Here is a 57,671-nt window from a genome sequence, read left to right on the forward strand (position 1 = left end):
TCTTAAGTGAACGGCATTAGAGCCTTGGGCTCCTTTTTTGTTTCTGAATCACCATTTGTTGCTGCGATCGAGCATTAACGTATTAGAGCATTAGAGCAATAGCTTGAATTAGCGAGCGACTACGCCACCGAGCTCTAGATTGGTTGGCCATGTGGTTACAGTGTTACCGCCCAGATAGATGTTGCCTTTGACTGTCATGGTCTCGGGGAATGTTGTAATCCCAGAACCGCCTATATAAAGGTCGCCGTCAATCACGATCCCGTTGGGTAACTCGGTTAAAGGAGTGCGGATCACGCTCAGATCGCCTTTTACTCTAAAGCCATTCGGTAGCCTTTCCAGTGGAGTGTCGGTGAGGTTGATAAAGCCGCCCACTCTTACACCTCTTGGCCAGCTGGTGATTTGGCTACCAATCAAGTTGACGTAACCTTTTATCTTAACCCCGCTCGGGACTCGAGCGAGTTGGCTGTTAGAGCCTTTAAGGCTGCCGTTCACTTCTAACCCTTTGGGTAGGCGTGTTATCGCAGTATTCTCTATATTGAGATTACCATCTACCACCAAGCCAGTTGGAAGTGATGTATAAGGCTTATTTCGTAGATATAAGTTTCCGTAATTATCGAGATGGTTCAATATTTGATAGTGATCGAGTGGTTCAGCACTGACATTTGTTATGGTTAAGGAACCAATAATAAGTGCAATTATTCTGAGCATAACAGGCTTCTTATTACGATAGACGCTTACACTATAATGGAAAAATTAATCTCGCATAGTGTTTTACCCATTTGGCGGTAGATTAACGAGGAATGGAGCAAAGATGATAGGTAAATTAATGATTAGAGTAAATATACGAATTATTAAGGTCTTTCTGATAGCCGCTTCAGTGTTTGGCTCAATGTCTGCGAGTGCCAACAAAGTAATTTCAACGCCCGGTAAAGCTGCGGTGGTGGTGACACAAGGCGGCCAACAGCAACGAGTTTGTTATTACGATGACAAGGCTTATAGCATTGGGGCAGTGTTAGAGGTGGGGGGCGTAGTGATTCAGTGCGCTGCAGAAAACGATTTTGAGCAAAATGGGTCACTGGCTTGGGTTCAATTAAAAAAAGACGAGTAATTCACTCGTCTTTTAATAAGCATATAAATGCTTATATTAACGCGCTAGAGAGCGAGTCTTAAGTTCAAAAATAATCTTCTCGGCGCTAACTTCAAATTTAAAGCGAGCGTGCAACTCTGTGCTTTCTTCAGTCATCTCTGATGCTTCGAACTCAACGTTGCTAGACACTTGTTTAGCAAGTTCAACATACTTAGCAAACTCAGCTTCAATCAGTGCTTTTGAGTTTCCGTAAACCGTTACTTCAGCAACATCGTCGCCTTCTTTAATGATGAACCCGATTTCGCCTGCACAGCCGCAAGCCTCACATACATCGTTGTTACCAATATCTTGGCTCATAAATAATCCTCTTACAAAGTCTGAGGTTATTCTAACGAGCAATTTGAACTGTATCTACAAAAATTAAAACCTTTGAACTAATTTATACTGGTATGCTATGTTGTTTGTTAAGGTGTTTGATGAATATCTATATTCGCGCCGCCAAATATGTATGTGATTTACCTCACGTTTTGTTGAAGAGGAATGTTATTAATATGTCAGAATATCATTCACTTAGTTGCGCCAGAAATGATTTTATAAGACTATCTATCGCTTGATAGGTATTTATACAATGAATTTTTCGTTGGGTATTTCATATTCTAAGTAGTTATTTAAACTTATCGACTTAGGATTGTAAGGTGATTTTCGAAGAATAATTAGACAAAGTGTCCAAAGAGGCATCACTGTAAAATTGTTCGTACATAGTATTTGTGTGAATTTAGTTATAAATACTTGCGAAAAAATACCTTGCTCACATAATGCTGATAACGATTTTCATTCTGACTTCATTTGATTGAGTTAGATGGATTTACAAAGAGAAGAGCCTGAATATGCCAAAGCGTAGTAAAGAAGATACAGAAATCACGATCCAGAAAATCATGGATGCCGTTGTAGACCAGCTACTAAGATTGGGTTACGACAAGATGTCATACACGACGTTGAGTCAACAAACGGGTGTTTCTCGTACAGGTATAAGTCATCACTTTCCAAAGAAAACGGATTTTACTGCTGCTCTAGACGGTCGTATTTTCAAGATGTTCGTGGAACACATTGACTTCGAAAATGGCCTTGACGCATTTTCAGCTAGCTGGGTTGCAGCACTTGAAGACGCTGAGTTCCTAGCAATCTTACGTTTACTTTTCCATCATATCGTTACTGCTGAGAGCGCGCATGAGTTCGCTGCAAACGGTATTGATCGTCTATACAAGCTGACTGAAACTCAGTTTGGCGATACTAGCGGTAAAGAACTAGAGTGGTTGATTGGTAAATCATTGATTCGTATGAGCCAATAATCAGCACTCAATAAAAGAAGCTCCTGCGGGGGCTTTTTTTGTGCCTGCCGTTTCACTTCTTGTGCGTTTTTCTCTCAACCCCACACCGATGTTGCTGTTTGCTGAATGATGTTATTTCTTTTCTTTTTATATGCTTACGCCCGCGGCTTGTTTTTCTCTTCAGTGTTAAAAGCTAAGTAACCCTAACAAGTAGAGTTCATTTCTAGAGCCTCAAATGCTCAAGGTGAGTCGTTTTGGTGCTTGCTGTTGTGGTTGTTAATAAAATTGAGTTTAAGCCGAGAGAGTGGCTGTGAGCCAATAAAAAGCCCCGAACAAATCGAGGCTTAGGATTACGTCATTGTTATCAAGAACGAATACTCAAAACGAGTCGCTCCTTAATCGGACTTATTGTGCGGGGTGAACCTGAGGGAAGCTCATGGTTGGGTGTTTTTCTACGATACTTTTGTAACCATACACATCTTCTATCATCGAAGGTTTCAGTGCATCCCAAGGCTTGCCATCACACACCAAATTGCCATCTTTCAATACCACCAATCGATCGGAATACTGCGCGGCTAAGTTGAGATCATGCAAAACCACGATAACCGCGGCATTGTGGTTATCGGCTAATTCTCTCGCAATCTTTAAGGTGTTGTGCTGGTGGGCAAGATCCAGTGCAGAGGTTGGTTCATCAAGCATCAAAATACATTGGTCACCAGAGTGGTGAAGCTGAGTTAATACTCGAGCCAAGTGCACTCGCTGCTTTTCACCGCCTGATAGTGAAGGGTAAAGCCTTTCACTCAGGTGAGTCACATCAGCAACATCCATTTTTTGGCTAGCAATGCTAGTTAGTTTTTTGTTGGATTCTTGCAGAGGAATCCCACCAAGCTCGACAACTTCATGTGCCAAGAATGGGAAGGTCAAGGTGCTGTGTTGAGGAAGCATAGCAAGGTGCTTAGCTAACTTGTGAGAAGGCCACTTGTCTTTGCTGTGTCCAAAGTATTGAATATCGCCGTTGCTTGATATCTCTTGGCATAAAGCTTTAAGCAGCGTGCTTTTACCTGCGCCATTTGGCCCAAGCAGTGTGGTTACCTTTCCCGCTTCAATCTCAATAGAAACGCCATCTAATATCACTTTACTGCCGAACTTCACTTCGATATCGGTCGCTTTTAAAGCTGAAGGAAACATTAAAGGATTCTCCCTTTCTGTTGAAATAGTAGATATAAGAAGAATGGGGCGCCGATAATCGCAGTGACAATACCAACAGGAAGTTCAGCCGGAGCAAGTACCACACGTGAGAACATGTCTGCGGCGGTTAGCAGCAGTGCGCCTAGTACCGCTGATAGTGGCAACAGAACTCGGTGGTCAGGGCCTGCCAACATGCGACCTAAATGTGGGATAACCAATCCAATAAAACCAATCATGCCAGACAGGCTAACTGTGATACCAACGCCCGCAGCCGTCAGTAGAATCAGCTTTCGTTTCAGCTTTTGAACTGGGATACCAAGGTGTTGCGCTTCTGACTCGCCCAGTAATAGAGCATTTAGAGACATCGCTTGGCGGTAGAAAACAACAAACAAGCCAACGAGCGTGACAGCTGCCAGCAAAATTCCTGACCACTTAGCGCCCGCCAATGAACCCATCGACCACAATGAAAGATCGCGCAGCATTTGGTCATCAGCAATGAAATTCAAGAAGCCAATACCTGCGCCAGAGAGCGCACTGATCGCCACACCCGCCAACAACATGATGGTGACAGAGGTGCCGAATTTACCTGTACCCAGCTTATACACCAGCAGCGTGGTTAAAGCGCCGCCAAGAAAAGCGAACACAGGAACCGCAGCAAAGTTCATGAAAGCAGGGTATCGAAGCGATAGCTCAGAGAACAAAACGATAGCCAGTGCAGCACCTAATGCTGCGCCCGCAGACACACCTATGATGCCAGGTTCTGCAAGTGGGTTTCGAAACAAACCCTGCATCACTGCACCACACAAGGCGAGGATCGCACCAATCAGCATGCACAAGATGGTTCTAGGTAAGCGGATCTCTTGAATCACTAAGTTGATGTGAGGTGCTAAGTCATTGTTTGGTTTAATTAAGCTTGTGGCGCTGTCCGCTAAGCTAATGTTCATTGGCCCAACAGTGATCGAGTACAGCGCGACAAAAGCTAGGGTTGCACCTAGAGCTAACATCGACGTTTTCAGTGGGACGGAGCGTAACAACATAAAGGGCCTCAATATCTATCGCTAACTTCGACCTCCTTCAACAACAGCGTGAGTCAGTTGGTGAGGGAAGCGAATTAGCGATAGCAGAAATAGGGTGGTTGAGTTATAGCGGGTAGATAAGTGCGTTTAGACGCTTTGCTTCAGAGAGGCTTTCTAGGCCAAGCCCGCCAACCAAAGCACTGCCATTTACGGTAATGATTTGCTTGTTCATACCTGCAGGCGTTGCCGCTAACATAGGTAGCGATTTCAGGATGGCATCAGCACCGCCCATTTTTTGGTAGCTACGACCACTGACTAAAATCACATCTGGCTGCATTTCTACCAGTGATTCCATCGACAGTGGCTTGTAAGACGTTAGGCTTTGAGCTGCAGGGTTGATACCGCCAGCTAACTCGATGATTGCGTTTGGCGAAGTTTCACCGCCAGCAACGTTCGCAGGGCGACCTTCGTGCAGCAACAGGAAAAGTACTTTCTTCGCTTCGTTACTTGGTACCTGGTTCGCTTTCAGTGCTGCAATCTTCTGATTTACTTCAGCTTTAACTTGCTGCGAGTGCGCTTCGGTATGGGTAATCTTGGCGATTTGGTCAATACGCTTTAACAGCCCTTCCACGTTTGCTTCGGTGTTGACGATCTCTACATCGACGCCTGCCGATTTTAATTGAGAAATCGCGTTGTCTGGTCCCATTTCATCTGAGCCAATCAACGTGGTCGGTTCTAGGGCAAGTAAGCCTTCCGCAGACAGGTTTCGGTGATAACCAATCTTTGGCAGGTTTTCTCCTTGAGGGAAGTGGCTGGTCACATCAATCGCGACTAACTGCTCTTCGGCACCTAATGCCAAAACCAATTCAGTAACGGCACTACCAGCACTGATGATTCGAGGTTGTTCAGCGTCGTTGGCCATTGCGGGTGCGCTAAGTGCCAGGCTGATTGCAGCTAATGAAAGAAGAGGTGTCTTGGTCTTTAATTTATTGAGCACGTTTAAGTTGTTCATAATAAGTTCTTTATATTTTCTTTTTGTATCGCGAAGATACTCAGTGAGCAGTCCGTTCGCATTGTGAGTTCGAATCGATAGAGAGGCTTAGTCTGCTTGTTTAGTTTTATCAACCAGAAGCCAAACCTCGTGAAAATTGAGTGTCGCTCTAGCCATCGTCCGTGAGCAATTGAGTCGCTGGTATTCCGTTTTCTTGAAGGAATGAAAGCAACTTCACTAGGTTCTCCACGTTAGCGGCTTTATCTGCGCCAATGATGATCGGTTTTTTATCCGTTGAACCAGTCTCTTCTAACAGCGCAATCTTGAAGTTTTCCCAGTCGATGTATTCTTGGCCGTTAATTGCCCAGTAGGGTTCGCGGTCTAAAATATTGACGCTAATTGAATCCTTGTGGACTTCAGAAGCGTTTTTAACATCCGAGCTTGGCAGCTCAACTTCTAGCGATTCCAGCTTTACCGATGCCGTAAGCAATAGAAAAACCATCACGATAAAAATGATGTCGAGCAGCGGTGTTAAGTCCGGCGCTAGGCTCTGTGTGTGAGATGAGTGGGGCGTTTTAATCATGCTTGGCTCACATCACCGATAGAGGTTTTGTTGACAGGCTTACCTTGAGTATCATCTGACTGATTGGTTTGAATCGACATGCCTTCTAACCACACATTCACATAGTTCAATGTATGCTCCAATTGAGCTAGCACTCGATCGGCCCATAGCCCGAGTAGCTGAGCACCAGAAATAGCTGGAAGCGCAATCATTAAACCTGCTGCTGTGGTTCGCATTGCTAATCCAAGACCATCTGCCAAATCATTAGGCGTGATGCTGCCTGTTGTCGCGGCAACGCCTTTAAACATCTCAATAAGACCAAGTACCGTACCAAGCAAGCCGATGAGTGGGCTGATCACGCCGATCAAACCAAGCAGTCTTAAACCGGCATGAAGCTGGTGGCGTTTTTCTTGTAGCCAGATTCCAGCAGCATCTTCACGTAGCCCTTTTGAGAAAGAGTGGTGAGCAAGCAACATTGACACGCCCTTGTACAGTAGCGGGCGTTTACCTGAAATCGACTGAGCAAGCGCTTCAATCTCTTTACTGTTGGTTGGTGAAATTTGGTTAAGCTCACGACGAATAGCACGTTTGCCCACACCAATGCTGAACATGACTTGGAAGACACGTTCAGCGATGATCATTGCTGTTAATGCTGAGCAGATAAGAAGAGGCCAAGTCATTAAGCCAAGTTGATCTTGTAAGTAACTGATTTGTTGCATGATTAATCCAACCTAAAACGAACAGGTATTTGTACTCGGTGAGCAATCGCTCGACCATTGACAGTGTGAGGTGAGAATTTCCATTGTTTAATGGCATCTAATGCGGCGTTATCGAGCATTAGCGCGCCTGATGAATTTACTAATGCTTGTTTAATTTGTTTGCCTTCAGCGTCTAGCCAGATCTCATAAGTCGCGACACCTTCAACGCCACGACGTCTTGCTTGGCGAGGGTAATTCGGTGGGGTAGGACGCGCAGAGAACGAAGGCTTAGTGACTAAAACCGGCTCTTGGTTTGATACGCCTTGGTTTACTTCCTGAGACTGGTTGGCAGATTCGTCCATATTCTTATCGACTTTCTTGTCGGCCAGTTTCTCTGGTTGAGTGGCTGGCTCTGGGCGTTCTTTCTTCACCACCTTTTTCTCAGTCACTGGTTTCTTTTGAACAGGCTTTTTCTCGACAACCTTCTTTTCAATCACTTTTTTCTCAACTTTCTTTGGTTGAGGTTTATTGGTGATCGCTTTTTTCTTTGGGGTTGGCTTAGTTTGCTTTGGCTCAACCGTTTTTGGTTCGGCTTGTGAGACGGTTTCTTTTATTGGCTCAGGTTTAACTGGCTCTGTGATTGTTTTTTGCTGAGCTTGTGAAGGAACGCTCTTAGGAGTGAAGTTGATCGATACCGTGTTCGATTGGCTACCTGCAGGCATCGCAAATACTTTGGATTCTTGAGCGACAAACAACAACGCGGCATGAATCACTAACGATGCACCGCCTGCAATAACATATCTAGGAACGTTCACAATCAATCCTTTACCAAATCAAAATTCTGTATCGGATTATTGCTTAGAATCTAAATAAGATCAATTATCAATTGCATTATCATTTGCGTGTATTTATGATTCTCTCAGTTTTTAGCGAATAGTCTTCCAGACTTTGCTATGTAAGTGTTTAGAGAGATTATATGAGTCTTAATATTTATAAATTTGACGAATCAATCTTGGGCGTTTCTAGCCCTGATCCGCTTCGTTTTGCGTTTGCGAAAAAGCATTCTGCACACGCCGGAGGAAGTTCAATTCCGGTCGACCCCAGTAAGAAGTTAGAACTCTTTGACGAACTGATGCTGAGTGAAGGGAAAAAACAGGATACGCGTTGCTTGTATATCCACATTCCTTTCTGTCGTGTGCGTTGTACGTTCTGCAATTTCTTCCAAAATGCCGCAAGCCGTAAATTAGTGGATGAGTATTTCGATGCACTGATGGTCGAGCTAAAGCAGAAAGCCAAAACACCTTGGGCTCAGTCTGGACTATTTCACGCCGTCTATATTGGTGGCGGAACTCCCACCGATTTGTCGTCTCAACAAGTTGAGCAGCTGGGTAAAGCGATTCGTCAATATTTCCCACTAGCAAACGATGTTGAGATGACATTGGAAGGGCGCATCAATCGATTTGGTGACGAGATGTTTGATCGTGCGCTTGAAGGTGGCTTCAATCGTTTCTCGTTCGGTATTCAAAGTTTCAATACTCAGGTTCGACGTAGTGCTAAGCGCCTAGATGACCGAGAGGTTGTGCTAGAACGTATCAGTTCACTAAGCCGCACCGAGCAAGCGCCAATCGTTCTTGATCTGTTATACGGATTACCACACCAATCTATGGAAGTGTTCCAACAAGATTTAGAAGACTACATGTCTACTGGCGCACACGGCATTGACCTCTACCAACTGATTGTTGCGGGCAATGCACCTATGCTTAATCTTGTTGAGAAAGGAAAAATCCCACCGCCTGCGAATACGCCAGATAAGGCGAGCATGTATTTGGCGGGTGTGGAGTTCATGGCAAAAAATAAGGTCAAGCAACTGAGCGTAAACCACTGGACTCGTGATAACCGCGAACGCAGCATTTACAACAGCTTAGCGAAAAATTATGCCGAAGTTCTACCCATTGGTTGTGGCGCTGGTGGCAACATCGGCGGTCATGGTGTGATGCAGCATCGAACTTTAGACAGCTACATGGAGTCTATAAAGCAAGGTCAATTACCTATTGCCATGATGACTAAGCAAAGCTCATTAGAGCCTATCTTCTCAACATTAAAGGCAGGTTTCGATTCTGGTGTTGTTAGAAGAAGTACGCTACCGAGATTTATGGGGCAAGATACGTTCGACTACCTCAAGCCTTTGTTCGCGCATTGGGAAAAGAACGGTTTAGTTGAGCTTTCGGAAGATTATCTGAGCCTGACTATTGCTGGCAGCTTTTGGGCGGTAAGCCTAGCGCAGAGTGTGATTCAAGTGCTTAACGCTGAATACCAAGCTATGCACCCAGCGCCTAAAGCGTCAGGTTCGGGCGTACACCCGCATGCAAGTTTGAAGCACGCTTAATATCGAATTTTTAGTTTATAACTTACTCGTTTATACGGAACATATTCAATGACAGATACAACATTAGAAATGACAGAAACTCTAGAACAACGCGTAGCTCTAATTTTAGAAGAAGAGCCAAAACTACTGCCAACAGCAATTGCTGAGAAGCTAGGTGTTTCAGAGGTTGAAGTGGTTGCTGCTTTTCCAAACGACATGGCGGTAATGCTAGATGGCAGCCGTGCTCAAGAGATTCTAGAAGGTTTAGTGGGTTGGGGCCCTGTGACCACTATCGTGCATTCATTTGGTTCTATCTTTGAAGTTAAAGCGCCATTCCCGAAAGGTAAGGTAGCGCGTGGTTACTACAACCTAATGGGCAAAGAGGGCGAGCTTCATGGTCACCTTAAACTTGATAACGTTAAACATATCGGTTTGGTGAGCAAGGCGTTCATGGGTCGTGAAAGTCATTACTTCGGCTTCTTCAGTGAAACCGGTGAGAACATTTTTAAGATTTACCTAGGCCGCAACGAAAAGCGTGAGCTTATTGCCGACCAAGTAGAACGCTTCAAAGCGCTAAAAGAACAAGCTTAAGTTCAATTTACAGTAAATAATCAGCAGCAATCTTACATAGGGTTGCCAACTGGCTTAAACAAGACATCAATGCTCGAGGATCGTTTAGTTCGCTAATGATCGCTCAACCTTGGGCAAAAATAATAAATCAGAGAAAGTGAAGAAAGGAATTACCCATGGAACAGCAAGTAAAACAAGAACGTCTACAAGGTCGCCTAGGTCCAGAAATTAAAGAGTTTCGCCAAGAGCGCCGTACCCTTCAACTTGCAACGGTTGATGAAGAAGGTCGCCCGAACGTAAGTTACGCACCTTTCGTTCAGAACCAAGAAGGTTACTTTGTTCTAATTTCTGATATTGCTCGTCATGCTCGTAACTTGAAAGCGAACCCTCAGGTATCTTTGATGATGATTGAAGACGAAGAGAGCTCGAAGCAGCTTTACGCACGTAAGCGTTTAACGTTTGATGCTCAAGCAAGTGTTGTGGAGCGTGAAACGGAACTTTGGACTCAAGTGATTGGCCAGATGCAAGAGCGTTTTGGTGAAATCATTGATGGTTTGAGCCAACTTCAAGACTTCTCTCTGTTTAACCTTAAAGCTGAGAACGGCCTGTTCGTTAAAGGCTTTGGTCAAGCATACCAAGTGTCAGGCGACGATCTGGTGGACTTCGTTCACCTACAAGAAGGCCACAAAAAAGTATCTAACGAGTAATCTCGTTTAACCGATTTCTTCAGGAGCCCTCCAATGTGAGGGCTTTTTTATGTCTAAATCAAAGAGTTTGGTATATTGACGTTTGATGACTATTTATGTGTAAGGATCGGTACGTGAAACCAGTAAGTCGAGATTGGGACGAGTTTTGTTATCCGTTTATCTATGAAGACAGTCCTATCTGTGATTTTGAGATTTTGTCGGATGAACTTTGTTGCCGAGTTGGATTGGTGTTGTCTTTAGAGCTAGAGCCTCAGGTTCGTGAGATCCTGCAACGCTTGCAGCCAAACATCTACCATTTGAATGGCTCTGTGCGCGGTAAGCTTGCCATCACCGAGTCTGAATTGGTCGAGCTCAAGCAAGATTATCATCGTATCCGTGAGCAGTTAGAAGGGGGGGGTAAAGGCTTTGTCTTACCCGGTGGACACCGAGTGTCTAGTGAACTTCACTTGTGTCGTTGTCAGGCTAAGAAAGTTGTGCGAGCTTTGGTGAGTATTGAACATCATGAAAGCAAAAAGTCGCCAGACCCGATTCTTTTTAAATACGCCAACCTAGTCGCGAACACTCTCTATGCATTGGCCTCTTTTACCAATCATGTGAATGAAGTCGAGGAAGTGGAATTTGTGAGTAAGAGCTACTCTATGCCGAAAAAGTCTATGCCAGAAAACAAAGACTAACGGTTAGCTCTATTCTTATTAAGATTTGAAGAAAGAAGAGACTAAGAAGCTAAACCATTGAGCACTATGCCAGGTTTAGCTTCTATAACAGAGCCTAAGCAGCCGTAGAGGCGCCGTTTAAGACTTTTGCGCCGCGTAGCATAGCTTCGATTAATTCACCCGCGTTGAACTTCTCAAGCGCTTCATGCGCCCCCACCTGATTAGCACGGTCGACACAGATCTCACTGGACAGTGAGGTATGCAAAATACAGTAAGCGTGACTTAAAGCGCTGTCGTTTTGCACTTCAAATGCAAGCTCATAACCATCTAATCCCGGCATCTCGATATCACTCACCAGAAGATCAATGGCATTGCCAGCGCTGGCTTGGCGTCGCATTAGGTCGATGGCATCTAAGCCGTTGTTACATATGCTGTAAGGGATGTTGATGCTGTCTAAGGCATCAGATAACTGTTTACGTGCAATCAAAGAGTCATCCACTAATAAGATGTTCAATGCTTTGAGGCGTTCCCTTTCTACATCGGTCAGCATCGGGATATGAGCATTCTCATAAGCTGGGTAGATCTTAGAAAGCAGCAGTTCCACATCGAGCATTTGCACAATACGGTCTTCAAAACGTGTAATACCCGTTACAAACACATTGCGACCCACACTGGTGGGTGGAGATTCAATGCTCTTCCAGTCGCATTCAATGATTTTATCAATTGAACGAACCAAGAACGCCACAACTGTTCTCAAACAGTCAGTAACGATGAGTACACAATCTTGGTATTCAGCGGGTGTTATCGGACGGAAGCCAATCGCAGCGGACATATCAATCACAGGAACTGTAAGGTCGCGGATAGTCACTGTACCAATCACGTGATGATGGGAGTAGGGGATCTGAGTCATCGGCTGAAAAGGGACGATTTCTCTGACCTTAAGCGTGCCAATCGCAAAACTTTGAGTGAGGGACAACTTGAACATCAACATTCCCTGTGACTGACTCGCTTTACTGATCGGTTTGGCCATAAGTGGCTCCTACTTAATACGCGCTTAATTTATAAGGATTAATTTAAAGGGAAATGGAAGCCGCAGCAAGTCGCGATGCGGTTTTTAATGGCCTTTAAGGCAGTTGTTTTCGGTTATAGAGTGAAGAATAGCGGTTCTTGGGTTAAAATCACGCTAAACGCTGGCTGTCGATGAATTTATGTCGATAAGCCGTTAGCGGCAAACAGATTTACAACAGTCAGTTCATTCGCGATGTTCTAAGTAATCGTCGTAAGTAAACTGGCAGCAACAAACTGAGAATTATCATGGCAAGAACAGCAGCAGCGCTTCATATTTTGGTGAAGCATAAAGAACTAGCAGAAGACATCATGACGCAGCTTAAAAAGGGCGCTAAATTTCAAACGCTAGCGAAGAAACATTCAACCTGTCCATCTGGTAAAAAGGGCGGCGACCTAGGTGAGTTCAAAAAAGGTCAAATGGTGCCTCAGTTTGATAAGGTTTGTTTCTCTGGCGAGACGCTTGTACCACACCTTGTGAAAACAAAATTTGGCTGGCACGTCGTGAAGGTTCTTTACAGAACTTAGTTATAAATATGTGTTAGATTGAATAAAAGGAGCGTATATACGCTCCTTTTTTGTGACTTTTGTGAGCGTTTTAAAGCACTACGGTTGAGTGTTCATCCCAGACGTTATGCGATAATTGGTGCTACGCCCTCAACCATCCACCGTGAGTAATTGGTAGGAGGAGGAGGGTTTTTAATGAGTAACTCATATAATAAATGCCATTCTTGAGGAAATTTATTGCAGCTTTGCCTTTTTGCCTTTTAGCCTTTGCCTTTTCTAAAAAGCTGTAAACGAGTTTGGTAGGAGAACAACATGGAGAGTTCAGCTATGTTAAGCAAACCAGCGACAGATGTCATATTGCATGCCTTTGACTGGTGCTACGCTGACGTAATGAAGAACGCCCCACTGATCCAAGAGTTGGGTTATAAATCTGTTTTAGTATCACCGGCGATGAAATCGCTGCGCGGCCCTAAAGGTTGCGATCGAAATTCTGGTACTCAATGGTGGCAACGCTATCAGCCCCAAGACTATCGTGTGATCGATAATCAGTTGGGTGACACACAAGATTTTAAAGCGATGGTCGACACGTTAAAGCGACATGGGCTTCGTACTTATGTGGATGTGGTGTTTAACCACATGGCCAACGAATCGGGTATCCGCGGTGATCTAACGTATCCCAATCAGCAAGACATGGCGTCTTATCAAAAAGATGCTGACTATTATGAATCCATACGTTTGTTTGGTGACCTTTCTGAGCCTCTTTTTGATGAGAACGACTTCGTGGAAGCGTTTGGTATCAAGAACTGGAAAGACACGTGGGAAGTGCAAAACGGGCGTATTACCGGTGGCGCCAGCGATCCTGGCCTGCCAACGCTACTCGATAACGATAATGTGGTGGCACAACAAAGAGCCTACCTAAAAGCACTGAAAGAGATTGGTGTGAAAGGATTTCGCATTGATGCGGCAAAGCATATGACACTGGCACACCTACGCAAGGTGTGGACGGATGACATCTGCGAAGAAATGCACATCTTCGGTGAGATCATTACCGATGGCGGCGCGACAGAAGAAGAGTATGAGCTGTTCCTTGAGCCTTATCTTAAACACACTCGCTTAGGCGCTTACGATTTCCCGTTGTTCAACACCATCTTCAAAGCATTTGAAGAGCAGGGCAGCTTTAAGTCTTTGATTAACCCATACTGTTTTGGTCAGGCTCTGTCGAATATGCGAGCGATCACGTTTGCGGTCACTCATGATATTCCCAATAACGAGGTGTTTTTGGAGCATGTGATGGATGAAGTGGATGAGCGATTGGCTCATGCTTTCATTCTTGGTCGAGACGGCGGTGTGCCGCTTGTTTACAGTGAACTGAGCACCAGCGGTATTCTGGACAAGAGCGGTCAGCCTCGTTGGCTTAACGACTGGCAAGCGCCTTACATGAAAAGCATGATTCAATTCCATAACCATGTTCATGGCGAAGCGATGCGTGTGGTTGAAGCGAATGATGATTTGTTGGTGTTTGTCCGTGGCGATAAAGGCATTGTGGTGATCAACAAGTCGAAGCGAAGCAAAACAGCCTCATTAAATTGGACTGGTGCGGTAACCGATTTACTGTCGGATGATGTGTTTGAATGTGTTGGTAAGGATTTAACCATCAAGGTGGAATCGAACCAATGCATGATGTTAACGACGAATGAATTGAAGCCTGTCACGAGTTAACTTGGATAGACTAGAAAGAGAAGCCCCGCTTACTGGCAATCAGTAATCGGGGCTTTTTATTTTAAGCTATTGCTCGGTAACTAAACCAAATGGCGACTCAGCCAAACGGCAACTGAGCCAAACCTTGGTTAAACCGTAAACTTATTCAATAGCTCGTCTTGTTGGCGAACATTGTCAGTTTGCTGCTGCATTGCGGTATTCGCTTCTTGGGCCGCTGTTGATACTTGTGTTGAAAGGTCTTTGATCTTAACAGTGTTGTTATTGATCTCTTCCGCTACTAAGCTCTGCTCTTCTGCCGCTGAAGCAATCTGGATGTTCATATCTGAGATGCGTTGAATCGCGTCACGGATACGGTCAAGTGAAGAGTTCGCTTGCTGAGCGCGTTCAACGGCGTCAGTGGCTGTGTCTTTACTTTGGTTCATCGCGTTCGATACTGAGCTTGCACCCGCTTGGAGCTGCTCGATCATGTTGCGGATTTCCGTAGTTGATTCTTGAGTACGTTGTGCCAGAGTACGAACTTCATCGGCAACGACTGCGAAACCACGGCCTGATTCACCAGCACGCGCCGCTTCAATAGCCGCATTCAATGCCAGTAGGTTGGTTTGGTCTGCAATATCGTTGATTACTTTTAGAATTGTTTCGATGTTGGCTGTTGCTGATTCAAGTACTTGTACTTCGGCAACCGCTTGGTCGATACGTGCTGAAAGGTTATCAATCGCTTGAGTGGTGTCACTTACGACAGATGTGCCGCCTAGCGTTGCTTCGTCTGCTTCACGGGCTGCCGCTGCTGCGCCTTGAGCATTGTTTGCAACTTCAGTTGCAGTAACCGCCATCTCGTTCATTGCAGTCGCTAACTGTTCAAGCTCTTCCAGTTGGGTATTCATCGCTTTCGCTGATTCGCCTGCACCTTTAACCGTGATTTCAGTACCACGCTTAATTTCAACACCAATCGCTTTCGATTGAATGATCTGATTTTGCAGGTTTTCAGTAAAGGTGTTGAAACCTTTCGCTAGGTCAGAGAACTCTTGGTCTGTGTTGGTATCTAGGCGCTTAGTTAAATCACCTTGACCGCTCGCCACATCTTGAATGGCTTGGTTAAGCGCATCCAGTGGACGCATTAACACACGAATCAGAACAGTCAGTGCAATGATGCTGAGAATAACTGCAATCAACGAGTAGATCATTGAGCTGTTCTTCAATTCTTCAACGGTTTGGAACGCGATCTCTTCATCCAGGATGGCACCTATATACCAATCTTCACTAGGGATGTGGGTGAAATTAACTAGGAACATTTTGCCGTCGACTTCAATTTCTTGAGAGCCTTCACGAATAGTCGCTTGTGGCATGTAGCTTGATAGCGTTTCACCGTTGTTTTTCGCATTTGGGTGAGCAATCGTGGTGCCGTCGGCTGTTACTAGGAACAGGTAACCCGCATCAAACAAGTTCACTTGGTTGACCAAGGTAGCAAGGTTCGTCAATTCTAGGTCGTAGAACATACCCGCAGTAAAGCGGCCGTTGTCTTTAACTGGAGTACCTACTGATATGATGACTTTCTTACTTGATGCATCCACATAAGGAGCGGTAACAACTAAACTGTTTTTGGATTTAGCATCAATGTACCAAGGACGAATTCGTGGGTCGTAGTCTGGACCGGCATCCCAACCATCATCATTTTCAATAACGAAACCGTTTGCTTCATAACCAAAACCAACCGCTAGGAAGCTGTTTTTAAGCTTTGGCTTTTCTAAGATTTCTTTAACGTAAGCGCGATCTTCAGGGTTGATCTCGATGACTTCAGTCGTCGATTGAGCCAACGCTTTCTTGGCGTTCATCTCCGATACGACGGTATTTTTCACGCCCGAGACCATCTCTTTCAGGCTCGCATTGACGTGGTTTTCTACTGCACTTCTTACAGTGTAAAGTTGTTGTATTGAAAGCAATGATACTGTCACTAGCAGCAAGGCTGATGATGCAGCAACCACCTTATGGCTAAATTTCATTGAGTTTTCCCCTTCTCACAGGCTTTGCGAAGACTAAAGTTAATCGTGTTTTTGTAATTATATATATCGACTAGATTGGGTTTTACTTGAATGTAATTTCACAAAATAGACTGCAAAAATACAACAACATAAACAATACAAAATTCACTAAATCACATATTTGTTACTTTTAGTATTTGGTTCAATGAGTTGGGGAATGGGGCTAGACAGAGTTTAAGGAGGGATTAAGAATGTATTAATTTGACGATTATGCGTTCAGTTTTCTATTAACAAGAGTTGGGTTGAATAAATGATATGAAATCAAGTGATATACAGAACTTATAAATTGATTGAACTCTAAATAATGCTGTGTATATATTTGTGCTAATAAAAAGCCCCACAAAAGTGAGGCTTTATAAACTGAATCTTTATTGAGTTACATAAGTAGTATCTAATTTAGAATATTAGATGCGCTACACCAGCGATAACTGGAAGCGTAATTAACGTACGTAGAATAAAGATAATAAACAGTTCTAAGATGTTCACTGGAATCTTACTTCCTAGAAGTAGAGCGCCCACCTCAGACATGTAGATCAGCTGAGTTACCGACATTGCTGCAATAACAAAGCGAGTCATCTCGTTGTCGATAGAAGCCGCAAGGATTGCTGGGATAAACATGTCCGCAAAACCAACAACAATCGTTTCAGATGCTGCAACCGCTTCAGGAACACCAAGTAGCTCTAGGAATGGAATGAAAGGCTGACCTAGGATTGAGAACACAGACGTGTATTCCGCAATAACCAGTGCCATTGTACCTAAACCCATAACAACAGGCAGTACGCCAAATACCATATCTACGGCGTTACGAACGCCTTCGCCAAATACAGATTTAGCCGACTTTACTTGAGATGCTTTATTTACCGCTAGCTCAAGACCCCAAGAGAACGTTGAGTGACCTGCTGGGATCGCGTCAGCGTCTTTGTGCGGCTTGCTGCCATCAATGAAAGTATCTTTCTTCATGCTTAGTGGTGGAAGGCGAGGGATGATCACCGCTGCCACAATACCCGCTAAACAGATTGCTGCGTAGAAAGGTAGGAACAGGTGCTCTAGTTCTACCTGAGCAATAACCACAAGACTGAATGTGATAGATACTGCTGAGAAAGTCGTACCAACAACCGCAGCTTCACGCTGAGTGTAGAATTTCTTCTCGTACTGTTTGCTTGTAAGCAGGATACCAACACTGCCGTCACCCAACCAAGAAGCCATACAGTCAATAGCACTGCGGCCTGGTAGGTTGAAGATTGGACGCATGATTTTACTTAGTAGCGTGCCAAACAGCTCTAGTAGACCAAAGTTAAGTAGAAGCGGAAGTAGCAAACCAGCAAAGATGAATACTGAGAACAGTGTCGGAAGCAGGCCTTCTAGAACCAGACCACCAGTATTTTCTTCCCAAATAACCTCAGGGCCAACTTGGAAGAAAGCCATAACGGCTGCAGCACCACCAATTAAACGAACCAGCAACCACAGTGGAGATGGGTTGAAAAGGCCGTTTAAAAATGAATTTGATGTAATGAATGTAGGCTTAAAAATGGTGCTTAAAACTGAAGCTACAGACATGAAAGCAACGATCGCAGTGATGATAGGGACTAGATATTCACCGAAAACCGCTTGAATTGATTTGGCTAAGATAGCTACAGGGATGGTTAGATCACCTTGATAGCTGATTGGCGCCATGAAAAGGAATAAACCAATCAATGATGGGATTAAGAAAACCCAGAAACTGCCTTTAGATTTCTCTGTTTGAGCAGTATTCTTGTTGTTAGACATGTTATTGTTCTCGAATTTCTACACGTAAAAAAGCCACATCCTTGGCATTTTTATTCACTAAACGTCCGTATTTTCTCATTGGGTGCAAGATTACCCAGTATTAATATCGCTTGCAATACTATTCATCAAATATCGCTAAATATTCATACTGGTTATTCTGCAACGTATTAAGAGTTTAGAATAAAGTGTTGCGGATGTTACGTAGTTTGAGGTTATATTGCCAGATATTTATAAATTGACTGGGGTTTCAGTTCGATAGGTCAAGTATAACCAGTAGCTAAACGCAATAATGAAAGCAAAAGAGGCAGGGAAAGCCAATGCCAAGATTTCGAAGCGTTGGAACAGACAAGCGCCAATTAAGCCGCCAAACAGGAAGCCAACCACAATGAAAATTAGCAGTTTGGCTTTACGGCGGTCAAAAGGCATCCCCTTTAAGCGAGCGCCAATCATGATCCCAAGATCGGTAATGATCCCGCTCATGTGTGTTGTTCGAATGATTGCCCCGCTGTAAGTGGTGATCATCGCGTTCTGCAAACCACACGCGGCTGAAGCGAAATACTGACCTGAAGTATAGCCTTGCAACAGTGTCCACAGCGCCAAAAACAGCAATCCACCCTCAATACATAGTGCAACACCGTAACGGCGTCCTAACTTCAATGCTTGGTTTTCAATAAAGAACCCGCTGAACGCCGCACCTAACATGAAGCTCATGATCACCAATAGGAGGTGAACAGAAGCCGAGGTCGGTGTAAGCAGGCTACTGCCTAGCAAAGACATGGTGCCGGAGATATGGGAGATAGCTTGATGTTGGAAGCCAAGTAAGCCGATAGCATTAACACTGCCAGCAAGACCAGCTAACAAAAGGGCGCCGTATTCAACCCAGCGAGGTAACTTAGAAATCATGTGGTTCACCCTGGGTTAAATAGAGGAGCAAGATTATAACGCTAGACAAAAGATACGCTAGCGCTGTGAAGCGGTGATATTTGATCTTAGGCAACAGTATTGCAGTTTGTTTTAATACTGTTGCTATATAAAGATAACGGTCAATAACGAGATAAAGATAACGCTCAATGACGAACTAGTTGTAATGGCTCATTTGGTGGTCGAACTTAACCCAACCGTGTTTGCGTTCTTCATAAACCGAAAAGGTCGGCAGTGGGAAGTCTTGCTCTTTAAATAATCCGAGCGGGACGATATAAAAATCAGCGGCGGCAACCGACTGCAAAAGCATGGTGGTGCCACACTTGGGACAAAACTGATAGGTGACTTCATTACCCGTATCGCTGATGCGTGAAAAAGAGGTCACTTCACCGCTGAGTGTAACTTGTTCTATTGGGAACCGAGCCTGAATGCCGAACACACTTCCGGTGCGTTTCTGACACTCATAGCAATGGCAGACAGATGTACGTTGAGGTTCACCTCGGCATACTAGGTTGACTGCTCCACAGCGGCATTCGCAACTTCTGATATTTCTATCTTTAATATGATTGATATCCATCCATGCTCCACTTCTGGTTAACCCTGTATTGATAATTATACTAAAGCCCTTTATGGTCTGCACAACTGGATGAAAACAAAAGAATATAATTGCCCATGAAAAAGAAAATCTTACCTATCCCTCTGATTCTACTGATTCCAATTGTCATGCTGGTTGTGGTGATAGTAGCGGGTATTTATCGCTTTAGCTTAAGTGATGAAGAGATCTTGGCGAAGTTTCCTTCTTCTCAAGTGAGTTATGACCCAGTCGTAGAAACCGTTTTTGATTTGAAGACGACCAATCCATGGACAATTAAAGTTCCTGAGACTAACGCCTACGCTTTTATCAATGAAGTTGATGAGCCTAGAGCCATCGCGTTTGGACGCTATGACTCAGGTGTTGAGCGCGGTGTGGTAACGGTAGACACAAATAATCTTTCAGCCGCCACGCTGGGCAAGGCGAGTTTCTTTGTCGCGCCGATGTGGATATCTAACCAAGGCAGCGGTGTGTTCTATTATCTAGGCCTGTTTAAACATGACCAGCAACGAAGCCGCGTGGTGTTAGTCGACCAACTTTTACTGGGTGACCGTATACAAATTCAGACATTGGAGGTCGCTCAGCTGCCAGATTCGCAATCACAGAATAAACTTACTGGGGAAGGTTTTATCGGCTTTACTCAGCATTCTGCGGAACAATCATTTGCAGAACCCCCTTCTGAAAAGGTGTTAATGAGTTTTTCTTTTGATACGCAATCAATTGGTAAGCAATAACGTTTTCGTGAATGTAAGGATCTGTTGTTTATGTGAGCCAAATTACATATTATCTTAGTTAGATGAATGAAATTTAGACACAGTTAGCTTTGTGTCCGCTTATTATTACAAATGGAGCTTGCGAATGATTAATAAACGTTTTTTTAAGACGAAAGATGAAGTTGAAGTGACCTTCGAGCTAGAAGCTCAGGAAGCGAACTCTGTATCCATCGTTGCTGACTTTCTTGATTGGAAAGCCACCCCAATGAAAAAACTGGCCAAAGGGAAGGTTTACAAGTTTAAAACTCGTCTACCTAAAGATGGCGAGTTTCAATTCCGCTACCTAGTTGATGACCAACAATGGGTGAACGATGCGAATGCCGATCGTTACATCCCAAATGAATTTGGTGAAGACAACTGCCTAGTGTCGACGGTAAACGCATAATCTTTTCTTAAAACCAGCGACTAATTCGCTTCGTTTATTAATTATTCGAAACGGAATAACGTCAACCAATAGAAAGCAGAAACTAGCCGTTTCTGCTTTTTTATTTTTAAATTTAGCGGTTAATTTTATTTCTTATCTAGTGGCTCTTCATCTACGGCAACTCAATGACTTAGGCTAAGTTGGGAAGATTCACATCATATTATGACAATGCATTGATGATTTATGCGTTTGAAAAGCATATCCTATGCCTTTATATCGTAGAAAGACCTGTTTACCGTGTATTCAAAAATATTTCCCTCTCCGTTTGCTGAGCTTTCACCTGTAAAAAAAGTAGCTATTTTGGGACTGCCACTTATTGCTGCGATTGGTGTTGCTTTGCAATCATCACAATCGGATCTGACGAAAACGATCGATCTTGATTTGCCCGACTCAACCGTTATTGAGTCAATTCTGTCACCATCTTCTGTTACCGTTATTGAGCCGCCGACATTTGAGTATCAAATTCAAACGGGCGATAACTTGAGTAGCATCTTCACTCAGCTTGGATTTTCTTACAAATCGATGATGAGCGTGATGGAAACCGATTTAAACTTCCTTGCGTTAGACACGCTTCGCCCAGGTAACACATTGCGTTTTTGGCGTGATGAAGCGACGGGCGACCTTTCCAAAATGGAACTTCAATTTAGTGTTGCAGATAAAGTGGTTTACCGACTGCTTGAAGATGGTACATACGAGTTTGAAGATATCTCTATTCCGGGCGAGTGGAAGCAAAAACCTTTAGTGGGTGATATTCAAGGCAGCTTCTCTATGTCGGCGAACAAGGTTGGCCTGAGCAGTCTTGAGATTGACCATATTGTGACTCTTCTTAAAGATAAGCTGAACTTTAGCCGAGACCTACGTGCTGGCGATCAGTTTGAAGTGCTTCAAAAAGCGCAATATGTTGATGGTGTTGCAACCGGAAAACGTGAAATTGAAGCAATTAAGATCATGAATCGTAACCGCGTTGTGTCAGCATACTTACACACTGACGGACAATATTACGATGCTAATGGCGATAGCTTACAACGTGCTTTCCAACGTTACCCAGTGAGCAGTAGCTGGCGCCAAAGTTCTCAGTTTAACCCTAAGCGCTTACACCCTGTGACTGGCCGCATTTCACCGCACAACGGTACAGATTTCGCGACGCCAGTTGGTACGCCGGTTCAAGCAACGGGTGATGGCAAAGTGATTATGACGCGTAAGCACCCATATGCGGGTAACTACGTGGTCATTCAGAACGGCAGCACTTACAAAACGCGCTACTTGCACTTAAGCAAGATCCTTGTTCGTAAAGGACAAACGGTATCTCGTGGTCAACGTATTGGCCTATCGGGTAAAACGGGTCGAGTGACAGGTGCTCACTTGCACTATGAACTGATCGAACGTGGTCGCCCTGTTGATGCGATGAAAGCGAATATCCCAATGGCTGATTCTGTGCCTAAAAAGGAAAAAGCGACATTCACAGCCGCGAGAGATGAAGCCGACAAGCTATTGAAGGCAGCGTTAGAAACGCGCAATCTAGCAATGGTTAATAATGCTAGTAAGTAGCTAGCCATTAAACTGTTTTAAAGCCGCAAGAGCATCACAAAGCACAGTCAGTGTTAAGTGATGCTCTTGCGGCTTTTTAGTTCTCAATAGAAGGTTCGGTAAGGGTTTAAACTAAAGGCTCTGAGTGCGCGACATAGCTAACGATAGCTTCAGGCCGCATTGGAGGTGAGTAGAGGTAACCTTGGATCTTGTCACATCCCATCGCGTGCAGCTTTTCTAATTGCTCACGCTTCTCAACACCTTCCGCAACCAAAGATACATCGAGTCTATGGGCCAGTTGAACAATCAGCCATACTACGCTCTCTGAGGTCGAACTAGTTAACAAGTCTCGAATAAAGGTCGCATCAATTTTAATGCAATCGATAGGGTAGCTGTGGATGTAGTTCAAACTGGAGTAGCCTGTACCAAAGTCGTCGAGTGCAATCGTGAAGCCTTGTCCTCTCAGAAAGTTAAGCGCGGATTTTGTCTCTTGTGTTGGCGATAACAGAACGGTTTCGGTTAACTCGATAACAAACTCATTCGCCTTAAAATGGTGCTGTTCAATGGTTCGAGTCAGGTAGGATATATAACGTTTCGAATCAGTAAGCTCGTGCGCAGAGCAGTTGATTCCAAGTTTAACCTTGTAGCCCAAGCCTTGCTCTAGTGTGGTTTTAGCGCGGCACACCAATTCAATAATGCGTTCACCTAATTCGACAATCAGCCCTGACTCTTCTGCCACTTGAATAAACTCTACGGGTGAGATGTCTCCATGTCTGGCGGTTTTCCAGCGAGTCAGTACCTCGAAATATTCCCATTGCGTTTCACCTTGACCCACAATCGGCTGTACCACTACGTACATTCCATTGCTGTCGGGGATATAGCTTTGTGAAATTGGGTTTTCCAGCTCACTTCGTAGCGCTGCGACTAGCTCGGTTTTTCTTTGGTAACGAACTCTTAAGTGAGTGTCATAACATTGAATATGAGTATCTTGGCTGTGTTTACACTCTTTAAGCGCCAAGCTGGTATTGAAGATGATTTGCTCAACGTCTTTGTTGTCTCCATCCGAACTGGCAATACCGATGCTGACGTCGAAATCTATCTTGATATCAACGCTACTGTAGCCCTGCTTAATTTTGGCCAGTATTTGTTCGCACACGGCTATCGGATCAGAATGGTAGGTGATGAAGGCGAACTCGTTGCCAGCAGTCCGGAAAGTCAGGTTGCTTTCAGGTAAAGTTCGGCGCAATATTTCTGCGACAAACTGCAGCACCTTGTCGCCAATATAATTACCGTGCATATCATTAATGGCTTTGAAGCTATTGATATCGAGTAAAGCCAATGTAAAAGGAGTGACGCTCTGTTGAGTAATCGACTCTAAGGTATCTGATAAACAGCTTCGGTTGAGTAACCCGGTTAGGCTGTCGTGTGACACCTCATAACTAAGCTGATTTACAAGTTGTTCGGAACGATCGTTAAACCACATTTCACGCAAGGTGTGGATGATGATGTCGGCGAACAATTGATGGTGCTTTACCACGTCTTGTTGCTGATCAGGGCTAAGAGGCGAGGTGAACGTTGAAAACAGCACGCCCATCACTTCGCCACTTTGAGTTTGAGTCGGGATCGCGATGGAGTTTTGTGAGGTGATTTCCTGCCTAAATGCCGATGTTGGCAATGACTGGACGATGTACTGAGAAAATGAGCAATCTGGGTGTCTTTGATTGACGGCTTGTTGGTAGATGTGACCATGGCGCGCATTGATTTTGTCATGTAATACATGATCAGAATGGGCGATCACCAAAGGAACGGTTTGGTCAGGGAAGTACTTCTTCTCAATGATGCTAGTGTATTGAGTATCAAAGGTCTGATGTAAAGTAAGCACAGCTGACTCTAAAAGGTCGATACCTTCCAATTTCAGCAAACGGCCAATGCGCTCTGTGTCTATCATGCTATTGTGCGTATGTTGAGTCATAGCCACCACCCCTAGTTAACCAGATTCACTGTGTAAGCGGTATACGTATTATCTTGTATATGTGCGAACTTGTATAATCTATATGCGTCAAGTTTATTATTGACCGTGTTGTATAACTTTTCAAATTAAAACGTGACTTATTTCACAGAGCTTGCGTGCTACGCTCTTTGTCTAGCCTGTCTTTCAGATGGTCCAAAAAGAGCTTGGTTCGCGTGTGCGAGTAATCAAGCTTAGGGTAGTACGCGTAAACCATCACTTCGTCGGCGGTAATATTTGGCAATACTGGAACTAATGTCCCTTGCTTTAGATCCTCTTTGATCATCGCTTTGATGGTTAACAGTACGCCCATTCCTCGCTTCGCAGCATGAAACAAAGCCTCTGGATTGGTGGTCGCAAAGTTACCATTGAGGGTGATGCGTTGCCCTTTGGTGAGTGTGACTTCTCGGGTAGGGCGCTCTCCCCAAATCAAAGAGTTGTGTTGTTCTAAGTCCTGCTCGTTGGCGGGGTAACCATGTTTAGCTAAATAGCTTGGCGCTGCATAGAAGCTGGCTTTGTGTTCAAACAGCGGTGTTTTCTTGAAGCTTAATGAGTTGAGTTGTTCTAGTTCACGACTGATTACCAAGTCCAAGCCAAGCTCGGGTAATTGACCGGGCGTAGTGGTGATGAGTTGTACCTTAATATCAGGGTACTTTTCTAAGAAGTCGTCCATGTATTGCACCAGAAACTTAGAGCCAACCGCAATCGTAGCGCCAATCTTTAATAGGCCTGCTGGGGTTTGGTTAACCGAGCGAGTCTCATCAATAATGGACTGCCAATTGTCGAGCTGATCCTTGGCTCGCAGGTAAAAGAGCGCACCTGCTTCGGTTTGGCTAATTGATCGCGTGGTGCGCTTTAACAGTTGGGTGCCTATGCGCTCTTCTAGCCAGTTCACTCTTTTGCTGATCGCCGAGCTGGTGGTGTTCAGCTTTCGAGCAGCACCATTGAAGCTGCCTTCTTCGACTACTCTGACGTAGCTTTTTACGTTAAGAATCCAATCCATATTATTTCCTGTTAGGACTTAATAAAATTCCAATTTAGCTAATTATCAATTATTGGTTTTGAATGTAAACTCATCTAATGAACAAATATCAAACGAATAGGGAATTTTTTGAGCCAATCGACCTTTAAAAAAACGCCGTTACTCTTAGCAATGATGATTATTGCTACGGGGCAGGTGGGTGTGAGCATCTACTTGCCATCATTGCCGTTAATTGCTTCTGACTTAAGTGCTACTCAAGTAGATGTACAGCTGCTCGTCACGCTGTTTCTGGTGGGTTTTGGCTTGTCTCAGCTATTTTACGGACCGATGTCCGATGCGGTGGGAAGAAGACCTATTTTCTTGTTAGGTCAGGGTGTTTATTTGATTGGTACAGTCGTTTGTGTTGTGTTTTCTGACAATATGACGGCGCTAGAAGTTGGTCGCTTGCTACAAGGTTTAGGGGCGGGTAGTGCCTCGGTTCTTGGGCGAAGTGTGCTTCGTGACAGTTATGATGGCCCTCAGCTAACTAAAGCCTTGTCTTATATTTCTCTGACTGCTTCGATCATGCCGATCATTGCGCCGGTATTCGGTGGTTGGATTTCATTTCACCTCGGTTGGCAGGCGGTGTTCCTGTTCGTTTTATTGTATCTACTAGCGATATTCACACTGGGTTACTTTGTTCTGCATGAAACTTTGCCATACGGAAAGAGCCGCTTTGATGCGTGCCAAGTGGTGAAGAACTACGGACGCTTGTTGACCAATCGCCAAGTGTTGACCAGTGCCAGTTACAACTGGATGAGCTACATGGCGAGTTTGGTATCGCTATCGTTGTTTCCATTCTTAATGCAAGAGCAATTGGGGCTGACCGCCGCTGAGTATGGTTCATTGATGATTGTCCCTTCGGCAGGCTTACTGATCGGTAGCGTTGCTTTGAACTTGCTCAATCGTAGGTTTAGCACTCCGCAATTGATGAGCCTTGCGATTTTGATTATTTTGGCTTCGGGAACTTGGCTTCTTACTCATGAGTTATCCATCTTTAACTTGGTTTGGGCGTTTACTTGGTTGGCGATAGCACAAGGCATTTCGTTCCCATTATCAATCAGCATGTTATTAGAACCTCATAAGAAGCAAGCGGGCGCAGTATCGGCATTGTCGGGCTCTATTCAGATGTGTTTAGCGGGTTTATTGGGTGGGTATCTGGTAGAAAGTTGGGTCACGACTCATCTACAGTTAGGCGTGTTCTACCTCATTATTGGCGCAGCCATGGGCGGAGTGCTTTGGTCTTCAACCAAAATGAACAACAAAGGCGATACTGTTGAAGTGGAATATAGCTAAACACTAAATTCACTATCGTTTAACGCACCATAGTTAATACGTTGTATTTGTGCTGATGGTTTTCTACAATGCTTCGGTCCATTGAATAGGTAAAAACAAAATGCAGCAAAATGAATTTGAAGTACTGGTAAAAGCTATCTGCGCACTAGATGGCCTGCCTCAAGCGCTTGAGCTATTGAAATCCAATGAGGATACAGAAGTCGCTGAGGCTGCTGCATCACTGACTGGTCAATTTGCACTTGCTGAAGTGGAAGGCGAAAAGCGTATTTACCACGTGACGCTTCAAGAAAATGAACAAGGCGAAGAGCAAGAGTACATCGAACATGTCATGAATGAAGGCGATGACTTAATCAAATTTGCAGCTTGGTTCTTTGAAACGATGTTTGAATTGAAGCAAAAAGACACATACCAAATTGCCGGTAAAACTTACAGACAGCCAAAGCGCAGCTAGGTTTCTCAGTAAAGCATTTTAGAAAGCAGCTCTATTGAGCTGCTTTTTTTATCAGTGTCTAAATCAATGTCTTGGGTTGTTATTAGGAATGGAGCATTAAGCTCAAACCAGAATTTAGGTTAACTCATTGATATACAAAAACAATGCTGATTAGCACAGAGACAAAATTAGGCTAATTGCAAATGAATGCTTAATATTGCATTAAAGTGTGATTTAGATCTTGTTTTTGGGCGTTTTAAGTGTAAAATCCGCGCTAAAGAAAGTTGATTATGTGCGGAGATAAGCATGAATTACGAACTAGGCCACGCATACCTTGGTCAAATGGCAGCAAAAAACATGATGCACGAAGCATTGTACGGCACTTCAAAGCCAAAGAAACCATCGTTCTTTAAGCGAATGATGAAGAAAATGGCTAAATAAGCATTTTCAAAAACGGAATTTTAAAAGGCCTTAAACTCGATGAAGTTTAAGGCCTTTTTCGTTTTAGCGATTGGTGAAAGTTATCGCTTTGTTTTGTTGTGGATGGACACAAAAAATACCAATTAAGCTTCTGACTAATGGCTTTTAATGAACTCAGCCAGCAGATTGATTGGATAAGTCGACCACATTATTAGGGATGCTATCTAAGCCATTCTCTTTCATCCACGCTTCTAAGTTATCGGCACCACCGATGTACTTACCATCAAGCCAGATCTGCGGGACGGTGACCGGTGTTTTCTCACCAATGTGTGCTTTTACCTCTGGAATCATACGGTACAAAGCGGCGCTGTCTTTTACGACATCGTGGTATTGGTATTCAACACCCGCTTCATCCAGCATTTTCTTCGCTTTAACACAGAATGGGCAGGTCGCCTTACCATAAACGATGTTGCCTTTTAGGCTGTCTCGTTTGGTCCACTCTTTGATCACCGATTGGATTAACACACCGCGATTCAGCGCTTCACCTTGGCTGACCACTTTGCCTTCAACAACAAGGATTGGAGCATGCCAAGAGCCTAGTTTTAGCGGCTCCCACCAGTGAGACAACCAATCTTTTACTTCCAGTTCGACATCGACATCGGCCAACTCATTCTCAAAAGTATCCTTCAGAATGTCTTTGGTAAGGGTACATTCTCCACATGGGATGTTAACTTTAAATGGACCCCAACTGCCTGCCCAACGGTATAGTGTAATCTTGACTGGTTTCTTCATGGTTACGGCCTCGTTTGAATTCTCTTATCCATATAGAACGGACTGTCGAACTATTTATTTCACCAACCTTAAACTTTCTTCACTTTTGAAGGTTTTTTAGTTTCCCAGTGCGTTATAAATGCAACTGACGCAATAATAATAGCAGCCCCTAGCCATAAACGACCCGGTGGAACCCAACTAAATACAATCCAACCTGCTAAAACATTTAGCGGTAATTTGGCGTGGTCAAAAGGTTGCACAAACGAAGCATCAGCGACCGAGTAGGCTTTTACAATCGCCCATTGAGCGAGTGCCGTCATAACACCGATAACAATCAAGATAGCCCAAATTGTACCGCCGCTTGGCGTCTGCCAATCTGGCGCGGCAAGCAGGATGTTAAATGGTGTGATTAATAGCAGCAGGTACACCACCATGGTTGAAGGGCTGTCTTGCGAAGAGAGCTTTTTCACCATCAGTGAGTAGCATGCCCAGAAGAATGCGGCACCGACTGGTAATAGCGTTGCCCAGTTAAAGTCTTCAGCCCATGGCTCTAGAATCACCATCGCACCTACGAAACCGGCTAAGGTCGCGCTCCAGCGAGCAGCTCCAACTTTCTCTTTTAAGAAAAGCCCTGAACCTATGGTTGCAAACAGTGGCGACGTCATGAGAAGGGCAATGCCTTGCCAAATTGGTACTGGGTAAGCCAGTGCCCATATCCAAAGTTGAATACCAATAACAGACAAGAAGACACGAAATACGTGCAATTTGAGGTTGTCGGTTTTTAGCGCGCGACGAATGCCCAGCGTTTTCAGATAAGGAAGAATAGCGAACAACGCGATAGCGTATTGAATGACGGCGACGGTGGTAGAAGTAAGTCCGAAATGAATGCTAGCAATTTGAGTTAGGCTGTTAATAACGGCAAAGGCTAGGCCTGCGGTTAGCATCCAGCTAGCGCCTTGGATCGGATGGTGTTGTGACATGATGCTTCTAATTATTTGATGTGGTTCACCTATGATACGGATTTAGCACCACTTAACCAGAAAAAGCATTGATGAAGTCAGTCAGAATATTTGAATATGAAAAAAGGTTGAGCCATTGCCCAACCTTTTTAGTCTGTATCTAAAGTCGATTTAGATTAGAAGTCGTAGCGTACACCTAGGCGAAGAGAGTCTTCACTTTGTGTTTCTAAACCTGCAACTTTTACGTCGTCTAGATTGTTTAATTGGTAAGCAACGTATGTACGGATAGATTTGTTGAACTTGTAAGTACCAGTCAGCTCAAAGAAGTCAGCTGTGTCTACAGTTAAGTTCTGTGTCGCGTCTTTTTCTTGTTTTTGGTACAAAGCAGCCAATTCAAACTGATCTGTTAGTTTGTACTTAGCCGCAACTTCTACACCAGAGAACTCAGTTTTTGCTTTGTCGTCTAGGTCACCCATTGTGTAGGTTGCACCTAGATATAGAGCATCCATTTTGTAGTTAATACCAGCAATCAATGCTGTAGCTGAACCATTACCAGTACCGTTGTCGTTACCTGAGTAACCAAGACCGAAACCTAAGCCCATCGGTAGTGTGTAAATGCCAGAGATACCGTAACCGTCAGTATCTTTGTCTTCACCAGCAATCAAACTTGCTTTAAGAGAAAGTGCGTCTGCGTCGTAAGCGTATACAAACGTGTTATTGATTTGCTCGTCACCTGCATTGATGAATGCTTTTTGGTCACCAGAGTAGATAGTAACATCCGACATTTCTGAGATTTGAGCTGCAGCTGTATCTTGACGACCTACTGATACTGCGCCGAAGTTACCTTCAAAACCTGCATACATGTAACGTTGCTTAAAGTTGTCAGTTTCATCATTGTCAGCTGAAGAATTTACGCCTTGTTCTGCTTCGTAGAAACCAAAACCAGATAGGTCGCTAGTGATTTCTGTAGTACCGCCAACATTTAAACGTACACGGCTTTTATTTTTCATTGTTCCGTCGATTTCTTTACCGCCTGAACCAATGAAATCACCACGGAATTCCGCACGACCGCCAATTTTAAGTTCTGTACCGTCAGAGCTGTAAACTGTTGCTGCTAGAGATGAACCTGAAACTAGTGCCGCTACCACTGCAGAAGCTAGAACTGCCTTTTTCATAATCACTTACCTTGTATTTTAAAATCCGTGAGCAATGTGCTCTCCGTTTCGATATGAAGCTAATTTAGAGCAGATAAATTAAGCTTTCATTTCCATAAAATTACATTTTCGTGAATGGGGAACTTTTTTAAGTGTTGATTTTATTGCATTTTTATTTCATGCGACTGAGTGTTCTATGAATAGTTATACAAGTTGCGTGTATTTCAAAGGTCACATTGGCAAGTTTTACCTTGCAATCACGTATGTCGATGGTGGTGAATTTTGGCTGCGCTGAGAGCTTGTTAATCTGATTAACTGCTTGTACTGGTAAGGATATCCTCTATGATGCAAAAACTTAGAAGAGAATAGATTCTGCTCAACAATATGGAGACGTTGGATGAAAACAGAGTACTTAGGCGATGTTTTACAAGGTAGGCAGGTTATTGGCTCCTTGAATGTTGAAGACCTACCCGTTGGAGAGCACCAGTTTTGGTTTCAAGTCACCAGTGATGGGCTAGGGCAACCTAAGAACATGCCGGTTTCTGTTTTCAAAGGCAGTCAAGAAGGTCCTAGTTTGATGATCACCGCCGGTATTCACGGTGATGAGCTAAATGGAGTGTTGGCTGCACAGCAAATTATCAGGGACTTAGTCGGTAAAACGCTCAAAGGCACGGTAACGATTGTACCTACTGTGAATCTGTCTGGCTTGCTGAACCATAGCCGTGATTTCATCTCTTCGGATCCGGGTTCTTGCCCTGCTAATCTTAATCGACTCTTTCCGGGTGACGCTAATGGCTTGGCAGCGGAGCGCTTTGTTGCGTCTTTGTGGGAGCGTTTGCTTAAGCATAATGCCACCTTCGCCGTTGATCTCCACACTCAAACTCGTGGCGCAGTTTATCCACTTTATGTATTTGCTGATTACCGAGTTGAGCAATGTTTGGAGATGGCGAGGCTGATGCAGCCCGATTGTGTTCTGAATGACCCTGGTGACCCAGGTATTTTGGAAACGGTTTGGAATCGAAGTGGAATTCCGAGCATCACGGTGGAAGTTGGTATGGGGAAATTTACTCAGCCTGACATGATTCAACGAGCGGTAGACGGTGTTTTTAACATGCTGTCTTATTATGAAATGTTCGAGGTTGAAATAAATCATCCCGAGAAAATGCAGCTGCCGAGTATGGATTGGATAGAGGGTAATGATGTGGTTTCTATCCGCGCTGATATTGGTGGTTTCGTATTGCCGCAGGTTGAGCTTCTGCAGAGCGTAGAACAAGATGATCTGTTGGCTATTCAATATGACGCTTTTGGTAATGAGTGTCGCCGTTATCACGCGCCGTCTGCCGGACGTGTCCTTAGCTATAACGTGGATGCGTTAAGGGAGCCGGGTGCGCTTGTTTGTCGTTTGCTAAGTTAAGGCTCAGCCGGTTTGACGTTTCCGTGTTAATGCACTGTGTTGTTATCTAAAACACGTAAAAAAAGACCGAGCTAGGCTCGGTCAAAGGACAGTTGTCTAGAGTAAGCACGTCTTGGACTCATCGAGAGAACTGCTTTTAGAGTAGCGAGGCTAGATTAAGAATCCATTGCAAGATAGTGACACTTCGACTGCTTTTCTGTTTCAAAAATAATATTGAAAACATTACCTTAAGCTCATCAAAAGCCGACTGTGAGTTACGCAGGTCGGCTTTTTATTCATTTCTCTTTCGAATTTTTATCTCTATCTACAGTCGATTAAAAAGCGTCGTCCACGATCTCTTTTAATCGGTCATAAGGCACATATCCTGGTAAAACATTTCCGTTCATCATCATGGTTGGAGTGCCCGTTAATCCGAGTGCACTGAACGTTTGATGGTTAGTGGTTAGAACCTGGTTTTGTTCTTGAGTTGTTTTTAGTTCCGCCTCTGTTCCCGTCTTCTTGGCAACGGCTTCTAGTGAGCTTTTCGAGTGAATACCGCTTTTCGCCATCAGCAATCTATCAACTTCAGGGAATGCTTCTGGGTTATCTTTCCATACTTTCATCGCGTATAGCGCCGCGTTGGTGTCTAGCCCCGCAACTTGTTGTTGCTTAAACGATAAGTACACGTTGATCACTTTAATGTCGCTGTTTTCAGAGGCTAATTGAACCAAGCCTTTTTCCAAGCGCTTACAGTAAGGGCAGTTATAGTCGGTAAAGTTAATGATGACCGATTTACCATCTGGATTGCCAAGGATCGGGTGAGCGTCATTGTTGTATAACCAATCATGGCTTTCCGCTTGGGCTTTCTTCGCTTGCTCTTGACCTGCTACGTACTGCTCTAAACTGGTATGCAATCCAGAGATCGTCGATGGGTTTTCCTTCAGGAATTGATTAATTTCTTCAAGTTGTTGAGTTTGTTCTTTGTTTAATTCTGCGAAGGCATTAGTACTCATTAATGAGCCTAAAATCAGTGCGCTTATCAGATGCTTTTTCATATTGTCTTTTCTCTAATTCGTGATAATCGTGAGCGCTTATTAGGTTGCGCTCACATTAATATTGTTTGTTAAACTGGCTGAGTCGGTTTATTTACTTAGCTTTGCTCTGTTTTTCTTTGTGAGCGATTTAGGCAAAGTAGGTTCTTAACCACAGGCCGATAGGGGATGTAACGCCGGTTGCGATACTGCTAATCTTTCCATCTTTGATGATGACAATACTTGGCGTGACATTAACGCCCCAACTTCTGCTGATTGACCCAGAAAGATCATTGATAACAGGGAAGTCATACTCTTTTGCCTCTAAGTAGCGCTGGACACGTTCGTCTGGACCAGACGATAGAGCGACCGAAACCACCTGATGGGAATCACTGAAGCTATTAACCGTCGGGCTTACAAATTTGCAGGCACCACACCAAGTCGCCCAAAAATAGACAATGACTGGCTTACCATTTTTGCTTAGCTCGATAACATCAATATCTTCGCCTTGGAGCGATTGACCCACAATTGGAATCGCATCGCCCTGAGGCATGCTTCTGCTGTGATAAAAGTCCATGGCAAATGAAACCACGCCAACGATCAATATAATTGAAACCAGTTCCTTTCCCCACTTCTTAAGACGACTTGGCTTTTTGGCCTCACCCTTTACAGCGTCGTCTTCAATCGTGCTAGATTTATCTTCATTGTTGGGAGTCTTCATCAGTTATCTCGCAGCGTCGATGGCTTGAACGACAGTGTCACTGTTGAGAATGACAGGCAGTGGAATACCGCTTTTATAGCTCGGGCCGTAGACGATATTAAATGGCACACCAAATCGCCCATTACTTTGTAAGTATTGAGTGACACTTTCACTTGGTGTTGTCCAATCACCTTTCATCAAAACAATGTCTTCTTGCTGTAGGTGACTGTAGACAGGGTCTTGAAGGATGACGCCGATCTTGTTGGCTTTACAAGTGATACACCAATCAGCAGTCACATCAACAAACACCGTTTTGCCTTCATCAACGAGCTGAGGGATTTGCTTCGCATCCAGCTTTTGCCAAGCGAGATCGTCAACAATCGGAGTCGCCCAGTTATCAGCGGTGACACTACCGACGATCAATGCAGCACCAAACACCAAGGTTGTGGTTGCGACGATAGGAATAAGCACCTTGCGACCCAACTTACGGCCAATCCAAATCAATACTGAAATCACGATAAATAGCGACAGCAGGATAGTTGGGAATTTACCAATGAATGGGCTAAGGAGGCTTGTTAGCCATAGGCTGGTAATGAACATCATTAAGCCAAATACCAGCTTAACTTTGAACATCCACGCCCCAGGCTTTGGAAGCAATTTGGTTAGGCTTGGGAATAGCGCAAAGATCAACCAAGGCGCACTCATACCGATACCAAGCGTGATGAAGATAGCCCATAACTCTTGGTAGCTTGCTCCAAGTGCATACGCGACAGCGGTTCCTAGGAATGGCGCGCTACACGGCGTTGCTAACAGCGTTGCAAACATGCCTTGAACAAAGTGGCCTGAATGTGAGTCATCGCCTTTGGTTGCCATCCAGGTGTTTAAACCTGATGGTAGTCTGAATTCGAATAACCCAAGCAGGTTAATCGAAAACAGCAAAGTGATGATCAGCATGAACCCGATGAACCAAACATTTTGGAACTGGATTCCCCAGCCAATTGCATTACCACCCATTTTTAGAGCGGTCATACCTAGGGCTAACAGCGCAAATGATGTAATGACACCTGAAGCAGAAGCTAAGAATGAGAGTCGAATATGACGATTAGATGCACCTTGGTTTTGAATGATGCTGTTTAATTTCATTCCTAAGACTGGCAACACACATGGCATGATGTTGAGGATCAAACCACCAATTAAAGCGAAGCCTATCATCGCCAAAAAGCCGTTGTTGCTTGTTTGGTAAGCGATCGGTTCTGAGCCAACTTTGGCCGTCATCTCTTCGGCGAAATTAGTGTCTGAAACGGTGACACTCACGTTACGGTCCGTTAAGTCGACTTCACCTATCCAGTTGCTCACATCAAATACGGCCGTCATTGTATTGTCTGTGATGTGGACGCTTGGTTGAGAGAAGAAGTCATCAATCACTTCTTGCCCGTCAATCAACACCATCGGCTTATCCCAGCCATTTTTACTTGTCAGCTGAGTAACCAGTTGCTGCTTGCTCTTGTCCCAAAATAGACCATTGACTGAAGTGCGATTAGCTTCTCGTGGAGATTGGCTCATGCCTTGGTTGAACAAGAACATCGCTTCTTCATCGAGCGCTAAAGTTTGTGGGTCAATCGGCAGTTCGATATCGTAATCGGTTAACACACAGATATTGGTACACGACGGAAAGGTAAACGATGCCCTGAATATCGCAGGCTTCGTGTTGTCTTTCAGGGATAAAGTGACAGGAAAGCTGACATGTTTTTTGTAGCCTAACGTCATGACGTCAAGCTGCTCGTAGTATTTAGGTATCGGCCAGTGCCACTCTACTGACTCAATGTTTGTTGAACCAGACCAGTCCCAGCTTGGCGGAATGCCACCTTCGCCTGGGCTGCGCCAATAGGTTTTCCAGTCGCCGTCGAGCACGACATCGAGCACGGTTTGGATCTTAGAGCCGTCATCCGACTGTTCACCCGTCGACATCATTCGCATTTTAACAGGCGGATGCTCAGGCACACTAAGCCAGCCCGTTGTCTGTGCCAAGGCGGTAAATGACGTCATAACCAAAAGGGCAGTGACTAAGGTTTTCGCGCATGTACGCATAGAGAATGCCAATGAATCGACAAACTTAGTTAGTAGTGTGTTGTACACAAATGTATCTCCAAAAAATAAATAAAAGGGTGTAGTAGCCCGGTTATTTACTCTCTAAATATACAGTGCTTTAGATGCAATCGGTGTTTTGTCGGTCGAGTAGAGCGATGATTGTCTCTAGATAATCTCGAGATGTGAGGAGGTAAGTTAAACGCAACAGCAATAATAAGTACGAATGGGATCAGCCAGCCGGTTTTTGGGGCGGCAAAGGTCAGCATTTTCGAACTTAGGCTGCATGAATTTGAATTGGGGGACGTTAACATTTTTGAGGCTTCTAAGCCGAAAACGCTGGCGTATAGAGCAGCCATTTTTTCTGAAGAAGCGATGTCTGTTTGAGGGTTACTGGTTTCTGTATGAGTTTGTGCGCCAACTAGGACTGATTGACCATTAGCGGATGCAGATAACGATACTTTCTTTACGGCCAGAGTGCTCGCCAGACAAGTTACGATAACCAGTCCGGTAAGGAAGAGCGCCCAAAGCGAATGCTTTTGTCGGCGGTTCTTTGTGGATAAGAAAAGTAGCGATGTGTTCAGCAAATTAGTCAGTAATCAAATCTGTTAGTCGTTAAAGCAAGCTCATTGAATTGTGGTTAGCTTAGATAAGTTCTCTTCGTGCCACAAGTCATAAAATGGTTAAAGTGAAACTATGTATAAATGCGGGAAACGGCAGATACACGATAAAAGACGCATAAACACCAATTCACGCGAATACTACATTGAGCTGTAGCTAAAGTTCACAACAACTGAAAGTTATCGCTAATTATTCTGTATTGAGTGGTTTATTAACTATCAGGACGGGACAGGCGATACAAAAAAGCCCAACAGATCGTCAGTGAACGTGTTGGGCTTTAATCATTGGTGCTATTGGAAAGGCTTAGTGAGTGCGGCGAGGGCCGTTACGTACCAAGTCTTTACCGTTATCAAACACCTCTTTGGTGATCCAGCGAGCAAGCAGAACTTTATGGCTGCTATTGAATACAGCAACGAAGTGACGACCATCTGAATTATTGGTTGCCATGCCTACACCTTCAACGCCTTCAAGGCCTAAACCGCCAGCTTCCACTGAAATTAGGAATTGCTCTAGTTCTTCTAGAGACTCAATAATATCAAGTTCGTTGTTCATTTTTATGCTCTCTTGCTGTGAGCCAACATCGTATTTAGGGCGCTTTAGTGCTGTGCTCGAATGAAGATATTGGCTGTTGTTCTTTGTTGGATGCGTACTCTACAGGTCATAAGAGGGGATTGGAACTCTCAAATATTAGAAGCAGGCTGATAATTTGCGAATTTTTAACATAACATACGTTTAAATGCTTGTTATCCATATTCTTTTTACTACTATTTATAGGGTCAATTTAGACAGTGATAGGAATTAATATGATGAAGGTTTGGCGTTGTCTATTGTTAATGTTGGCGTTTGTCGCATTTGGAAGTTATGCGCAGAGCGTTGAGAAAATCGCAGAAGTACAAGATCAGTTAATGCTCGATCTAGCAACATTAGAAACGGCGCATGATGCTGAGAAGCCCTTTCTTGAAGATATCTTAAGGCGTAAGAATCAGGGCCTACGCGAAGAGATTTTTTCACAGCTATCGTCAGATAAAAAAGAGGGGCTGGATGTCACTCTTGCTCAGCAGGTCGAACTGCTACAAAAATTGCTGTCGTTGAATGAAACTAAAATCGTTTCAATGAGTAAAGAAAACCGTTCCGCTGAGGGGGACGCTAAAAAACGCCTTGAGTTGCGTATTCAAAAACGAATCGGAATGATGGATGTCTATTATCAGCAGCTTGCTAAGACCTTAAATTGGTCGAAAGAGCGTGGTGTTGATGTTGCTGTTCCTGAAGGTGAGCTCAAAACGGCACTTGTTTCTCGTTCTCAATATCTTACTAATGCAATTCTATACACGGATACACAACGTCAAGATTTAGAACGCCGGTTATCTTATGTAAGTGAAGAAGAGAAAGCGACGATTAAAACTGAGCTTGAACGCTTCAGTGAGCGAACTAGCGTTATGGTCGCGAGCTTAGAAGAAACCATCACGCTAATGGAACCGTTTGGCGTGGATGTGACTTCGTACAAACGTGTTTTGCTAGCGACGACAGGTGACATTAACGCCGATGTGTTGGATGTTGATGTTGCACTGGAGCTGTTGGATGGTTGGCTTCGTTCGTTCAGTTCATGGGCTTTTGAAAATACCCCTTCTTTTATCGTTAAACTTGCTCTGTTTCTCGGTATTTTGTATGTAACTCGCCTTATTGCTAACGTGGCTCGCAAAACCGTTCGTAAGAGTGTTTCGCACTCTAAAATGGACTTCAGTGTATTGATGCAGGACTTCTTTGTATCCATCGCATCTAAAGCGGTCGTGTTTATTGGTTTGCTTATCGCACTGTCTCAAATAGGGATAGAGCTAGCACCTCTTCTTACTGGTTTCGGTGTAGCCGGTGTCATCATTGGTTTCGCATTGCAAGACACACTATCTAATTTTGCATCGGGTTTGATGATCTTGATCTACCGTCCTTATGACGTCGGTGACATGGTTAAAGTGGCAGGCGTGCAAGGCACGGTAAAAGACATGAGCTTAGTATCGACGACTGTTCAAACCATTGATAACCAACGCTTGGTGATCCCAAACAACAAGATTTGGGGTGACGTGATCAACAACATCACGGCAGAACGTGTAAGACGTGTTGATATGGTTTTCGGTATTGGTTATTCAGATGATATCGATAAAGCGAAAGCGGTATTGAACGACATCATTCTTGCACACCCTCTAGTGTTGAAAAAACCAGAGCATATGATCAAGCTTCATACCTTGAATACGTCTTCTGTTGATTTCGTAGTACGACCTTGGGTTAAGACTGATGACTATTGGGATGTGTACTGGGATGTAACGGAAACCGTGAAGAAACGCTTCGATGAAGAAGGCATCACGATTCCATTCCCTCAACGAGATGTACATATTTACAATCACGAAGAGAACTAAGCGAAAGAGCTAGTACGAGAAGCAATTTCGAAAAGAGCGATTACGTAAAAGCTAAGTGTGGCTTCGAGCCATCATTCTTAATGTGATATCAAATGGACGCTGAATAAGCGTCCATTTTTTTGGCTGTCGTTTATATTGAGCCTCATTCTTTATGTCACTCCACCCATCTTAGAATTAAGTTATGATGGGGTAGGCTCAATCTGGACAGTTGAAATCGAATGGACGATTCACAGCAAAAAACGAATACTAGAAATACAACGGTAAGAAAAGCGACGCGAATTGAAAGTGTTATGAACTCTGCGATGTGGCATTTAACTCAGAGAGACATGACGGAAAGCGAGTTAGTGGCGAAGCTCAAAGTGAAAACCGACAATCAAGAATGGATCGATGAAACTCTAGGGACACTGAAAGGCTTCGGGCATCTCAAGTCTGACCAAGTGTTTGCAGAACAATTCGTGGAACAAGCTTTCTCTGGTGAATTCGGTTCTCGATACATTGTCGAAAAACTGAAGAAGAAGGGGCTGACCGATTCAGTGATTTCTGATGCAATCCATAAAGTGTCGTTCGAAAAGTCTATTGATGAACAAACCATCTTGATAGACCGAATCAACCACTACTATTCAAGCTTTACCATGAGCCGTGAAAAGCTGGTTGCGACACTGCAAAAGCGTGGCTTTAGCTATCAACAAGTTAAGGTAGCGATTGACCAGCACCCACAAGCGCATCAACTGAAAAGTAACATTCAAATTAAGGCCGAGAAAGCCGATTTGGAAAAAGAGGTGCTCAAGTATGCTCGTAAAGGCAAGGGCCTGACCGCCATTCAGCAAGAACTTAGACAACGACAAATCGACACAAGTGAGCTGTCATCGCTCATCGACCGATTGATTAATGAAGAGCAGCTAGATTTCTATTCTTCTTGTTTAGAACAGTTGCAGAAGAAGCCTTATGACCTAAACGATCATAAAGAACGCTCTAAGGCTTACGCGATGCTAAGTCGAAAGGGGTTCTCTTCTGACGAGATCAAATTTGCATTGAGTGAAGATAACGAATAACTAAGCCGGAAAAATTTCCTATTGTAGTATGTTGGTTTGTCCTAAGTAACTATTGGACAGAAATCATTTTCGCAAAATTTAATATTAGCAATTCATGAATAACTTTTTATAAGGCAAACTTGTCAATTAGTGCGCCTTCGTACAGTGCGCACTTTGTCTGATTATGTTTAATGGTGCATATCTTATAAATGTAGTGCAAACTCTTGTATTTAGGGGTTTTATCATTGAAGTATCGCGAAATGAGTAAGAATTACATTTTTCGAGAATTAGAATGCCAAATGACCAAGGAAGAGGTCGCTGAACTGTGTTTTAAATCTGTGAGGACTGTCACGGGTTGGGATGAAGGTAACCCAATCCCTCCAGAGTGTAGAAGGCTTATGAGAATGGCCAAAGGTCGGGAGCTCAGCGTCTGTGAGGATTGGGAGCAATTCAAAATGTTGTATGACAGAATGGAATTGCCAACTGGACAAGTTGTCAGGCCACAGAAAATACTAGCAGGAATTGCTTTATTGGGGATTCAATCTGAATTGGAAATCAAGACCTCTACACAACTTCTAAAAATTGCTAGGTCAATATCGAGGTTAAAATAAAAAGAGGGCATTTGCCCTCTATTAAATAATCACTAACCCTAAAGCTTAATCATGCCTATTTCATCTTATTAGCTACTTCTTCAAGTGCCTCAATTAATGGTACTAAAGACAATAGGTGTTTTGATTCTTTTACACGTAAGCATATTTTCGAAAAATAATCAGGGTTAGCAACAGCGCTACAGTTAGATTTAGAATAGTTAATCCTTCTCTCTCTCAAGGCCTTCATAGCATATGCGGCATGAAATTGTGAATGAGTAAAATCAACATTATAACGGCCCATCAGTTCAGGGTCATCTTTGATGACATTATAATATTGAAAGTAGCTGATCAAAGGCTCTGCCTTTGCAAACCGAGGTATTGCACTAGAATTACCCAACAAAACAGTTTCGAAGCAACGACTTTGAACTACAGGAACAACATGTAATCGCTCAGGCAATTCAACTTTATTTACTTCATCCAATATGAATTGCTTTCTAACATCAACACTATCTTCATCAGCATCTAAAATTACAAAGAAGTAATCTACACTGCCGTCATCAGTGATATCAGTTATAGCATTCCCAATATGGCCTAATATAGAAGGGTAACCTTCACCTGAAAAAAAGAAGCACCCCGAACTAGATGCTTTAAAATCACTAAACTTAGTGAATGTCTCTAAATCAGGTATTATGTGCTTAACCCATTCAGGGTAGACTTGCATCTCTGACGAAAGTCCTTCTACTAAGAAATATAGCTTCATTCATACCCTCGATAGATATTGCTATTCATAAGTAAAAGGAAATTGTCATGATTACTATCAAAATCAAGCACTTCGCTTGCTGGGTATGTAGTTATGTCGCCGTTTTTTCCTCTCGATACAACTTTCCAAAAGCTCTTTGGTATATCATTGATCACCCTTGGGTGATGGGATGTAATGATTACTTGATTTGATGTTTGTTGTAATTCTGACAATATATCGGGTAAACAGTTAACACCTAAACTATTTTCAATTTCATCGATGATTATTGGTGAATTATTGTTTCCGAACTGTAATTCAGAAAGGAGCATCATAGCTTTAAACATCCCTGAAGATATCTGGGATTGATTTATTTTTTGGCCATTTTTTAAGTCTAGTTCAATGAATATGACTCGTCTTCCATCTGAACTTTCAGTATGAGTCTTTATTAAACGTGGAGTTATTTTTTTTACTTCTGGAAATATGTTTGTATATATGAATTCTAGTTCATCAAAAGCATCTTTATCATACTTAAATGCGTAATAGATCTTCTCTCTACATGTTAGTTCTTTAAATTGAGCTGATAGCTTCTTAATACTAAGGTTTCCGTTTCGAGCTAGTACTTCCTTATGAATTTTTCCGTCAATTAAAGGCACAGTCATGTTGTTTGAAAACAGTTCAGAGTCTACGGATATTAGTACAGCTGATGTTAACGATTTGAAAACGTCTTTTAGTTCAGTACTTTGTCTTAAAAGAAATAGTAAGCTTTTATCATCATCTAAACGTGGAAGCTCTTTCTCAGAAAAAATAACAGATTTTTCGTCTCTAGAAAAAATGGGGGTGCCGTCTATTGTCAGACTTTCATTGACAAATTTACTGAATACTTTCCCTTCTGCATCATACTCAATAGCTTGAGAAAGTTGTCCTTTCCAAAAAACATTTCTTTTTAGGTCATCTTCAAAATGCAAAGTCCACTCTATAGTTCTAGACTTTCCACCTTCAGCTAAACTTATCAAGCTACTTAAACCTGAAATGATAGTTGTCTTACCCGCACCCGAAACACCAACAAGAACATTAAGACGGTCAAAAGATACATTGTTAATTTTGACCTTGGAGCCGAGACTAGTTCCGTTTAAGTGCAGTTCTTTTATTATCATGATGTTTTTCCTAAATATTGAACTACTTACAGTTTAACGCAATCAGAACATACATCACAGTGAATTTGTAATGCTCTAAAAAGTAATATTGAATTGCGTGTGCCTATAGGTTGGTCGAATTTACCCCCGTGATACAACACGGGGATTCACGGCGAACTGCATTAGAAGAATGGATAACTTCTAGTAGGGAAAACCCCCATGAACAGGATATGAATGAGTAAAAGGTCTAGCTTACAATGGGGCAAAAATGAGTTATGTCACTACTCATTTTTGCCTTTTTCATTAGCATTAAAACTCAATCTATCGACCGTATTGCTCAATAATAAAGTGCTCAAAATCATCACACATTTGGTCATTCGACTTTGCATTATTCGCTAATTCAGTTGCTCCATCAACGATCGATACCTTCGCATTCAAATCCGCGACTGGTGCACGTTCTCTTGTCGACAGCTGTTTGATTTTTTGCTCCTCAATCGCCCAAGCCTCCTCTGGCGATAAGTTACACTCGTCAGCGAGATATTTGGCATTAAAACCTTCCCCAGTCAGGCTTTCGATTGTACCGTTATGGTTCACGCTATTGCCTTTATGCCAATAGTGTTTCGCCAACAAAGGCCCGATCTCTGGGTTATCTGTTAAGTAACCAAACTTGTCGGTGAAATAAGCTCGTGTTTGATACACCGCCATATGAGCCAATAGATAACCTTGGTATGAGCAAGATGCTTCATCAGACAATAAGTGAGGGATCGCCATTAGTGGACGAGGGCTGCAAGACAATCCAAGAATTGCCTTTTCACTGCTACGAGCAAGTGCCGTGATTTTTTCAGGCGTGAGGTCTTCATCAGCTAATTCGTGCAGGGCTCGCTCGAAATATGGAACCACAAGAATGCTGCGTTCTTGGTAAGCTCGGAAGGGCTGTTTATTGTCGATGATGGCTTTAATTAGATCATCTGGCACAGGTTGCCCGTCCGCATTTAGAGCGTACTGTTTTAGCCAGTCAGCGTCATTTAACAAGCTGTCGCAGAACATGGATTGTGTTTCAGCATAAGCCATCGAAGTCGGCGCAAACTCTTGAGAGAAACAAGGGGCGTTCATTTTTACATTAGCAAAATGCGCCGCGTGACCACCTTCGTGAAATAGTGTGTTAATCCCATCATAGCCACTGCCTATTTGATCGGGCTTAGCGTTGCTAGTGAAATTAACTTGGGCCGCAACCCAAGCATCTTGGTCATAGAAAGAAGGGATAGGGCCATGGCAGAAGCCATTAGGGTACTTACCTTTACGATCAAGCAGATCCAATTTTAATGTCGCTTGAGAGTATTCGATGTTGAGGCGACCAAAAGATTCAATCCAGCGTCGAAGTGACTTTGAGAACGGAACATAAGGATCAAGATCATTCATAACGTCACCTGCAAAAGAGTAGGTAAAGTTATGGGCTTGAAGTGCATTCTCGCCTTTCTGCTCTGCCAAATTGGCTAGGCTTTGCTGATGGCTATCACGCGTGCGTGCTTCGAAGTCATCCAGAATCGTAAACAGTTGTTCTGTCGTCATCTGTTCGGTTTTTACCACCGAGTAATCAAAGAAGGTTTTAAACCCCAGTGATTGAGCAAATTGGTTACGTTTTTTGATCAGCTCAATAAAGCCGTTAACCAGCAGCCATTGCTCTAAATCTAATAATGCTTGATGTGCAGAAAGCCTAACTTGTTCATTACCATTACTTCTAACGGCTGAACCTAAAACGGGCAGCGATCCTTCTGTTTCATCACCTGTTTCATTTACGTAAGTCATTACATGATTCTGTTTTTTCTCAAACAGTTCAGCCTCAAACTTTATGAGATCGGATTTAAGCTTCTGTGACTGCTCAGACTCAATAGCGTGAGATCTAAAGGTCGCCAACCAACCATTCAAGCCTGTCAGCGCACTCTCTTTTTCGAGAGGATCTTGAATTTCATCAATAGCAGCGAGTTGCGTTTCGATAGCAGTAATCTGTTCGGCAGAGCTTAGAAATTCCGTCCACTGAGTCTGCGCGAGTGTCGAACCATCGTGGTCGTCACTGATCCCCATATATGTATCCCAAAAGAAGTCTTCTTTCGCTTTATGAGTCGCAAGATACTTTTGATTCAATTGATTGAGATAGTTCGTTGCAGTCATGACATTCCTTGAAAATTAACCAGTAATTTCAAAATTATGACACATTCATTGAATGTATTTTGTGACGATAGATATAACTGAATGCAGTCACAGCCTATCGGTTTACTTTACAGCGTATTAGTGATAATTAACTGTTAATGGTTTGTTGTTTGCTAGTATTAACTAAAGAGAGTGTGCTGATTTCTCCGGTTTTTTATTGAGTAAATTGATGTTCTCAAGGTCAGCGTTTTTGTAAGGAAGAGGTTTAGGATGGATCCTATTTTATATATCGAAGTTGGTGGTGTTGTGTGGCAAGTATTCCCTGATGGGACTTGGCTTCAATTACCTGCTACGCAGCCAAAAGTTGAAGGCGTGCAAGTCGTCAGCATTGAACCTCAGAATTTACAAGAGGCTCAGCCCCTAACCGAACCGCAAATCGCCGCAGTTGAACAACAGTTGGAAAAGGTGGTCACCGAACTCGTCAACAACATTGAAAGCGCACCTCAACAGCCTAACTCAGTAAATGACCAACCTAGTTCCAGCGCCTCTTTTATTGTTTATGTTCGTTCCACCTTAGATGAAACGCTCGCTGAGGCGGGTTTTGATACGCGTCCTGCAGAATATGCCGACGAAGATACAACCTCGAATGAGGGTAACCTTGATATTCTGTTACCTAGTGCACTATTAACCGTTGATATTTTGGATGGTGGAGACGGTTACGAAAATCAGTTTGAAGTACCAAGTGTCACGATTACGGGCACGGCAGTGGATGTTCGAGACGGGCGTACCGTTGTTCTGACCATCACTGATGTTAACGGAAACACAGTAACCACCACAGCCATCACAAGCGATGAAACGTATGTCGTCAATGGCGTCGACCTCTCTTCATTGGAGGAGGGGGATCTTCAAGTCGATGCTGTCATTGCTGATGATTTTGGCAATAGCATTGCAGCTAACGATTCCACAATCAAAGACACATTAGCCAACATTGAGGTTGACTTCGATGGCTTTGGTGATGAGTTTTACAATCAATTTGAAATATCGAATGGGGAGCTAGTTGGTACGATTGCCAATGTAGAAGATGGGCAAACCATCAACATTTCAATTACCGATAGCCAAGGAACGATACAAGAATACACAACGGAAGTATCCGGCGGAACTTGGACTCTGACTCTTCAAGACTACTCAAGCTTTGCAGAAGGTGAGCTAACCGTTGTTGCCAATACTATCGATATTGCTGGAAACCCTACAACAGCGACCGACACGATCGTGAAAGATACGCTAGCGGACATCACCGCTGCGGTTGATGATGGTGGCGACGGTGTCCTCAATAGCTTCGAAATTCAGTCGGCTAAATTCTTTGGTACGGTACAGAACGTAGAAGATGGCCAAACGGTCAATATTCGTATTTCTGACAGCACAACGAATGTCATTGTTCTGACGGCAACTGTGATTGATGGTGCTTGGTCAGTTGAAGGCGTGGATCTAACCAGCTTTTCCGATGGTGGCATTCAAATTGAGGCTGACACTGTTGACGTTGCCGGTAACCCTGCTTCTGCAATAAATAGCGCAGGGCAAATTGTTATTGATACTGTTTCGCCTGTTATAGACATTGATACGCTAGACGGTTTTAGTATTTTGGCATTTCGTGGCGGCCAACTTACAACCATGCAAGGCACAACCAATGTTGCCGAAGGTCTTCCTGTTTATATTGAAGTTAATGATGGCTCTCAGACTCTTGTGTTTGAGGGTGTTGTTGATGCATCAGGTAATTGGGTTGTTGAAAATATAGATGTCTCGTCCCTAAACTTGGCGTCAGAATGGACGGTTGATGCCAAAGTTTTCAATACGGTAGGCAATCAAGCTATCGATGATATGCCAAGCATTATACTGCCCGAGTCGGTTGTGTTCTCAGAAACTGTTGTCGGGATTTTTGGAAATCAAACTCAGACCTCTGATATTCGCATCGATTATGCGGACTTCTCTTTTAGCGATGATCAAAGCATCGCAGAGTCACTAACTTCTCAAACCCTATCGATAACCGTTGCTGTATCGGCTGATAAACAAAGCCTCATTGGCACACGAAGCGATGGGCAAAAAGTATTCGATGCGTCAATTTCCGGCAGCAACGTAAATATCAATTTTTATAAGGCGATTGATCAGGAAGCTGGGTTAGATTCAATTCTGACGGCTTTGCTCATCGAAGGTTTGCAAACCGATGCTGATGGTACAACGGAGTTAGTGATAGGACGTTTACCTATTGTCATCAAAGATTCTGAACCTCTGGTTTTTGATGAGTCTTATCAAATGATCGAGGGTGAGATTGCGTCAGGGAACGTGTTGAATAACGACATCGATCTCGATACCCAGCTAACTATAAGAAGCGTTGAAGTTGATGGGACGACACAAACAATTTCAGGCAGCGCTCCGGTCTCATTTACTCTTGATGAAGGTGTTTTAACCGTCTTTGCAAATGGTCACTGGACGTTTGTCGCCAACAGAAACTTAGATCACACGGTAGCTCAAAGCATCAGTTTCAACTACGTCGCTGGCGATAGCAGTAACGACTTCGGAAATGGCACCGCGGTTATCGATATTTTCGATGGTGATGCGGGATTAGTGGTAGATGGGACAACGACCAGTACGGAAGGTGACGTATCTGATGGAGTCCAAACTGTAGTCGGTCAGTTTACTGTTTCCGCAGGTTCAGACAATCCAGATCCCGCCTCGATTGTATTTAATGCCAATACCCTTGTGCAGTTAGATGCTCTGGGTTTTACGACTGGGGACGAGGAGTTTCCTCTAACTTACACGTTAGCCAATGATGGTAAAACGATTACCGCACAAGCAAATGGTGAAACGATATTCACGCTATCGTTGAGCGCAGTTGCCAGTCGGATTGATGTTCTCGCAGACGTCACATTAGTTCTAGATCAGCCTATAAACCACCTGATCAGCAACGATTCTATTACCTTACCACTTATCATCGATGGAGAAGACTTAGATGGTACTGCTCTGGAACAAGGGCAGTTTGATTGGATTATCCAAGATGGAGTCGACCCGGCACTAACTTCAACTAGCAATGCTGCTGTGGACGAATCTGATCTTATTAATGGCAGTGTCTCTGATACTGGCACTTTCAATCTCAACGTCGGAAGTGACTTTGTTGAGTCTGTATTTTTTGATGTTGGAGATCAGCCGCAGTTGTTTAGTGGCGGTGTACAGATCATTTATGTGGTCTCTGCGGATGGAAGTGAACTTACTGGCTATGTTGGTTCTGAAAGTGCTGACAATAAAGCATTCACCTTGAGCTTTGCCTCTCCTTCAGGTGAGGCGGATACTGATGTTACTTATACTTTTGAACTCTTTAAGGGACTCGACCAAGATAACATTACAGACCAACTTCCATTTGTTGTTACCGCTAGAGATGATGACAACGATGAAACCAAATTAACCCTGAATGTATCAGTGACTGATGGCGGTGAGCCAACGATTGGCTCTGGAACGGTTGAACTGAGTGAAATTCCTGTTGCTGATAGTACTCCATCGGGAGTTGGGTCAACAGCAAACGTGAGCTTAGCTGTTACCGCGGGCAATGACTCTCTGGTTTTCTTGGGTTTGGATGTAGAAACGACACCAGCTGTTCTAGATAACGATGGTGTTGCGGTAACCAGCAATGGTGAAGCGCTAACTTGGCGCGATAACGGCAATGGTACCTTTGATGCGGTTCTTAGTAACGGCGATGCTGTTTTCAGAATCAAATTTCCCGATCCTTTCAGCCTTGAAGCCAATGGCTCTACAAACGTTGATGTCGTTATTGAGCTGTATCAGTCCATTGATCATGGCTCTGGTTCAAAAGACACTGAACTGACGATTCCAGCTTTTATCGTCACCATTGATTCCGATGGTTCGAGAGACACGCAAGAATCTGAAATAAAAATCTATGACGGTAAAGACCCTGAAATTTCGGTGACTGGAAGCATCTCAGTTGATGAAGATGCTTTGCTAGGAGATGGTCAGCCAGTTGGAGTCGAAGATAGTAGCCCATCTTTGGGTATTATCGAAGGCTCTGATGATGTTGTTTCTGTCACGGTCAACACCGCTGCTTTTGATTCACTTGGCTACACCAGTGCCGGTAAAGCGATATCCCTTCAAGCTGTTGATTCTGATGGTTGGTATTATGGGCAAGACACTGACGGCAATAACGTATTTAGGATTCGCTTTAATAATGATGGGACCACTGAGTTTGATCTCTATGCACCATTAGATCACGAGTATGGAAATAATGGTGAGAACGAGTTAGAACTGAATTTTGAGTTAGTGGTCAATGATGCGGATGGAGACAGCTCAGATCCTGCTATTTATTCTGTCAACGTAAAAGATGATGTGCCGACTGTTCGAGATGGTTCTATCGAGTTAGTTGAGGGAGATGATCTGAGTGGCCAATTCCTCACCGAAGAGTTTACTGGGGCTGATGGTGCCGTCATTGTTAGCTTCGAATATCGTGGTGCTACCTACACTTTTACTGATGCAATTACGTCAATCGAGATTGATTTGATTAATAGTTTTGATGGTACCGTGTATGGTCAGTTTACGCTTCACTCAGATGGTCGCTATCAATTAATTACAAATCAAAATGTAGCTACAAATCCAAATGATCCTAAGTTAGTGGATGAAATTGAGTACCTAGTCCGAGATACAGACGGCGATGAAGTCACTAGTAGTGCCACACTTGTTCTAGATGATAACGAAGGCTTTATCCGTTATGAAGATTCGGAAACCACAGAAGATAACGATGCGATAATTGTCGTTAGTGTTTCAACTGGTGATATTGACCAAAGTGAAACTGTTACCGCTATCGAGTTCTCAGAAGCATCGCTAAACGGTGGTAGCTTGTACCTTGATGGGGTGTTGCTTCAAGTTGTAGACGGCAAGGTCACCTTGTCTGGAAGTCAATTGGCAGCGATTGATAGTCAGTTCACTAGGCCTAATGGACAGTTGACTTATCGTCCCGCGCTTCATGAATCCAATACCACCTCAACGGTTATCCTAGCGATCAACGCAATCATTAGCACTGATACGGATCCTAAAGAACTGACGGCTGATGTTGCAGTGTCTGTTTTACCGGTGGCTGATGCACCGGATTGGTCGGCTTCCGTATTCTCCTATCATTCAGTAGAAGATGACTCAGACCCAGTCAGTTTGGACATAACAGCTCAGCTGGTGGATCAAGATACGTCAGAAACATTGAGCTACCAGATTAGTGGGATTCCTGACGGCTTGAATTTGACGTTAAATGGCAACGCAGTCAAAGAAGGGAAATCTTACACACAGGCTCAGATTGATAAAATGGAAATCAGGGCTGACGACAACCTAGCGGGTCGCTTTGAGTTTGAGATTACTGCGGTTGCAACAGAGTCTGGCAATTCATTCGCTGACCCAGATGATAAAACGGCAAGTATTGTACATACCGTTACTGTCGATATTTCACCTGATGCTGATACTCCTCATGTGTCTGTTAAAGACTACAAGGGACTAGAGGATGAAGCTATTTACCTCAAAGACGTTATTGAAGGCGCTTTGGCGGACACCGATGGTTCTGAATCGTTAAGTTATATTATCCAAGTTCAAGATGGCTGGTCTGTTGAAGGTGATGGTACCGCAAAGATAGGCAATAATTCCTATTCAGTCACTGCCGAAGCTATCGCCAATGGTGTTGCTTATATTCAGCCTAAAGAAGACATCAGTTCCTTTACTGAAGATCTGTCAATAGACGTAACAGCAATAGCGACTGAGTCGACGATCGATTCACTTATTCCTATCAATGGGCAAGCGTCAAGTGATACAAAAACCATCAATATCTTTTTGAAAGGTGTTGTGGATGAACCTATCGCGGTAGACGGTGGTAATGGTCATTGGCAATACGACAGTGACAGTAAAGTCATCAGCAACCAATCGGTCTTGAATGAAGATGGGTTAATACAGCTCGACTTCCTCATACAAACGACGGATGACGATGTTTCAGAAGAGATCAACATACTGCTTACTAACATTCCTGAAGGCACTTTGCTGGTGGATGCGTTGGGCGAACCAGTATCGCTGACGATTGCGTATGTTGATGATGTGACAGGGCCCGTATTCCAAGTCTCTAACGCTCAACTGGATGATCTGTATCTCAAGCCAGTTCTTGATTTTAGTGGTGAATTAGAACTGACCGTTATTGCTATCTCAACTGAGCCCGATGGTGATTCGGGCGAGTTTCCTATGACACTTAAAGTAGAGCTAGCGCCGGTCGTTGATCAAGAAGACGGTCAAGTGGTCAGTACTCAAGGCATCGAAGACAGTCAAATCGGCCTGAACCTTGAACCTTCAGTGAATCAGGATATTGATGGCAGCGAATCCTTGACGGGATATGTCATTGATAGCCTACCTGCAGATCTCACTCTTTATTTTGATGGGAGTGTTATTCAGGTCCCAGCTTCAGGCTTAGATTTGGATACTCTACTGGACTCAACAACGCCAACGCTTTCGGATCTTCTAAGCAGCGGCAGGCTTTCTGTTACAGCGACAGAAGATTTAAGCGGAACATTCTCAATTCCTATCACCTATGAAGTCACGGATACCTCTCCAACTGGTGCAACGGATATTAAAGATATTACCGGATCCATTAGCGTGACTGTCGATGCTCGTGTCGAGCTAGATACTCGATTAGAAGGCTCTACAGAGCTGTTACAGAGTACAGATGGCTCGCATGTTGATATCTCTAACGCCGTGACGTTCGTCGACGCGGATATCGATGGGTCAGAGTACCTAGATTATATTTTGATCGAGATTCCCGACGGCAATTCGTTGATTGTTGAGCACCCTAATGGTGCTGCGCAAGATAGCTCTGGGAATTGGATCATATCGGCGGATGGGTTAACGAGTGACTCTTTCCAAGAACTCGCAGCGTACATTTTAGATAATGCGACGATTTCCAGCCCAAGTGATACTCCGGTACTGGATATTGTGGTTCGTGCTCGTGTGATTGATGGTGATGATGCGAGATATATTGATGCGACTTTCCCGCTGCAAATTACTGGTCATGACGGCGGTGGCGGTTCTTGTGACCCTGTTGGCCCACCAAGTCCCATTCAACCGGGTGGTGATATTAAGACTAATGAAGGTGAAGATATCGATTTAACGGGCTTGCTCAATACTAATGTAGCGAATGACCCAGACAATACGATCTCTTTCTATATTCCTGCCGATTCTCTTCCTGAAGGCGTTGAGATCTCCGGTGATGGTGTGATTGCTGAATACGATGCTTCTGGTGAGATCGTCGGTTATTCAATCACTGCAGATGGACTTTCGAAACTAACGTTAACGGGCTTGGATGAAGATTTTGCAGGGTGTATTGATTTCACCATAGAGACAATTGAGACCTCACCATGTAGCGGTGATACGGTGACGACGGCCCAAACCATTAGTATCCAAGTTCTGCCTGTGGTCGATGACATTACGGTTGAAGCCGACTCCACAACCATTCAAGAAGACATCGCGACAGACCTTAACCTTGAACTGGTTCTTGGTGATAGCGTTGAAGACGGTCAGTTAATCACGGGTGAAGGCAATAGTGCTACTGGCAAGGAGACAGTTAACTCTCTGACCATCACAGTATCAAATGGTGTAACACTATCGGAGAGTCCTGCTGATACTGGCTTGTTGGTTGATAACGGCAATGGTACTTGGACGGTAACGGATCCTAGCCGCTTGAGTGATGTGTTGGTAACACCACCTGAACATTACAGCGGCGATATCACCTTCACGGTAACTGCAAATATTACCGATGAAGCGGATTGCGTGACAGAAACGGATACGCAAGATAAAACGACGGTCGTGACTATTACTGTTGAGCCAGTCGCTGATGCGGCGAACTTGATAACAGAGGATATTATCGGAGATGAAGATAATTACATTTCGTTGTCATCACTTAGCGCAGAGCTGATTGACCAAGATGGTTCTGAAAACATGTCGCTTTCGTTGAAGGGAGTTCCTGAAGGCGCAGTTGTCGCGATTAAAATCGGAGACAACTATGAGTTGGTTCCAAACAATGGTGCTGATGGCGGTACCTTCGATGGAAACCCTACCTATGAGTGGCAGTTAGATCCAAGTCAGTTATCTAATCTAGTCATTCTGCCACCAAGAGACTTTAGTGGTGACATTAATCTGTCTCTAGAGGCGATTACTCAAGAAATTGGTACGACGGATATCCGTTATACACAATCTGAATTTACTGTAGGTGTTAACCCTATAGGTGACAAAGTTGAGTTCTTCGATTTACCTGAACAGCTCACTGGAAGTGAAGATGATGGCATCGTGATTCCTCTTGATGCCAATAGCTTTGAAACTAACAGTGATGAGTTTTTAGCAATTACGGTAACAGTGAATGGAACTTCGGACCCATCAGGGTTAGTTGGGTTAGACCGAATTCGAATTGGATCAGAAACCAGTTCTTTCACCAGTGTTGGTGGCATCATACAGGCGACGATCCTCGTTAAAGCAAGTTCTGTTGATGAGCTCGAATTCTTTGCAGGCGATGCGTTTGGTAACCTCGATATTACGATTACCGGCCGAACGGTTGATCAAAATACGGTACTCGGTGAGTTAGTGGTCGACACGGGTGACCCGAGCTCGCAAGACATGACGCTTATTATCACACCAGAGCCTGATGCACCGTTATTGAGCGTTGAATATTCTTCGATCGTGGCAGAAGCAAGTGGCACGATTCCTCTTGGTTTAGACCTTTCTCTTGTAAACCCTGCTGATTCAGAAGTGGGCTTCATTACAATTCATGATATTCCCGCAGGTTTGACGTTCTCACACGGCTCTATGGTCTATGGTCAATATGTGGTGGACTTGGCAGATGTGCCTAACCTAGCGATTACCGGGGGCTACAACAGTGGTGATCAATTTGACCTAACGATAGAGCCGTCTGCAGAGATAGGCAATAACCAAGCGGTCGGGTTACCCCAAACCGTATCGATTGAGTTTGTCGCTGAAGGGGATTCTACGATTACCGCGACAGATGATAACGATCTGTTGATTGGCGGTACAGGCTCTGACAATTTTGTGTTCGCATCTTCAGGCTTAGGGAGTGCAGAAGCACCAAGCTACGATGTGATTCAAGATTTTGATGCGTCTCCAGACACTGATGCAATTGACCTCTCGGGTATTTTGGGAAGCCTAGGGCTTAATACAGGGCTAGGGGCAACACAATATCTAGATTTAGAAGAATCTGGTGAAGGTGTGACCATTTCTATTAAACCTAATGGTGACGAAGACGTTCAACAAAACATCTTGCTAGCTGATGTCACGTACGACGATCTGTATCAAGGTGACAGTAGCAGTGCATTAGAAGCACAAATTTTACAAAAAATGATAGAAGACAATAATTTAACGCTGTAAGTTAGATGTACAGTCTATAAAAGGAAGTTTAGATTGGTAGAACAAAAAGACAGCTGGCTAGCTTGTGTTGAGTGGTTGTGTGAGCATTTTAATGTTCGCAGTCACCCTTCCAAAATAGTGTCTGGCCTACCTTTAAATGAAGGCAGGCTCAATGAATCCCTTTTTCCAAGAGCGATTGAGAAATCGGGGTTAACGCTGAGCCACGTTAAAAAAGAATTATTGAATCAATGTCAGTTCCCTGTTGTTGCTGTTGAGTCCGCGACAGGGTCTCCTCTTGTCGTAACCCAAAGCTCCGTTGGCGACTTTCAAGTATTGAATTGTGAATCCAACTTAAGCCAACAAATTCTCCTTAAAGACTTAGTCATTAAAGTGGATGCATTTGTTTGGCAAGTGGGTGCTCAAGCGCTTGATGACGCCCGTGTTCAGGCACATGAGCGCAATGACAGTAAATCCAACACCCGTTGGTTGTGGCGGGTGGTCAAAGAAGTGAAGCCTTGGTATCGCGATCTGTTTATCGCTTCGTTCTTGATCAACGTGCTTGCGCTAGTGGTTCCGTTATTTACCATGAATGTGTACGACCGTGTTGTGCCAAACCAAGCGTTTAACACGCTTTGGGTATTAGCAGCAGGCGTTGGTATCGTTGTTATTTTTGATTGGGTATTGAGAAGCTCACGAAGCTCTGTGACTGATATGGCTGGGCGCTATATTGATAACAAGTTGTCTTCTCAGCTGTTCTCGAAAGTCCTTGGTATGAAGCTCGAAAATCGACCTCAATCGGTAGGCGCATTTGCCAGACAGCTTCAAGACTTCGATAGCGTGAAAGATTTCTTCACTTCTATCTCGTTAGTCACTTTAGTCGATCTGCCATTCACTTTGTTATTCCTACTGCTTATCGGCTGGCTCGGTGGCGCAATGATGTTCATACCTGTCGCGATCATGCTTGTTTTGATTGTGCTGAGCATCGCGATGAAAGGCAAGGTCGAGAAAACATTCGATGAAACCGCACGTCTCTCGACACAAAGACAAGCCCAGCTGTTTGATTGCTTAACAACCCTTCCGGATATCAAGCAAAACAATGCTGAGGGTATTACCCAGAAGCGTTGGGAACAGACGATTTCGTCGCTCTCTCAATGGCAGACTCAATCTCGTCATTACTCCAATATCGTGACGCACTCTATTCAGTCCAGTCAGCAGATCGTTACCATCACTCTGATCATCTTCGGCGTGTATCAGATCTCTGAAGGCTTGCTGAGTATGGGTGGTTTGATAGCCGTTGTGATGTTGAGTGGGCGCGCTGCAAGTTCGGTGAACCAGCTTTCTCTTCTATTGCTGAGGTTCCAGCAAACACGTTCGGCCGTTGAAGGGCTGAATCAGATTATGGAGCTACCTCAGGAAGAGTCCAAACACCAAGTTATCGACAAAGGAGACTTTGATGGTGGGGTTAGGTTAGATGAAGTGACGTTTACTTATCCAGAGACTCAAAGCCCTGCATTAAAGGAGATTTCCCTAGAGATCAAACCGGGTGAGCGAGTTGGTCTTGTCGGTGCGGCAGGCGCGGGTAAAACAACTCTACTATCGATTGTTGCGCGCCAGTATTTGCCAACAACAGGACAAGCTTTCTATCAAGAAATCGATGGGCAATTATGGCCAACCAGCGTTCTGCGTAGTGGCATGGGTTGGGTAGGGCAAACCACTAATCTTATTTTTGGCAGTGTTTACGACAACGTTACGCTTGGTGCGACCAACGTTGATGAAGAAAAGCTAAGACAAGCTCTTCAACAGTCGGGTTTGAATGGTTACATGGGGCGCCTAAGCAATGGCCTTGAAACACCTGTCGGTGAGGGTGGTCGGTTACTTTCTGGTGGTCAGCGTCAAGCCGTTGCCATCGCGAGAGCTCTGTATCGTTGTCCAAAGTTGTTGATTATGGATGAGCCAACCAGTGCATTAGATAGTCAAGCTGAGATTCAATTCTTCAATGCGCTGCAAAGTATGCCGAGAGAAACCTCAATGCTAATCAGCTCCCATAAGTCTTCATTCTTGATGATGTGTGATCGAGTGATTGTATTGGATAAAGGTCAAATCGTGGCAGAAGGTGAACCTAAAGAAATTCTCTCTTTACAGAAGAAAAGTGTACCTAAAGGTACGAGCCGGTTTAAGACGGTATCTGTGGTGAAGGGAGGTCGTCATGAGTAATGATATTCAATGGACCAACAACCACTTAGCATTCCGCTCTCGAAAGCTGATTTGGTTGAGTGCTCTACTCATTGTATCAATTATCGGTTGGGCTACGTGGGCAACATTAGAAGAAGTCGTGATCGGTGAAGGTAAAGTCGTTCCAAGTCTTTCGGTGCAAACCATTCAGAGCTTAGAAGGTGGACTGGTTCAAGAGATCATGGTGCGACAAGGCCAATCTGTAGTGAAGGGGCAACCTCTAGCTAAGTTAGAAGACACACGTTTTAAGGCGGCGTTTTTAGAGTCGGCTCAACAAGCGGATACCTTGCTTGCTCAGCAATTAAGATTAAAGGCTGAGCTGTCGACGGTCGTTTTAAATAACGATGCGAAAGAGTGGTATGAGCGAGTGGTCTTGGTGCCTCAAGATATTGCGGTTGATGTATCAAGCCACCCTGCGTTAATGAATGCCAAGGCGAACTACCGAGAACGTTTAGGACAGTTGAAGTCTGAACTGGAAGAGGCGGCACTTCGTATCGAGCAACAAGACCAAGCTCGTGTCGATACGTTTAATAATATCCAGACTCTTGAAAGCAGCCTCGAGATTGTGATTCGTGAGCGCAACATGCTGAAAGACGTGGTAGCGAGCGGTGCTGTTGCGGAAGTTGAGCTACTTAAACTCAACCGTGATGTAGTCAAACTCAAAGGTGATATTGCTAGCTCAAAAGTAGCAGCGCAGAAGCAGATAGCTGCCTACTCAGAGTCGATAGCGGATCATCGAAGTATCGCTTTAGATTTTCGTACCAAAGTGCAAGGCCAGTTGAATGAAGTGGCGAGCAAGATAGCGCAGCTGAACGAAAGCCAGCAGGCGATTGCCGACCAACTCAAGCGTACCGAAATTGTTGCGCCCGTTGATGGCACAGTCAAAGAGATCTTTGTGCGTACCATTGGTGGTGTAGTTCGTCCCGGCGAGCCAATCATTGAGATCATCCCATCAAACAGTGACCTGATTGTTGAAGCGAGAATCTCTCCGCAAGATATCGCGTTTGTTCATAACGGGCTGGGTGCGACAGTTAAATTCACGGCCTATGATTTCGTCATTTATGGCGGACTTAAAGGCGAGGTGATTTACGTGAGTGCCGACGCCTTACAAACGGAAGACGGAAACGCCTATTATCGTGCCCATATTCAGTTAAACGAAGACCAGCAACAAAACTCTGCCTTTAGCATTATCCCAGGGATGCAAGTCGCGGTCGATATATTAACCGGAGAGAAAACAGTATTGAGTTATTGGTTAAAACCTATTTTACGAGCTAAGGAAAACTCACTTCGTGAACGATGAAGTGGGTTAAAGCATAAATATAAAAGGAAGTGTAATGCATTCAAAATTCTTACTCTCTTCTTGCTTGCTAATGAGTGGGCTGTCTCAAGCAGCTTCATTAGAAGAGTCCGTGGCCTTTGCCATCGACTATAGCCCAGAGATATTGGCGCAATACTCCCGATACCAATCGGTGGTCAGAGACGGAGACGCTGCGAGTGGTTTGTATATGCCACAAGTGAACTTGTACGCGGCAGCAGGCTATGAAGAGACACGCTACAACAGTGGCAGCAAACTCGA

General features: G+C 43.9%; 47 protein-coding genes (1 of these 47 running past the window's edge). 22 read left to right on the forward strand and 25 right to left on the reverse strand.

Annotated features, from left to right (window positions below; translation table 11 throughout):
* Positions 1–108 precede the first annotated feature (108 nt).
* Positions 109–708, reverse strand: coding sequence for a hypothetical protein (locus AB4384_RS13875; protein WP_372129686.1), 600 nt, complete (start codon positions 706–708; stop codon positions 109–111).
* Positions 709–811: 103 nt separating this feature from the next.
* Between AB4384_RS13875 and AB4384_RS13880 the strand changes: the two genes are divergently transcribed.
* Entirely contained in the window at positions 812–1,108 is a 297-nt protein-coding gene (locus AB4384_RS13880) for a YnjH family protein (RefSeq protein WP_017067955.1), read from the forward strand.
* A 36-nt stretch (positions 1,109–1,144) separates the two neighbouring features.
* On the opposite strand, the gene AB4384_RS13885 is transcribed toward AB4384_RS13880, so the two are convergent.
* The gene (locus tag AB4384_RS13885; protein ID WP_017062761.1) at positions 1,145–1,444 is read right to left on the reverse strand and encodes a YfcZ/YiiS family protein; all 300 of its coding nucleotides are present in this window, start codon (positions 1,442–1,444) and stop codon (positions 1,145–1,147) included.
* 530 nt (positions 1,445–1,974) lie between these two features.
* On the opposite strand from AB4384_RS13885, the gene AB4384_RS13890 reads away from it, so the two are divergent.
* Complete coding sequence (locus AB4384_RS13890) at positions 1,975–2,436, forward strand: TetR/AcrR family transcriptional regulator (RefSeq protein WP_017062760.1); 462 nt, start codon at positions 1,975–1,977, stop codon at positions 2,434–2,436.
* Between the two features lie 384 nt (positions 2,437–2,820).
* On the opposite strand, the gene AB4384_RS13895 is transcribed toward AB4384_RS13890, so the two are convergent.
* From AB4384_RS13895 to AB4384_RS13920, 6 genes are all read right to left on the reverse strand, one after another.
* On the reverse strand, positions 2,821–3,603 hold the full coding sequence (locus AB4384_RS13895) for a heme ABC transporter ATP-binding protein (protein ID WP_050620596.1): 783 nt from the start codon (positions 3,601–3,603) through the stop codon (positions 2,821–2,823).
* Entirely contained in the window at positions 3,603–4,640 is a 1,038-nt protein-coding gene (locus AB4384_RS13900; protein ID WP_102321335.1) for an iron ABC transporter permease, read from the reverse strand. Before AB4384_RS13900 ends, AB4384_RS13895 begins: the two co-directional genes overlap by 1 nt.
* Before the next feature lie 103 nt (positions 4,641–4,743).
* Entirely contained in the window at positions 4,744–5,631 is an 888-nt protein-coding gene (locus AB4384_RS13905; protein ID WP_102321336.1) for a hemin ABC transporter substrate-binding protein, read from the reverse strand.
* Positions 5,632–5,779: 148 nt separating this feature from the next.
* Complete coding sequence (locus AB4384_RS13910; RefSeq protein ID WP_102321337.1) at positions 5,780–6,193, reverse strand: biopolymer transporter ExbD; 414 nt, start codon at positions 6,191–6,193, stop codon at positions 5,780–5,782.
* Positions 6,190–6,891, reverse strand: a complete 702-nt coding sequence (locus tag AB4384_RS13915; protein WP_102321338.1) for a MotA/TolQ/ExbB proton channel family protein — start codon at positions 6,889–6,891, stop codon at positions 6,190–6,192. Before AB4384_RS13915 ends, AB4384_RS13910 begins: the two co-directional genes overlap by 4 nt.
* Before the next feature lie 2 nt (positions 6,892–6,893).
* Positions 6,894–7,685 carry an energy transducer TonB gene (locus AB4384_RS13920; protein ID WP_102321339.1) on the reverse strand — a complete coding sequence of 264 codons (792 nt, stop codon included), beginning with the start codon at positions 7,683–7,685 and terminating at the stop codon, positions 6,894–6,896.
* A 161-nt stretch (positions 7,686–7,846) separates the two neighbouring features.
* On the opposite strand from AB4384_RS13920, the gene hutW reads away from it, so the two are divergent.
* From hutW to AB4384_RS13940, 4 genes are all read left to right on the forward strand, one after another.
* The gene (gene hutW, locus AB4384_RS13925; protein ID WP_102321340.1) at positions 7,847–9,256 is read left to right on the forward strand and encodes a heme anaerobic degradation radical SAM methyltransferase ChuW/HutW; all 1,410 of its coding nucleotides are present in this window, start codon (positions 7,847–7,849) and stop codon (positions 9,254–9,256) included.
* Between the two features lie 48 nt (positions 9,257–9,304).
* Positions 9,305–9,826, forward strand: coding sequence for a heme utilization cystosolic carrier protein HutX (gene hutX / locus AB4384_RS13930; RefSeq protein WP_016784265.1), 522 nt, complete (start codon positions 9,305–9,307; stop codon positions 9,824–9,826).
* Positions 9,827–9,981: 155 nt separating this feature from the next.
* On the forward strand, positions 9,982–10,512 hold the full coding sequence (gene hutZ, locus AB4384_RS13935; protein WP_004731858.1) for a heme utilization protein HutZ: 531 nt from the start codon (positions 9,982–9,984) through the stop codon (positions 10,510–10,512).
* A 113-nt stretch (positions 10,513–10,625) separates the two neighbouring features.
* Positions 10,626–11,186, forward strand: coding sequence for an ATP:cob(I)alamin adenosyltransferase (locus tag AB4384_RS13940; RefSeq protein ID WP_372129687.1), 561 nt, complete (start codon positions 10,626–10,628; stop codon positions 11,184–11,186).
* Between the two features lie 94 nt (positions 11,187–11,280).
* Here AB4384_RS13940 and AB4384_RS13945 read toward each other — a convergent pair whose 3' ends face one another.
* Positions 11,281–12,195 (reverse strand): chemotaxis protein, encoded by a 915-nt coding sequence (locus AB4384_RS13945; RefSeq protein WP_017062751.1) that lies wholly within the window; start codon positions 12,193–12,195, stop codon positions 11,281–11,283.
* 281 nt (positions 12,196–12,476) lie between these two features.
* On the opposite strand from AB4384_RS13945, the gene ppiC reads away from it, so the two are divergent.
* Together ppiC and AB4384_RS13955 are read left to right on the forward strand one after the other, a co-directional pair.
* Positions 12,477–12,758 (forward strand): peptidylprolyl isomerase PpiC, encoded by a 282-nt coding sequence (gene ppiC, locus AB4384_RS13950; RefSeq protein ID WP_258185064.1) that lies wholly within the window; start codon positions 12,477–12,479, stop codon positions 12,756–12,758.
* A gap of 291 nt (positions 12,759–13,049) precedes the next feature.
* Positions 13,050–14,456, forward strand: coding sequence for an alpha-amylase family glycosyl hydrolase (locus tag AB4384_RS13955; protein WP_017062749.1), 1,407 nt, complete (start codon positions 13,050–13,052; stop codon positions 14,454–14,456).
* Between the two features lie 128 nt (positions 14,457–14,584).
* Here AB4384_RS13955 and AB4384_RS13960 read toward each other — a convergent pair whose 3' ends face one another.
* From AB4384_RS13960 to AB4384_RS13975, 4 genes are all read right to left on the reverse strand, one after another.
* A complete protein-coding gene (locus AB4384_RS13960; protein WP_102321342.1) occupies positions 14,585–16,456 on the reverse strand; it encodes a methyl-accepting chemotaxis protein in 1,872 nt (623 codons plus the stop codon).
* Between the two features lie 435 nt (positions 16,457–16,891).
* Complete coding sequence (locus tag AB4384_RS13965) at positions 16,892–18,262, reverse strand: YjiH family protein (protein WP_017067418.1); 1,371 nt, start codon at positions 18,260–18,262, stop codon at positions 16,892–16,894.
* A gap of 228 nt (positions 18,263–18,490) precedes the next feature.
* On the reverse strand, positions 18,491–19,165 hold the full coding sequence (locus AB4384_RS13970; RefSeq protein ID WP_017062746.1) for a YoaK family protein: 675 nt from the start codon (positions 19,163–19,165) through the stop codon (positions 18,491–18,493).
* A 175-nt stretch (positions 19,166–19,340) separates the two neighbouring features.
* The gene (locus AB4384_RS13975; RefSeq protein WP_102393911.1) at positions 19,341–19,823 is read right to left on the reverse strand and encodes a GFA family protein; all 483 of its coding nucleotides are present in this window, start codon (positions 19,821–19,823) and stop codon (positions 19,341–19,343) included.
* A gap of 32 nt (positions 19,824–19,855) precedes the next feature.
* Between AB4384_RS13975 and AB4384_RS13980 the strand changes: the two genes are divergently transcribed.
* The 3 genes from AB4384_RS13980 to AB4384_RS13990 all read left to right on the forward strand — a co-directional run bounded on the left by AB4384_RS13980 (position 19,856) and on the right by AB4384_RS13990 (position 22,520).
* Positions 19,856–20,509 (forward strand): hypothetical protein, encoded by a 654-nt coding sequence (locus AB4384_RS13980; RefSeq protein ID WP_017062744.1) that lies wholly within the window; start codon positions 19,856–19,858, stop codon positions 20,507–20,509.
* Between the two features lie 124 nt (positions 20,510–20,633).
* Positions 20,634–20,933 carry an isoamylase early set domain-containing protein gene (locus tag AB4384_RS13985; RefSeq protein WP_009845720.1) on the forward strand — a complete coding sequence of 100 codons (300 nt, stop codon included), beginning with the start codon at positions 20,634–20,636 and terminating at the stop codon, positions 20,931–20,933.
* Between the two features lie 276 nt (positions 20,934–21,209).
* Positions 21,210–22,520, forward strand: a complete 1,311-nt coding sequence (locus AB4384_RS13990; protein ID WP_372129688.1) for a peptidoglycan DD-metalloendopeptidase family protein — start codon at positions 21,210–21,212, stop codon at positions 22,518–22,520.
* 106 nt (positions 22,521–22,626) lie between these two features.
* On the opposite strand, the gene AB4384_RS13995 is transcribed toward AB4384_RS13990, so the two are convergent.
* Complete coding sequence (locus AB4384_RS13995; RefSeq protein ID WP_017068381.1) at positions 22,627–24,471, reverse strand: bifunctional diguanylate cyclase/phosphodiesterase; 1,845 nt, start codon at positions 24,469–24,471, stop codon at positions 22,627–22,629.
* A gap of 142 nt (positions 24,472–24,613) precedes the next feature.
* On the reverse strand, positions 24,614–25,510 hold the full coding sequence (locus AB4384_RS14000) for a LysR family transcriptional regulator (RefSeq protein WP_017062741.1): 897 nt from the start codon (positions 25,508–25,510) through the stop codon (positions 24,614–24,616).
* Between the two features lie 108 nt (positions 25,511–25,618).
* Here AB4384_RS14000 and AB4384_RS14005 point away from each other — a divergent pair, with 108 nt between their 5' ends.
* The 3 genes from AB4384_RS14005 (at position 25,619) to AB4384_RS14015 (ending at position 27,695) form a co-directional block, all read left to right on the forward strand.
* Positions 25,619–26,824: a multidrug effflux MFS transporter gene (locus AB4384_RS14005; RefSeq protein WP_372129689.1), complete on the forward strand. Its 1,206-nt coding sequence runs from the start codon at positions 25,619–25,621 to the stop codon at positions 26,822–26,824.
* A gap of 100 nt (positions 26,825–26,924) precedes the next feature.
* The gene (locus tag AB4384_RS14010; protein ID WP_017057980.1) at positions 26,925–27,275 is read left to right on the forward strand and encodes a hypothetical protein; all 351 of its coding nucleotides are present in this window, start codon (positions 26,925–26,927) and stop codon (positions 27,273–27,275) included.
* A gap of 285 nt (positions 27,276–27,560) precedes the next feature.
* Positions 27,561–27,695: a hypothetical protein gene (locus AB4384_RS14015; RefSeq protein ID WP_010431176.1), complete on the forward strand. Its 135-nt coding sequence runs from the start codon at positions 27,561–27,563 to the stop codon at positions 27,693–27,695.
* A 153-nt stretch (positions 27,696–27,848) separates the two neighbouring features.
* On the opposite strand, the gene AB4384_RS14020 is transcribed toward AB4384_RS14015, so the two are convergent.
* From AB4384_RS14020 to AB4384_RS14030, 3 genes are all read right to left on the reverse strand, one after another.
* A complete protein-coding gene (locus tag AB4384_RS14020) occupies positions 27,849–28,466 on the reverse strand; it encodes a glutaredoxin domain-containing protein (RefSeq protein WP_017062739.1) in 618 nt (205 codons plus the stop codon).
* A 68-nt stretch (positions 28,467–28,534) separates the two neighbouring features.
* Positions 28,535–29,425 (reverse strand): DMT family transporter, encoded by an 891-nt coding sequence (locus tag AB4384_RS14025; RefSeq protein WP_017068384.1) that lies wholly within the window; start codon positions 29,423–29,425, stop codon positions 28,535–28,537.
* Positions 29,426–29,580: 155 nt separating this feature from the next.
* Positions 29,581–30,579, reverse strand: a complete 999-nt coding sequence (locus AB4384_RS14030) for a porin (protein ID WP_372129690.1) — start codon at positions 30,577–30,579, stop codon at positions 29,581–29,583.
* 376 nt (positions 30,580–30,955) lie between these two features.
* Here AB4384_RS14030 and AB4384_RS14035 point away from each other — a divergent pair, with 376 nt between their 5' ends.
* Entirely contained in the window at positions 30,956–31,972 is a 1,017-nt protein-coding gene (locus AB4384_RS14035; RefSeq protein WP_372129691.1) for a succinylglutamate desuccinylase/aspartoacylase family protein, read from the forward strand.
* Positions 31,973–32,286: 314 nt separating this feature from the next.
* Here the strand turns inward: AB4384_RS14035 and AB4384_RS14040 are convergent, their stop codons facing one another.
* The 4 genes from AB4384_RS14040 to AB4384_RS14055 all read right to left on the reverse strand — a co-directional run bounded on the left by AB4384_RS14040 (position 32,287) and on the right by AB4384_RS14055 (position 36,940).
* Positions 32,287–33,006, reverse strand: a complete 720-nt coding sequence (locus AB4384_RS14040) for a DsbA family protein (RefSeq protein WP_017071614.1) — start codon at positions 33,004–33,006, stop codon at positions 32,287–32,289.
* A gap of 127 nt (positions 33,007–33,133) precedes the next feature.
* On the reverse strand, positions 33,134–33,703 hold the full coding sequence (locus tag AB4384_RS14045) for a protein disulfide oxidoreductase (RefSeq protein ID WP_372129692.1): 570 nt from the start codon (positions 33,701–33,703) through the stop codon (positions 33,134–33,136).
* Between the two features lie 3 nt (positions 33,704–33,706).
* Positions 33,707–35,770 (reverse strand): protein-disulfide reductase DsbD, encoded by a 2,064-nt coding sequence (locus AB4384_RS14050; RefSeq protein ID WP_136974700.1) that lies wholly within the window; start codon positions 35,768–35,770, stop codon positions 33,707–33,709.
* A 921-nt stretch (positions 35,771–36,691) separates the two neighbouring features.
* Positions 36,692–36,940, reverse strand: coding sequence for a hypothetical protein (locus AB4384_RS14055; RefSeq protein ID WP_017062732.1), 249 nt, complete (start codon positions 36,938–36,940; stop codon positions 36,692–36,694).
* A gap of 251 nt (positions 36,941–37,191) precedes the next feature.
* Between AB4384_RS14055 and AB4384_RS14060 the strand changes: the two genes are divergently transcribed.
* From AB4384_RS14060 to AB4384_RS14070, 3 genes are all read left to right on the forward strand, one after another.
* Positions 37,192–38,796: a mechanosensitive ion channel family protein gene (locus AB4384_RS14060; protein ID WP_017064335.1), complete on the forward strand. Its 1,605-nt coding sequence runs from the start codon at positions 37,192–37,194 to the stop codon at positions 38,794–38,796.
* Positions 38,797–39,014: 218 nt separating this feature from the next.
* Positions 39,015–39,848: a RecX family transcriptional regulator gene (locus AB4384_RS14065; protein ID WP_372129693.1), complete on the forward strand. Its 834-nt coding sequence runs from the start codon at positions 39,015–39,017 to the stop codon at positions 39,846–39,848.
* Positions 39,849–40,072: 224 nt separating this feature from the next.
* Positions 40,073–40,438: a phage protein gene (locus tag AB4384_RS14070; protein WP_102321352.1), complete on the forward strand. Its 366-nt coding sequence runs from the start codon at positions 40,073–40,075 to the stop codon at positions 40,436–40,438.
* A 55-nt stretch (positions 40,439–40,493) separates the two neighbouring features.
* Here AB4384_RS14070 and AB4384_RS14075 read toward each other — a convergent pair whose 3' ends face one another.
* The 3 genes from AB4384_RS14075 to AB4384_RS14085 all read right to left on the reverse strand — a co-directional run bounded on the left by AB4384_RS14075 (position 40,494) and on the right by AB4384_RS14085 (position 44,458).
* Positions 40,494–41,177: a hypothetical protein gene (locus AB4384_RS14075; RefSeq protein ID WP_102321353.1), complete on the reverse strand. Its 684-nt coding sequence runs from the start codon at positions 41,175–41,177 to the stop codon at positions 40,494–40,496.
* Positions 41,174–42,310 carry an AAA family ATPase gene (locus AB4384_RS14080; protein ID WP_102321354.1) on the reverse strand — a complete coding sequence of 379 codons (1,137 nt, stop codon included), beginning with the start codon at positions 42,308–42,310 and terminating at the stop codon, positions 41,174–41,176. The genes AB4384_RS14075 and AB4384_RS14080 overlap by 4 nt, the downstream gene beginning before the upstream one ends.
* Before the next feature lie 300 nt (positions 42,311–42,610).
* Entirely contained in the window at positions 42,611–44,458 is a 1,848-nt protein-coding gene (locus AB4384_RS14085) for a M3 family metallopeptidase (RefSeq protein ID WP_372129694.1), read from the reverse strand.
* Positions 44,459–44,707: 249 nt separating this feature from the next.
* Between AB4384_RS14085 and AB4384_RS14090 the strand changes: the two genes are divergently transcribed.
* The 4 genes in view from AB4384_RS14090 to AB4384_RS14105 are tightly spaced (at most 34 nt apart) and all read left to right on the forward strand, a layout consistent with a single transcriptional unit that may run on beyond the window.
* On the forward strand, positions 44,708–53,884 hold the full coding sequence (locus AB4384_RS14090; protein WP_372129695.1) for an RTX toxin: 9,177 nt from the start codon (positions 44,708–44,710) through the stop codon (positions 53,882–53,884).
* Between the two features lie 33 nt (positions 53,885–53,917).
* Positions 53,918–56,077, forward strand: a complete 2,160-nt coding sequence (locus tag AB4384_RS14095) for a type I secretion system permease/ATPase (RefSeq protein WP_372129696.1) — start codon at positions 53,918–53,920, stop codon at positions 56,075–56,077.
* Positions 56,070–57,395 carry an HlyD family type I secretion periplasmic adaptor subunit gene (locus AB4384_RS14100; RefSeq protein ID WP_017059471.1) on the forward strand — a complete coding sequence of 442 codons (1,326 nt, stop codon included), beginning with the start codon at positions 56,070–56,072 and terminating at the stop codon, positions 57,393–57,395. The genes AB4384_RS14095 and AB4384_RS14100 overlap by 8 nt, the downstream gene beginning before the upstream one ends.
* A 34-nt stretch (positions 57,396–57,429) precedes the next feature.
* Positions 57,430–57,671: the beginning of a TolC family outer membrane protein gene (locus tag AB4384_RS14105; RefSeq protein ID WP_065584756.1), read on the forward strand. It continues 1,072 nt past the right edge of the window; 242 of the gene's 1,314 nt are visible here — the first part of the coding sequence; its start codon is at positions 57,430–57,432; its stop codon lies beyond the right edge, outside the window.

It is taken from the genome of Vibrio sp. 10N.261.51.A4, from assembly GCF_041471945.1.
Classification (GTDB): Bacteria; Pseudomonadota; Gammaproteobacteria; order Enterobacterales; family Vibrionaceae; genus Vibrio; species Vibrio crassostreae_C.

Bases quoted from the DNA above. Each gene is read 5' to 3' on its own strand.
- AB4384_RS14080 (WP_102321354.1), bottom strand. From the start codon at position 42,310: ATGATAATAAAAGAACTGCACTTAAACGGAACTAGTCTCGGCTCCAAG.
- AB4384_RS14085 (WP_372129694.1), bottom strand. From the start codon at position 44,458: ATGACTGCAACGAACTATCTCAATCAATTGAATCAAAAGTATCTTGCG.
- AB4384_RS14045 (WP_372129692.1), bottom strand. From the start codon at position 33,703: ATGAAGACTCCCAACAATGAAGATAAATCTAGCACGATTGAAGACGAC.
- hutZ (WP_004731858.1), top strand. From the start codon at position 9,982: ATGGAACAGCAAGTAAAACAAGAACGTCTACAAGGTCGCCTAGGTCCA.
- AB4384_RS14065 (WP_372129693.1), top strand. From the start codon at position 39,015: ATGGACGATTCACAGCAAAAAACGAATACTAGAAATACAACGGTAAGA.
- AB4384_RS14060 (WP_017064335.1), top strand. From the start codon at position 37,192: ATGATGAAGGTTTGGCGTTGTCTATTGTTAATGTTGGCGTTTGTCGCA.
- AB4384_RS14000 (WP_017062741.1), bottom strand. From the start codon at position 25,510: ATGGATTGGATTCTTAACGTAAAAAGCTACGTCAGAGTAGTCGAAGAA.
- AB4384_RS13905 (WP_102321336.1), bottom strand. From the start codon at position 5,631: ATGAACAACTTAAACGTGCTCAATAAATTAAAGACCAAGACACCTCTT.
- AB4384_RS13985 (WP_009845720.1), top strand. From the start codon at position 20,634: ATGATTAATAAACGTTTTTTTAAGACGAAAGATGAAGTTGAAGTGACC.
- AB4384_RS13995 (WP_017068381.1), bottom strand. From the start codon at position 24,471: ATGACTCAACATACGCACAATAGCATGATAGACACAGAGCGCATTGGC.
- AB4384_RS13955 (WP_017062749.1), top strand. From the start codon at position 13,050: ATGGAGAGTTCAGCTATGTTAAGCAAACCAGCGACAGATGTCATATTG.
- AB4384_RS14020 (WP_017062739.1), bottom strand. From the start codon at position 28,466: ATGAAGAAACCAGTCAAGATTACACTATACCGTTGGGCAGGCAGTTGG.
- AB4384_RS13890 (WP_017062760.1), top strand. From the start codon at position 1,975: ATGCCAAAGCGTAGTAAAGAAGATACAGAAATCACGATCCAGAAAATC.
- AB4384_RS13875 (WP_372129686.1), bottom strand. From the start codon at position 708: ATGCTCAGAATAATTGCACTTATTATTGGTTCCTTAACCATAACAAAT.
- AB4384_RS13980 (WP_017062744.1), top strand. From the start codon at position 19,856: ATGAAAAAGAAAATCTTACCTATCCCTCTGATTCTACTGATTCCAATT.
- AB4384_RS14075 (WP_102321353.1), bottom strand. From the start codon at position 41,177: ATGAAGCTATATTTCTTAGTAGAAGGACTTTCGTCAGAGATGCAAGTC.
- AB4384_RS14010 (WP_017057980.1), top strand. From the start codon at position 26,925: ATGCAGCAAAATGAATTTGAAGTACTGGTAAAAGCTATCTGCGCACTA.
- AB4384_RS13960 (WP_102321342.1), bottom strand. From the start codon at position 16,456: ATGAAATTTAGCCATAAGGTGGTTGCTGCATCATCAGCCTTGCTGCTA.
- AB4384_RS14040 (WP_017071614.1), bottom strand. From the start codon at position 33,006: ATGAAAAAGCATCTGATAAGCGCACTGATTTTAGGCTCATTAATGAGT.
- AB4384_RS13900 (WP_102321335.1), bottom strand. From the start codon at position 4,640: ATGTTGTTACGCTCCGTCCCACTGAAAACGTCGATGTTAGCTCTAGGT.
- AB4384_RS13970 (WP_017062746.1), bottom strand. From the start codon at position 19,165: ATGATTTCTAAGTTACCTCGCTGGGTTGAATACGGCGCCCTTTTGTTA.
- AB4384_RS14090 (WP_372129695.1), top strand. From the start codon at position 44,708: ATGGATCCTATTTTATATATCGAAGTTGGTGGTGTTGTGTGGCAAGTA.
- hutW (WP_102321340.1), top strand. From the start codon at position 7,847: ATGAGTCTTAATATTTATAAATTTGACGAATCAATCTTGGGCGTTTCT.
- AB4384_RS13915 (WP_102321338.1), bottom strand. From the start codon at position 6,891: ATGCAACAAATCAGTTACTTACAAGATCAACTTGGCTTAATGACTTGG.
- AB4384_RS14030 (WP_372129690.1), bottom strand. From the start codon at position 30,579: ATGAAAAAGGCAGTTCTAGCTTCTGCAGTGGTAGCGGCACTAGTTTCA.
- hutX (WP_016784265.1), top strand. From the start codon at position 9,305: ATGACAGATACAACATTAGAAATGACAGAAACTCTAGAACAACGCGTA.
- AB4384_RS14055 (WP_017062732.1), bottom strand. From the start codon at position 36,940: ATGAACAACGAACTTGATATTATTGAGTCTCTAGAAGAACTAGAGCAA.
- AB4384_RS13945 (WP_017062751.1), bottom strand. From the start codon at position 12,195: ATGGCCAAACCGATCAGTAAAGCGAGTCAGTCACAGGGAATGTTGATG.
- AB4384_RS13895 (WP_050620596.1), bottom strand. From the start codon at position 3,603: ATGTTTCCTTCAGCTTTAAAAGCGACCGATATCGAAGTGAAGTTCGGC.
- AB4384_RS13965 (WP_017067418.1), bottom strand. From the start codon at position 18,262: ATGTCTAACAACAAGAATACTGCTCAAACAGAGAAATCTAAAGGCAGT.
- AB4384_RS13885 (WP_017062761.1), bottom strand. From the start codon at position 1,444: ATGAGCCAAGATATTGGTAACAACGATGTATGTGAGGCTTGCGGCTGT.
- AB4384_RS13910 (WP_102321337.1), bottom strand. From the start codon at position 6,193: ATGATTAAAACGCCCCACTCATCTCACACACAGAGCCTAGCGCCGGAC.
- AB4384_RS14035 (WP_372129691.1), top strand. From the start codon at position 30,956: ATGAAAACAGAGTACTTAGGCGATGTTTTACAAGGTAGGCAGGTTATT.
- AB4384_RS13880 (WP_017067955.1), top strand. From the start codon at position 812: ATGATAGGTAAATTAATGATTAGAGTAAATATACGAATTATTAAGGTC.
- AB4384_RS14050 (WP_136974700.1), bottom strand. From the start codon at position 35,770: ATGCGTACATGCGCGAAAACCTTAGTCACTGCCCTTTTGGTTATGACG.
- AB4384_RS14100 (WP_017059471.1), top strand. From the start codon at position 56,070: ATGAGTAATGATATTCAATGGACCAACAACCACTTAGCATTCCGCTCT.
- AB4384_RS14015 (WP_010431176.1), top strand. From the start codon at position 27,561: ATGAATTACGAACTAGGCCACGCATACCTTGGTCAAATGGCAGCAAAA.
- AB4384_RS14025 (WP_017068384.1), bottom strand. From the start codon at position 29,425: ATGTCACAACACCATCCGATCCAAGGCGCTAGCTGGATGCTAACCGCA.